Origin of the sequence: Flavobacterium sp. ACAM 123 (assembly GCF_000264055.1) — a bacterium.
Lineage (GTDB): Bacteria > Bacteroidota > Bacteroidia > Flavobacteriales > Flavobacteriaceae > Flavobacterium.
In genome coordinates, this window is record NZ_AJXL01000017.1 from 1 (window position 1) to 47727 (window position 47727).

At 35.0% G+C, this 47727-nt stretch carries 42 protein-coding genes and 1 tRNA gene; 22 read left to right on the forward strand and 21 right to left on the reverse strand.

Going from position 1 to position 47727, the window contains the following annotated elements:
• Nucleotides 1-213: 213 nt before the first annotated feature.
• From A3SG_RS0104575 to A3SG_RS0104605, 7 genes are all read right to left on the reverse strand, one after another.
• Nucleotides 214-291: transfer RNA gene (locus A3SG_RS0104575), tRNA-Val, on the reverse strand.
• A gap of 87 nt (nt 292-378) precedes the next feature.
• Nucleotides 379-1599: a bifunctional folylpolyglutamate synthase/dihydrofolate synthase gene (locus A3SG_RS0104580; protein ID WP_016988843.1), complete on the reverse strand. Its 1221-nt coding sequence runs from the start codon at nt 1597-1599 to the stop codon at nt 379-381.
• Nucleotides 1600-1652: 53 nt separating this feature from the next.
• Nucleotides 1653-2450, reverse strand: a complete 798-nt coding sequence (locus A3SG_RS0104585; RefSeq protein ID WP_016988844.1) for an energy transducer TonB — start codon at nt 2448-2450, stop codon at nt 1653-1655.
• Between the two features lie 34 nt (nt 2451-2484).
• On the reverse strand, nt 2485-2877 hold the full coding sequence (locus A3SG_RS0104590) for an ExbD/TolR family protein (RefSeq protein ID WP_016988845.1): 393 nt from the start codon (nt 2875-2877) through the stop codon (nt 2485-2487).
• 2 nt (nt 2878-2879) lie between these two features.
• On the reverse strand, nt 2880-3584 hold the full coding sequence (locus A3SG_RS0104595) for a MotA/TolQ/ExbB proton channel family protein (RefSeq protein ID WP_016988846.1): 705 nt from the start codon (nt 3582-3584) through the stop codon (nt 2880-2882).
• Nucleotides 3585-3823: 239 nt separating this feature from the next.
• Nucleotides 3824-5050: a Glu/Leu/Phe/Val dehydrogenase dimerization domain-containing protein gene (locus tag A3SG_RS0104600; RefSeq protein ID WP_016988847.1), complete on the reverse strand. Its 1227-nt coding sequence runs from the start codon at nt 5048-5050 to the stop codon at nt 3824-3826.
• Between the two features lie 67 nt (nt 5051-5117).
• A complete protein-coding gene (locus tag A3SG_RS0104605) occupies nt 5118-6188 on the reverse strand; it encodes an anhydro-N-acetylmuramic acid kinase (RefSeq protein WP_016988848.1) in 1071 nt (356 codons plus the stop codon).
• Nucleotides 6189-6409: 221 nt separating this feature from the next.
• Between A3SG_RS0104605 and A3SG_RS0104610 the strand changes: the two genes are divergently transcribed.
• The 7 genes from A3SG_RS0104610 (at nt 6410) to A3SG_RS0104645 (ending at nt 13139) form a co-directional block, all read left to right on the forward strand.
• Nucleotides 6410-7549 (forward strand): acyl-CoA dehydrogenase family protein, encoded by a 1140-nt coding sequence (locus A3SG_RS0104610; RefSeq protein WP_016988849.1) that lies wholly within the window; start codon nt 6410-6412, stop codon nt 7547-7549.
• 864 nt (nt 7550-8413) lie between these two features.
• Nucleotides 8414-8872 (forward strand): YHS domain-containing (seleno)protein, encoded by a 459-nt coding sequence (locus A3SG_RS0104620; protein WP_016988851.1) that lies wholly within the window; start codon nt 8414-8416, stop codon nt 8870-8872.
• A gap of 400 nt (nt 8873-9272) precedes the next feature.
• Nucleotides 9273-9761 (forward strand): DinB family protein, encoded by a 489-nt coding sequence (locus A3SG_RS0104625; protein WP_016988852.1) that lies wholly within the window; start codon nt 9273-9275, stop codon nt 9759-9761.
• Entirely contained in the window at nt 9749-10459 is a 711-nt protein-coding gene (locus A3SG_RS0104630) for an NRDE family protein (RefSeq protein WP_016988853.1), read from the forward strand. The genes A3SG_RS0104625 and A3SG_RS0104630 overlap by 13 nt, the downstream gene beginning before the upstream one ends.
• A 30-nt stretch (nt 10460-10489) precedes the next feature.
• A complete protein-coding gene (locus tag A3SG_RS0104635; RefSeq protein ID WP_016988854.1) occupies nt 10490-11503 on the forward strand; it encodes a D-alanine--D-alanine ligase in 1014 nt (337 codons plus the stop codon).
• Between the two features lie 4 nt (nt 11504-11507).
• On the forward strand, nt 11508-12146 hold the full coding sequence (locus A3SG_RS0104640; protein ID WP_016988855.1) for a LysE family transporter: 639 nt from the start codon (nt 11508-11510) through the stop codon (nt 12144-12146).
• 15 nt (nt 12147-12161) lie between these two features.
• The gene (locus A3SG_RS0104645; RefSeq protein WP_016988856.1) at nt 12162-13139 is read left to right on the forward strand and encodes a M20/M25/M40 family metallo-hydrolase; all 978 of its coding nucleotides are present in this window, start codon (nt 12162-12164) and stop codon (nt 13137-13139) included.
• Here A3SG_RS0104645 and A3SG_RS0104650 read toward each other — a convergent pair.
• The gene (locus A3SG_RS0104650) at nt 13114-13713 is read right to left on the reverse strand and encodes a hypothetical protein (protein ID WP_016988857.1); all 600 of its coding nucleotides are present in this window, start codon (nt 13711-13713) and stop codon (nt 13114-13116) included. The genes A3SG_RS0104645 and A3SG_RS0104650 overlap by 26 nt on opposite strands.
• Nucleotides 13714-13839: 126 nt before the next feature.
• Here A3SG_RS0104650 and A3SG_RS0104655 point away from each other — a divergent pair, with 126 nt between their 5' ends.
• The 3 genes from A3SG_RS0104655 to A3SG_RS0104665 all read left to right on the forward strand — a co-directional run bounded on the left by A3SG_RS0104655 (nt 13840) and on the right by A3SG_RS0104665 (nt 16758).
• Nucleotides 13840-14517: an SDR family NAD(P)-dependent oxidoreductase gene (locus tag A3SG_RS0104655; RefSeq protein WP_016988858.1), complete on the forward strand. Its 678-nt coding sequence runs from the start codon at nt 13840-13842 to the stop codon at nt 14515-14517.
• Between the two features lie 199 nt (nt 14518-14716).
• A complete protein-coding gene (locus A3SG_RS0104660) occupies nt 14717-15316 on the forward strand; it encodes a SprT-like domain-containing protein (RefSeq protein WP_016988859.1) in 600 nt (199 codons plus the stop codon).
• A 281-nt stretch (nt 15317-15597) separates the two neighbouring features.
• Nucleotides 15598-16758, forward strand: a complete 1161-nt coding sequence (locus A3SG_RS0104665; protein ID WP_016988860.1) for a DUF4062 domain-containing protein — start codon at nt 15598-15600, stop codon at nt 16756-16758.
• 330 nt (nt 16759-17088) lie between these two features.
• Here A3SG_RS0104665 and A3SG_RS0104670 read toward each other — a convergent pair whose 3' ends face one another.
• The 6 genes from A3SG_RS0104670 to gcvP form a co-directional block, all read right to left on the reverse strand.
• Nucleotides 17089-17850, reverse strand: coding sequence for an ABC transporter ATP-binding protein (locus A3SG_RS0104670; protein WP_016988861.1), 762 nt, complete (start codon nt 17848-17850; stop codon nt 17089-17091).
• Nucleotides 17847-18596, reverse strand: coding sequence for an MlaE family ABC transporter permease (locus A3SG_RS0104675; protein WP_029596611.1), 750 nt, complete (start codon nt 18594-18596; stop codon nt 17847-17849). Before A3SG_RS0104675 ends, A3SG_RS0104670 begins: the two co-directional genes overlap by 4 nt.
• Nucleotides 18597-18683: 87 nt before the next feature.
• Nucleotides 18684-19535, reverse strand: a complete 852-nt coding sequence (locus A3SG_RS0104680; RefSeq protein ID WP_016988863.1) for a glycosyltransferase family 2 protein — start codon at nt 19533-19535, stop codon at nt 18684-18686.
• Between the two features lie 113 nt (nt 19536-19648).
• Entirely contained in the window at nt 19649-20170 is a 522-nt protein-coding gene (locus A3SG_RS0104685) for a methyltransferase (protein ID WP_029596612.1), read from the reverse strand.
• Nucleotides 20171-20354: 184 nt separating this feature from the next.
• Nucleotides 20355-21416 carry a 3-oxoacyl-ACP synthase III family protein gene (locus tag A3SG_RS0104690; protein WP_016988865.1) on the reverse strand — a complete coding sequence of 354 codons (1062 nt, stop codon included), beginning with the start codon at nt 21414-21416 and terminating at the stop codon, nt 20355-20357.
• A 288-nt stretch (nt 21417-21704) separates the two neighbouring features.
• Entirely contained in the window at nt 21705-24548 is a 2844-nt protein-coding gene (gcvP, locus tag A3SG_RS0104695) for an aminomethyl-transferring glycine dehydrogenase (protein WP_016988866.1), read from the reverse strand.
• 136 nt (nt 24549-24684) lie between these two features.
• Here gcvP and A3SG_RS0104700 point away from each other — a divergent pair, with 136 nt between their 5' ends.
• Nucleotides 24685-25497: a hypothetical protein gene (locus A3SG_RS0104700; RefSeq protein WP_016988867.1), complete on the forward strand. Its 813-nt coding sequence runs from the start codon at nt 24685-24687 to the stop codon at nt 25495-25497.
• 187 nt (nt 25498-25684) lie between these two features.
• On the opposite strand, the gene A3SG_RS0104705 is transcribed toward A3SG_RS0104700, so the two are convergent.
• Nucleotides 25685-26878 (reverse strand): hypothetical protein, encoded by a 1194-nt coding sequence (locus A3SG_RS0104705; RefSeq protein ID WP_016988868.1) that lies wholly within the window; start codon nt 26876-26878, stop codon nt 25685-25687.
• A 19-nt stretch (nt 26879-26897) separates the two neighbouring features.
• A complete protein-coding gene (locus A3SG_RS0104710; protein WP_029596613.1) occupies nt 26898-28925 on the reverse strand; it encodes a M3 family metallopeptidase in 2028 nt (675 codons plus the stop codon).
• 202 nt (nt 28926-29127) lie between these two features.
• Here A3SG_RS0104710 and A3SG_RS0104715 point away from each other — a divergent pair, with 202 nt between their 5' ends.
• On the forward strand, nt 29128-29799 hold the full coding sequence (locus A3SG_RS0104715; protein ID WP_016988870.1) for a hypothetical protein: 672 nt from the start codon (nt 29128-29130) through the stop codon (nt 29797-29799).
• Nucleotides 29800-29883: 84 nt separating this feature from the next.
• On the opposite strand, the gene purE is transcribed toward A3SG_RS0104715, so the two are convergent.
• From purE to A3SG_RS19135, 4 genes are all read right to left on the reverse strand, one after another.
• A complete protein-coding gene (gene purE, locus A3SG_RS0104720) occupies nt 29884-30372 on the reverse strand; it encodes a 5-(carboxyamino)imidazole ribonucleotide mutase (protein WP_029596614.1) in 489 nt (162 codons plus the stop codon).
• 80 nt (nt 30373-30452) lie between these two features.
• Nucleotides 30453-31622, reverse strand: a complete 1170-nt coding sequence (locus A3SG_RS0104725) for a 5-(carboxyamino)imidazole ribonucleotide synthase (protein WP_016988872.1) — start codon at nt 31620-31622, stop codon at nt 30453-30455.
• 112 nt (nt 31623-31734) lie between these two features.
• Complete coding sequence (locus A3SG_RS22215; RefSeq protein WP_232226276.1) at nt 31735-31932, reverse strand: hypothetical protein; 198 nt, start codon at nt 31930-31932, stop codon at nt 31735-31737.
• Nucleotides 31908-32261, reverse strand: coding sequence for a hypothetical protein (locus A3SG_RS19135; protein ID WP_232226277.1), 354 nt, complete (start codon nt 32259-32261; stop codon nt 31908-31910). The genes A3SG_RS22215 and A3SG_RS19135 overlap by 25 nt, the downstream gene beginning before the upstream one ends.
• A gap of 108 nt (nt 32262-32369) precedes the next feature.
• Between A3SG_RS19135 and hpt the strand changes: the two genes are divergently transcribed.
• From hpt to obgE, 4 genes are all read left to right on the forward strand, one after another.
• Nucleotides 32370-32900, forward strand: a complete 531-nt coding sequence (gene hpt, locus A3SG_RS0104735; protein ID WP_016988873.1) for a hypoxanthine phosphoribosyltransferase — start codon at nt 32370-32372, stop codon at nt 32898-32900.
• Nucleotides 32901-32916: 16 nt separating this feature from the next.
• Entirely contained in the window at nt 32917-33489 is a 573-nt protein-coding gene (locus A3SG_RS0104740; RefSeq protein ID WP_016988874.1) for an adenylate kinase, read from the forward strand.
• Between the two features lie 134 nt (nt 33490-33623).
• Nucleotides 33624-34844 carry a hemolysin family protein gene (locus tag A3SG_RS0104745; RefSeq protein WP_016988875.1) on the forward strand — a complete coding sequence of 407 codons (1221 nt, stop codon included), beginning with the start codon at nt 33624-33626 and terminating at the stop codon, nt 34842-34844.
• Nucleotides 34845-35009: 165 nt separating this feature from the next.
• A complete protein-coding gene (gene obgE, locus A3SG_RS0104750) occupies nt 35010-36011 on the forward strand; it encodes a GTPase ObgE (protein WP_016988876.1) in 1002 nt (333 codons plus the stop codon).
• A gap of 63 nt (nt 36012-36074) precedes the next feature.
• On the opposite strand, the gene A3SG_RS20700 is transcribed toward obgE, so the two are convergent.
• Entirely contained in the window at nt 36075-42659 is a 6585-nt protein-coding gene (locus A3SG_RS20700) for a carboxypeptidase-like regulatory domain-containing protein (protein WP_016988877.1), read from the reverse strand.
• 288 nt (nt 42660-42947) lie between these two features.
• On the opposite strand from A3SG_RS20700, the gene A3SG_RS0104760 reads away from it, so the two are divergent.
• From A3SG_RS0104760 to A3SG_RS0104785, 6 genes are read left to right on the forward strand one after another with little or no spacing between them, the layout of a single operon-like run.
• Complete coding sequence (locus A3SG_RS0104760; protein WP_016988878.1) at nt 42948-43652, forward strand: tetratricopeptide repeat protein; 705 nt, start codon at nt 42948-42950, stop codon at nt 43650-43652.
• A 51-nt stretch (nt 43653-43703) separates the two neighbouring features.
• Nucleotides 43704-45059: a UDP-N-acetylmuramate--L-alanine ligase gene (locus A3SG_RS0104765; RefSeq protein ID WP_016988879.1), complete on the forward strand. Its 1356-nt coding sequence runs from the start codon at nt 43704-43706 to the stop codon at nt 45057-45059.
• An 18-nt stretch (nt 45060-45077) separates the two neighbouring features.
• Nucleotides 45078-45536, forward strand: a complete 459-nt coding sequence (locus A3SG_RS0104770; RefSeq protein WP_029596615.1) for a GNAT family N-acetyltransferase — start codon at nt 45078-45080, stop codon at nt 45534-45536.
• 11 nt (nt 45537-45547) lie between these two features.
• Nucleotides 45548-46243, forward strand: coding sequence for a RadC family protein (gene radC, locus A3SG_RS0104775; RefSeq protein WP_016988881.1), 696 nt, complete (start codon nt 45548-45550; stop codon nt 46241-46243).
• An 11-nt stretch (nt 46244-46254) separates the two neighbouring features.
• Nucleotides 46255-46944 (forward strand): YjjG family noncanonical pyrimidine nucleotidase, encoded by a 690-nt coding sequence (locus tag A3SG_RS0104780; RefSeq protein ID WP_016988882.1) that lies wholly within the window; start codon nt 46255-46257, stop codon nt 46942-46944.
• A gap of 2 nt (nt 46945-46946) precedes the next feature.
• Complete coding sequence (locus A3SG_RS0104785; RefSeq protein WP_016988883.1) at nt 46947-47705, forward strand: hypothetical protein; 759 nt, start codon at nt 46947-46949, stop codon at nt 47703-47705.
• Nucleotides 47706-47727: the final 22 nt, after the last annotated feature.

Below are 47727 nucleotides of genomic sequence, written 5' to 3' on the forward strand. Positions count from 1 at the left end.
GTGTTTTTGTTTGTCGTGATTCGTTTTCGATAAAAGTGAATTTTGAGTTCTTCGTAATCCTAAACGGATTTATCCTGCAGTTTAAATCGCGTTCGTGTAATGCCAATGTAATATGAAAATAGTACAATGTAATTGAACTATGTTGAATATAAAATCGGTGTAAATTGAGAAAATAGGGCATAAAAAAACTCCTTAATTTCTTAAGGAGTTTCTTGGTGGGCAATGAGGGGTTCGAACCCCCGACCCCCTCGGTGTAAACGAGGTGCTCTGAACCAGCTGAGCTAATTGCCCTCTTTGCAATTTGTTAATTTTCATTTCCTTATTGCGTGTGCAAATATAGGCCTCTTTTTTGAATATGCAATCAAAAAATAAAAATAATTACAAAATTTCTGCAACTACAAAGGTGCTTCCGCCAATGTAGATTAAGTCAGTGTCCTTAGCTGCTTCGAGGGCATTTTGGTAAGCTGTTGTAATTGAATTGAATACTGCTCCTGTCAGGCCGTTTTCTTTTGCTTTGCCTGCTAATATTGTTGCGTCTAATCCTCTTGGATTATTTGGTTTTGAGAAATAATAAATAGCGTTCTTTGGAAATAGAGGTAATATTTCTTCTAAATTTTTATCGTTCAATACGCCTAAAACAATATGCAGTTGTGCAAATCGTTGTTTTTTGATTTGATTCAGGACAACCTCTAGTCCGTGTCTATTGTGTGCGGTATCGCAAATGATTTTTGGGGAATTTCCCAATTGTTGCCATCTTCCTTGAAGTCCGGTGTTTCTTACCACATTTAAAAGACCAACTTTAATATTATCGTTCGTGATAGTAAATTCTTGCTGTGAGTTTAGTACTTTGATAGTCTGCAAAGCAGCTTTTTTGTTATGAAGTTGATAATCGCCTGTTAAGTCACAAGGATAATTATCTGAAATCAATTCTGAAGCAAAGTAGATCGCTGCGTATTTTTCTTTTGCTTTAGCTAAAAAAACAGATTTGGTTTCAGGAGTATATTCTCCAATAACTACAGGAATATTTGTTTTTGTTATACCCGCTTTTTCGCCAGCTATAGCTTCGATGGTGTTTCCGAGGAACTGTGTGTGATCTAAGCCAATATTTGTAATTACAGACACAAGGGGAGTGATGATATTTGTAGCGTCTAAGCGGCCGCCCATTCCCACTTCAATAATTGCTATGTCGACTTGTTCTTTTGCGAAGTAAGCAAAGGCCATTCCAACACTCATTTCGAAGAAGCTAATGTCATTCGATTCAAAAAAAGATTTGTTGTCATTTATAAAATCACAGACGAAATTTTCTGTGATATCAGCGCCATTTATTTTAATACGTTCCCTGAAGTCTTTCAGGTGTGGAGAAGTGTATAAACCTACTTTATAACCTGCTTCCTGAAGTACAGATGCCAGCATATGGGAAGTTGAACCTTTGCCGTTTGTCCCGGCAACATGAACGCATTTTACTGTTTTATGTGGATTGCCAAGGTGATTGATCAGCAAGTGTGTATTTGTCAAATCCTTTTTATAGGCAGATGCGCCTTGAAGTTGATACATAGGGAGTTGGTTAAACATCCAATCCGTAGTTTCTTGATAGTTCATTTTATTTTTACTGAGTTTTGATGTGAATAAGTAGAGCAATTTATCAAAATAAATTATTCCCCTAATTTGAAGTTAACGGTAATAAAGCCAATTTGAGTTTCAGGTGCATTCGAGTCGGGTTGCCATCTGTATTTTCTTGCTGTTGCCAATGCCGGTTCTACGAGGCAAGGATTTGTGTTTGTGGTTCCTTTAGTGTATTTGGCCGCAATAACATTTCCGTTTCTGTTTACTGTTATTTGAACTACGACAGTGCCAAATTCATTACATTTCTGGACTTCTTTCCCCCTTGAGCTTATGCTGCGTCCATTTAAGCCCCAGCCACTTCCATTTCCGGTACCGCTTCCGGATCCGTAATAACTGTTGGCGTAAGGGTCTCCATTTAAGCTTCCTTTGTCTCCGGCAATGTTGTCATTTCCTTCCCCGCCTTTTGCCTTTCCATCTGATTTGGGCCCGTTTAAGATGCTTGATAGTGCATCAGAGGTGCTTTTTGAAGGTTTTGGATTTTCTTGTGGTTTTTGTTTAACCTCTTCTTTTGCTATTTCTTTTGAAGGCTGTACCTTTTTAGTTTGCTTGATGACAATAGCTTCCTCAATATCCTGTGAAAGAATATCTTCGTTACTTGATGCCGCTTGCTTTGCTGCGGTTGCTATTGGTGCAGATTGAATTGGTTCTGTCGGTTGAATGTTTCCGGATCCAAACTCAGTTGTTCCAAAATTTATGGCAATTCCGTTTTCAGGAGGTGGGTCTAAAGAAGTTAATCCTAAATAAAAGAACAAGACAAATAAAATCACAAATAGAATTGATGTGATTGCAAATGATTTTTTTTCTTCTTCTGTTTCTAAATATTTCATGTAGAATAAATCTTTTTTTAAAGGAGAGTTGCCGTTATTTTGGCCTTACCGCTAAAACAACTTTGATTTGGTTGCGGTTTGCAATATCCAAAACATTGACTGCTTTTTCAATTGGCACTCCTTCTTCAGCTCTTAAAATAATCGCTCTAGTCTTGTCATTCGAAAACAGCGACAATAATTTTGATTCCAAGTCGGTTTCTGAAACAGGTTCTTTATCAATAAAAAATTGCAGTTCTTTATTGATACTTACTGCGATATTTTTATTACTGTCTGTTTTTCCTTTTCCTTTTGGCAATACCAAGTCTAAGGCGTTTGTGGTTACCATAGTTGATGTCAGCATAAAGAATATGAGTAATAAGAAAACAATATCTGTCATAGATGACATATTGAATTCTGCACTAACTTTATTTCTTCCTCTTAAATTCATAATTATGCGGGGTCGTTTAATAAGTCTAAAAAGTCAACTGCATTGGCTTCCATTTGGTGAACAATTTTATCTGTCTTGACAACCAGATGATTGTATCCTACGTAGGCTATAATTCCCACCACTAAACCAACGACAGTTGTTGTCATTGCGGTGTAAATACCTTCTGATAGAGCGCCAACTTCTATTTGTCCGCCAGCACTGGCCATCTTATGAAAAGCTTGAATCATACCTACTACTGTTCCTAAGAAACCAGTCATAGGCCCTGCTCCTGAGATGGTAGCTAGCATGCTTACGTTTTTTTCAAGTTTGTATATTTCCAATTTTCCAGCGTTTTCAATTGCTGTATTGATATCCTCAAGCGGCTTGCCAATTCTTGAAATCCCTTTCTCAATTAATCTGGCAACAGGAGATTTTGAATGCGCACATGCTATTTTTGCATTGTCAATGCGGCCATTTCTGATATTGTCTCTGATTTGGCCCATGAAATTAATGTCGATTTTTGAGGCAGCATTAATTGCCATCAAGCGCTCAAAATATAAATAAAGTGCAACAAAAAACATTAGAAATAGAGAGATCATGATAATGTTACCCGCTAATCCTCCGCTTGTTAATAGCTCTAAAATAGATAAGGTTTTTTCAACTGGAACCGCTTCGGCTAAATTTTCTTGTGCAACAGATAGGGAATCTGTTTGTAGCAATATACTCATACAAATTTTTCTTTATTATGAAAACGCTAATATATTATAAAAATTGTTACTTTTTTAGATTAATATTCCAAACAAATATTAAATAAGAAAGAGTGGAATGCGGTAATAAAAAAGAAGTATTGAGCATAATGTAAAAGAAATCAGTTCGACGAATTCGCTTTTCGGGCGGGTTTATCGAACTGATTAAATAGTGGACTTTCAAACTATAGAGATAGTAAGGTTGCTAGTTCATAGCGGCTTTATACTAATTGTTTTAAAGCGATTTCAAAGGCGGTAGCACTAATATTAGTTTTGGCGCTGTTTAAAGCGTGTGCTTTTTCGATTGCTTTTTTTATTATTTCTGAGGTATCTTGGAAAATCGCCTCATCTGTCATCTGTACTTTTTTCTCCATGAAATAAGCAAACACGCGAGCCATTCCGCAATTGGATATAAAGTCTGGAATTAAACTTACTTTGTCATCTACATCTTCCATTATTGGACCAAAAAATATTTCTTTGTCGGCAAAAGGAACATTAGCACCACATGAAATCACTTCAAGTCCATGGGCGATTAAACGGTCTATTTGGGATTGGGTAACTAATCTTGACGCAGCACAAGGGGTAAATATTTCGGCCCCAATTGTCCATATTTTTTCATTGATTTCTTCAAAAGGAATCATGTTTTCGGCAACTAATTTGTTTCCGTCTTTGGCAAGGAACAGTGCTTTTATTTCTTCGAAAGTAAAACCATTTTCATTGATCAAACCTCCGTCTCTGTCGATTATACCAACAACTTTTGCGCCCATTTCAGCTAAATAGAAAGCGGCTGCTGAACCTACATTTCCAAAGCCTTGTACAATTGCCTTCTTACCTTTCACGTCGCCTCCATAAGTATCATAATAATGACGCACTGCCTCAGCAACACCGTAGCCGGTGATCATATCTGCAATAGTATACTTTCTATAAACATCTGGAGAGAACTTTGGGTTTTCGATTACTTTAACCACACCTTGACGCAATTGACCAATTCTGTTGATTTTGTCTGCTTCCGTAGGTTTGAAATGACCATTAAAGACTCCTTCTTGCGGGTGCCAAACGCCACATTCTTCTGTCATGGGTATCACTTCATGGATTTCATCCACGTTTAGGTCTCCACCGGTTCCATAATAACTTTTCAGTAATGGAGATACCGCTTTATACCAACGTTGTAAAACACCTTTTTTTCTAGGATCATTTGGATCGAAATTAATTCCGGATTTTGCACCGCCAATAGCCGGACCAGAAACTGTAAATTTTACTTCCATCGTTTTTGCCAATGACAAAACTTCATTGATGTCTAGTCCTTTTCTCATTCTGGTTCCACCACCGGCAGCACCACCACGAAGAGAGTTGATAACAGTCCATCCTTCGGCTTCTGTTTCGGCATCTTTCCAGTTAAAAACTATTATGGGCTCTTTATTTTCGAATTTCTTTAATAAATCTTTCATTTATTGCGATATGTTTAATTTTGACAAATGTAAAAAATAGTATAATGTGAACTGTGTATTTCACATATTATTTTGGCTTGTAAATATACCCGCTGCTGTGGTCTGCTTTAGCACCTGTTACACTAGACAGTACATTTATTTCTCCACGTAATTTCAGTACTCCCAATAACGCAAAAATCACCGCTTCTTTAAATTCCAGAATTTTGTTTTCAGGAATTATGATTTTGATGGAAGGCAAATGAAATTGGATACGTTCGATGAGAAAATCGTTGTATGCTCCACCGCCAGTTATTAAAAGGGTTCCTTTTTTATTGGGTAAGGCTATTGCAATTTGCAAAGCAACATGTTCCGTGAAGCTTCTCATTTTATCAGCAATATTGATTTCGTGGCGCTCTATAACAGGTAAAACCGTTCCTTTTACAAATTCGAAACCCAGTGATTTAGGATGTTTTTGCTTGTAAAAATCCAGATTGTTCAACTCATCCAATAAGGAATCATTAATTAGGCCAGTTGCTGAAATTTGGCCTTTATCATCGTAATCGAATCCCAATTGATTCGCATAGTAATTTAAAACCGTATTTACAGGTGAAATATCAAAGGCAATTCTGCTGCCTGTTTCCTCAAATGATACATTTGAAAAACCACCTAAATTCATGCAGTATTCGTATTCAGGAAATAAGACACGGTCGCCTATAGGTACAAGAGGAGCACCTTGTCCTCCTAGCTGGACATCTTGCACTCTAAAATCACATACTACGGTTTGTAGCAGTAAATTCGAAATTTCAGGTAAATTCCCAATTTGAAGTGTAATGCCTTTTTCGGGTTGGTGCAATATTGTATGGCCATGCGAACAAACAGCATCAAGATTTTCTATCTTATGGCGGGATATGAAATCAGAAATTATGGATGCAAGCAAAACAGTATATTCGTGATTTAATTTTTTTAGATTTATTTCAGAGAAATCTACCGCTGTTTTTAGTGTCTGTACCCAAGCTGAAGTATAAGGAACAGTCTCACTTTTAAAAATATTAAAGTTCCATTTTTTGTCTTTTACACTAAATTGAATATGCGCCAAATCAACTCCGTCAAGAGAAGTTCCCGACATCACACCGATAACGTTATAGTATTCTTCTTTCATTGGCCAAAATTACAAATCAAAATTGATAATTTCATAAGAAAAAAGTATCTTTGACTACTTTTTTTAAACTAAAAGCAGAGTAAGTTAAACAACGTATAATAATCATTAATTCTAATATCAAAAATACAATTAAGTAGTATCGGGTTTTAATATTAAATTCGACGTTTTGAACATTTTATTTGGGTTGTAGAATTAAACAAATTAATAAAAGAAATACAGTTATGGATTTTAATCTAACAGAAGAGCAGTTAATGATTCAACAAGCCGCTAGAGATTTCGCTCAAAGTGAATTGTTGCCTGGAGTAATTGAAAGAGATGAATTTTCAAAATTCCCAACAGAGCAAGTCAAAAAAATGGCTGAACTTGGATTTATGGGTATGATGGTTGATCCTAAATACGGTGGTTCTGGATTAGACAGTGTTTCATATGTTTTAGCAATTACAGAGATTTCAAAAATTGATGCTTCTACTGCCGTAATTATGTCAGTAAACAATTCATTAGTTTGTGCAGGTTTAGAAAAGTACGCTAACGAAGAACAAAAAATGAAATATTTAGTTCCTCTTGCCAAAGGAGAAGTAATAGGTGCTTTTTGCTTGTCTGAGCCAGAGGCGGGTTCTGATGCGACTTCTCAAAAAACAACAGCAATTGATAAAGGAGACCATTACTTGTTAAACGGTACTAAAAACTGGATTACTAACGGTTCGTCTGCCTCTACTTATATTGTTATTGCACAAACGGATATCGAAAAAGGGCATAAAGGAATTAATGCCTTTATAGTCGAAAAAGGTTGGGCTGGTTTTGACATAGGGATAAAAGAAAAGAAAATGGGAATTCGCGGATCGGATACACATTCTTTAATGTTTTCAGACGTGAAAGTGCCAAAAGAAAATAGAATTGGTGCTGACGGTTTTGGGTTTAATTTTGCTATGGCGGTATTGAACGGTGGTAGAATCGGAATTGCTTCTCAGGCATTAGGTATAGCAACCGGAGCTTATGAATTAGCATTAAAATATTCGCAAGAGCGTAAAGCTTTTGGAAAAGAAATTTTCAAACACCAAGCTATTGCGTTTAAATTAGCTGATATGGCGACTCAGATTATGGCAGCTAAAATGCTATGCCTTAAAGCTGCTTCAGAAAAAGACCAAGGAATGGATATTTCACAATCTGGAGCTATGGCAAAATTATTTGCTTCTCAAACGGCAATGGATACAACAATAGAAGCGGTTCAAATTCATGGAGGTAATGGATACGTGGCAGAATATCATGTAGAGCGTATGATGCGTGATGCTAAAATCACGCAAATCTATGAGGGAACGTCAGAAATACAAAAAATTGTAATTTCGAGAACCTTGGTGTCATAATCAACGAAGTTTACGATAGGATTTAAATCCCGGCTCAAAGTTTTGAGCCGGGATTTTTTTTAATATAATCCTTTCATTAATTTCATATTAATTGCAGTCAATTGAGTTATTGTCCATGTAGTACCATTTAAAACATTGGATTATTACGGTTACAAATGTACTTTACGGCAAATTATGACATAATTGCACGATAAAATGGTAACGAAAAGAATTTTACTCCATAATCGAATAAAAATCAGTGTACCGGATATGATTATATTGTAATATTTCTATGAAAATTGTAAAATAGCCAATCATTTTGTTTAGAATGCAATAGGAGATTAATAGTATAAAATTATCAACTTGTGCGGCTTGTTTATTGATTAAGGAAAAGATTCCTAGTATCATGGTAAGAACAGTGGACAATAGTGTAGTCATGCTAGATGCGCTTTTTAGCAAAAAGAAAACTGTTTTTAGGTTTTATGGCGGTGGCGGCTGCCGGCAGTTTAAGCTTAACTTTGCAGAATTGGCGAAAGCCTAAAAGGCATTAGTGGACTTAGGATATAATCTTATTATCATCAGTTCAGATCTGCCAAAGAAATAAAAGGGCAGTGAATAAAAGGGTAAACTAAGTTTTATTTTGCTGTCAGACAGTAAAGGAGAATTAGTTAAAAATACGGAAATCGCTTTTCAAGGTCTTGAAAATTTAAGGTCTATTTTAATAAAAGAATGAGATGGCGCGAAAAGTACTTTTATAATGATTCGATCTGTTTTTATCGTAAATTTAGCTGGGAAAATTAATTTCGAATACATTACGTTTGATTACAAATACTGAATTTCGAATGAATTAGTAGTTGCGGCGGCCAAATCATTAAATAAAGAGTAATGAAAAGATTTTTATTTGCTATTTTTATAATAGTTACCGTTTCTGGATTTTCACAAAGTGAAAATAAAAGAATAGCGCAATTTAACTTGGACGCAAAAGTCGCTATACAAGGATATGATCCTGTGGCTTATTTTAAACAAGGTAAAGGCTTAAAGGGAAAGAAGGAACTTTCATGCTCTCATGAAGGCGTTGTGTATCTTTTTTCTGCGAGAGTAAATAAGGAAATATTTATAAAAAATCCATCGGTTTATGAGCCTCAATATGGAGGTTGGTGTGCTTACGCTATGGGCGATTCAGGAGAGCAAGTGGAGGTTGACCCAAGTACTTTCAAGATTGTTGATGGTAAATTGTACCTGTTTTATAATTACTATTTTAGAAATACCTTGAAAAAGTGGAATGTAGATCAAGTGCATTTAAAAGCGAAGGCCGATTCAAATTGGAGAAAATTAATTCAATAAGCGAGTATCATGAAATCATCATTATTTAGCTGCTTGTTGACTAGTGTTCTTGCTGTAATTTTAGTGTAAAAAATTGTATTTTAAATTTTCGAATGCAGAAGAAAGTATCTATATCTTTCAGACCTTTGGAATGGAACTCGATGGGCGTATTGCTTCAGGTATAGCTGAATTACCGGCCTCTATCTAAATTTTAATTCCAAGAACGACTCTGTAAAGGGTATCAATTGGTCTTAGAGTTGCGATTGGTTCGATTGTGTTACATATTTTTGCTTTGTGAATTGAAGTACAAAACCACGGAGAGACACTTTTATGTTGGCCATAATTACCTTTCATTGTTGTTTTGTTTTAGTTTTCCGTAGTAGGAATAAAATATCAAATTTGTTAAAATTAAAAATATAAGATGCTCATTCCTTCCATAAAAAATAGTTTAAAAGAGTTGATTGATGTACTCGAGCAAATGTCAAATGCCGAGTATTCTAAACCGTTTCATTCATTGAGCAATAGTAGTATTGGGGAACACACCCGGCATATTGTAGAAACGTTTCAATGTCTCGCAAATAATTATGAATCAGGAGTTATTAACTATGATAAAAGACCAAGAAATAGAGTAATTCAGACGGATGTTAGTTTTGCAATTGCTCAAATTTTGAACATTCAGGATTTATTAGAAAAGGAAAACAAAGAAATGGAGTTGCAACAAATTATTGATGATGTAGAAATTAGAATTGACAGCAATTACTTTAGAGAATTACTGTACAATTTGGAGCATTGTATACATCATCAGGCATTAATAAAAGTGGCTATTTTACAAAGTAAAACTATTTTTGTGAATGAAAACTTTGGTGTTGCACCTTCCACTATTGAATATAGAAAGCAATGTGCACAGTAAGTTTTATAAAAACCGATACTAAAATTATTATTACTTCAAATCGGGACGAAATGGTAAATAGACCCAGTGCGATAGCTCCAAAAAAGTATATTGTAAATGGCAAGAATGTTATTTACCCAAAAGATCCAAAAGCAGGAGGGACTTGGTTTGTCGTGGATAAAAAGGGTACGGTACTCGTTTTGCTGAATGGAGCTGATGAAAAGCACACCATAAAATTGAATTATAGAAAAAGTCGCGGACTGATTGTTTTGGATATTATCGGTAATGCGTCGCCAAGGGATTTTTGGAATACAATTGATTTAGATAATATAGAGCCTTTTACCATAGTGTTATTTCAAGAGCAGGAGCTTTTTCAGCTTCGATGGAATGGAGCTAAAAAAGAGGCAATAAAATTAGACACAAACAAAAAGCATATTTGGTCGTCTTCTACTTTGTACTCTAAGGAAATTAGAAAAAAACGCGCTAACTTGTTTCAGGGATTTATAGAAAAAAAAATGATGCTGTCAGAAGTTGAAATGCTTGATTTTCATCGGCATACTGAAGAGGGAAATAAAGAAAATGGCTTGGTAATTAATAGAAACGGTGAATTGAAAACATTGAGTATTACCCAGTCAATAATCGAAAGAAATAAATTGACTGTACTGCATCATGACTTGATTGCTCACGAAGATTTCTGTAGCTTGTTTATCACTATATAATAAGTTTCAGTGAAATTACTACTCCATAAGATGACGCACTGGGAATATTGGCCTTTTCAGCTGCTTTATGTTCCTATTTATTTTCTTTGGGCTTTTTATTCTGTGAAAGCAAAATCTATTTTTTTCTTTAATGCATCTAATCCAACGATTAAAAATGGAGGTTTTATTATGGAATCAAAGAAGGCGATTTATAATTTGATTCCGCAACAATATTATCCCAGAACGGAGCTCATAAAAGAAGGAACATCATTAGAAGAAATTAAGGCGATAATCGAAGATGCTTCCATTCAGTATCCTTGCATTGCAAAACCGGACATTGGTTTGCGAGGTTCAGGAGTGAAGAAAATTAATACGGTCCAAGATTTAGCACAATATGCGTTAAGGGCAAATTTTGACTTTGTACTGCAAGATTTGATTCCTTTTCAAAATGAAGTGGGTATATTTTATGTTCGCTATCCCCATGAAAAAAAAGGAAAAATAACGGGTATCGTTTCTAAAGAATTTCTAATTATTACCGGAAATGGTGTTGCTACAGTGGAGGAATTGATAAAAGTAAATCCACGTTACGAATTGCAGTTAAAGGTATTGAAGAAAGAATATGGCAATACGCTTTTACAAGTTTTACCTCTAGGAGAAAAAGTAAACCTCGTGCCGTATGGCAATCATGCTAGAGGTGCAAAATTTACAGATGGAAGTCACTGGATTAGTCAAAAGCTAGAAAATACTGTCAATGAAATTTGTTTACAGATTCCAGGGTTCTTTTTTGGGAGAATGGATGTAATGTATAATTCTATTGCAGAGTTAGAAAATGGAAAAAACTTTGCACTAGTAGAATTAAATGGTGCAGCAAGCGAACCTACACACATTTATGACCCGAAGCATTCCTTATTTTTTGCTTGGAAGGAATTAGCGCGACATATCACTTATATGTATGAAATCAGTGTAGTCAATAATAAAAGGGGCATACCTTATTTAAAACATAAAGCGGGTATGAAAGAATACCGATTGCATCTCAAACAAAGGAATAAAATTGTAAACTTCTAAGAAGATGAAGGCAATAAAGAATATTCTGGTCGGTTTTCCGGTGAGTTTTATAGGCTCGATTCCGTTAGGGTATTTAAATATTATTGAATTTCACATTTACACGAAATTGGGTATTGAAGACTTAATATTGTATTTATTTGGTGTTGTTTTTGTCGAAGGTTTCGTGATTTACTTCACTCTTGTTTTCGCTAATCGGTTAGTCAATAACATAACGGTGATGAGAATAATAGATGTTTTTGGTATTTTCTTTTTATTTTTTTTGGCGTATGCCTTTTATTCTTATTCAAATCAAACCGCAACTGACTCTAGTTATTTTGAAAAGTATATGACTTGCTCCCCCTTCTTAATTGGGTTGATATTGAGCAGTCTTAACTTTCTCCAACTTCCATTTTGGACAGGATGGAATTTGTATTTGATTAATGGAAACTACATTACAAGCAAAAACACACTTAAACTTTATTACGTTGCTGGAACATTAGTGGGGACTTTTACGGGAATGATGGGATTTATATTTTTTGTAAATAACATCATACATAACAGTGAGCATTTCTCAAAACACCTGTTTGCTTTAATAATTCCATTATTTTTCATAGTTTTGGCTTGTCTTCAGGGATATAAAGTGTTTAAGAAATATATTAAATAATCACATAATCAAAATATGAAAAAAATAATGATGCTGCTTCCTTTCGTGTTGCTTGGATGTAAACCTAATGCTAGTCTGGTTTCAAAACCAATAGCCACAACAGTAAATAAGCCCACTGAAATTGGATACAAAGTCAAAGAAAAGGAAGTTGCCGCAACTTTAAAATATCTTTCTTCTGATGAATTACAAGGAAGGGAGACTGGTACAAAAGGGATGGAGAAAGCCGCAGATTACTTAGAACAATTTTTTAAAACAAATAATGTAAAGCCCTATTTTTCTTCTTATCGCGACACCTTATCTAATTTTAAGGGAACTGCTTATAATATTGTGGGTTATGTAGAAGGAACTGATCCTGTCCTTAAAAAAGAGTTTTTACTGATTAGCGGTCATTATGATCATATCGGTTTGTCAAAAGAGGGTGTTAATGGAGATTTCATAAATAATGGTGCTAATGATGATGCTTCAGGGACAACTGCGGTAGCTGAAATGGCAAAATACTTTAGTGTTTCCAAATCAAACAAAAGAAGTGTTCTTTTTGTGTTCTTCGTGGGGGAAGAAAAAGGATTATTGGGATCGAAGCATTTAGCCAAAAAGCTAAAACAGCAAAACTTTGACCTCTATGCACAATTCAATATTGAGATGATAGGAGTGCCAATGAAACGAGATTATCTAGCGTATCTCACTGGTTTTGAAAAATCCAATATGGCAGAAAAAATTAATGAATACACTGGTAAAAAGAGCGTTGGATTCTTGCCTAAAGCTGCCGAATATAAGTTGTTTTATAGATCGGATAATTACTCTTTTTATGATGTTTTTAAGGTGCCGTGCCATTCTGTGAGCACCTTCGACTTTGAGAATTTCGACTATTATCATCATGTTTCTGATGAATTTAAAGCGATGGACATTGAACATATGACTCAATTTATTCAGGAAATGTTACCGGCCGTGACTACAATGACAAATTCTCCTACTCAGGAAATCCATATGAATTAATTGCTGGCGGGACGGACTGACTCATGTAATAAGCTAAAACATAATAGTTGTTATTGTTAAATTGAAAATCAGCAATAATGCTCCAGTTCAATTTTTTAGTATGTGCTTTAATAGACGGGATATTAATTTTGTTAATAAAAGTTAAACTCAAAGGATATTTTTTTACGATATGGATTCTCATAAAGTCAAAAAAGGAATTAATTAGTCCTTTGCCACGATATTCTTCAGCAATACAAATAGGTCCGTATTGGAAAGTATGCGCTGTTGTGACGTCGAAATTTAAGAATTTAAGTTTGGGAAATTGTGCTGTTATAGGATTGAATATTGGCCATTGACTAAAGAAATCCCAACTTCCGGCAAAGATGTATGCTAATACTCTACCGTTGTCTTTTGCTATAAACAATCCCTCTTGTGCTATAATTTTAGCTAGTTGAGGTATAGTGAATGGAGTGGTCACAAAGCCAGCTTCTTTTTCTTTATCGCATAAATTAGAAACAAGGTATAATTCCTGCAGCGCTACTATTCCGTTGATGTCGCTTAGTAGCGCTACCTCTAATTTGATATTTTTAATCATCTTAATTTTGACTAGGTAGGTTACATCCAAATTTAAACAAAACCGATATATGCTCAAGTTTTCTTTTCGAAAGAATCATTGGTGCTAAATGTTCAATATTTTAAAGCTTTTGTTTATTTTTGCTAGATGAAAAAGATTATTATAACGGGAACAAGTAGAGGGATAGGATATGAATTAGCATTAAAATTTGCTAATGCTGGACATCAAGTGTTGGCCATTTCCAGAAAAACACCTAGAATATTGATAGAGCATGAGAACATTACCTGTATCTCAGTTGATTTGTCAAGTGAATTAGATTTAGAGAAAGTAGAAAAGGTATTGGCTGATTCATGGAAAACGGTAGATGCAATCGTAAATAATGCAGGAAGTTTCTTGTCGAAACCCTTTGCTGAAACTACGCAAGAAGATTACGAAAGTGTCTATAAGGTAAATGTATTTGCCGTTGCTAACTTAACACGCATCTGTTTGCCTTATTTGCAAAAAGGAAGTCATGTAGTTACCATAAGTTCAATGGGAGGGATTCAGGGCAGTTTAAAGTTTGCTGGACTTGCAGCCTACAGCTCAAGTAAGGGAGCCGTAATCACGCTATCAGAGTTGCTAGCCGAAGAATATAAAGAAAGAGCTATCTCGTTTAATGTGTTGGCTCTGGGAGCCGTTCAGACAGAAATGTTGGAAGAGGCTTTTCCTGGTTATCAGGCACCAATTAAAGCAAACGAAATGGCAGATTATATCTTTGATTTTACGCTAACGGGGAATAAATATTATAACGGAAAAGTATTGCAGGTGTCGTCTACGAATCCGTAATAATTATAAGTTATGAATTATTAGTTCCTGTAAAATTTATAATTAAGTAGAAAAAAATCACTATTAAATCAAACAGATCGTTTGTCATTGCGACGAGGGAGAAATCACATTTTGTAATCAGACTATAAGATTTCTCTTTTTTCGAAATGATAGGATTTGGATTTATAGGCTCAATAAAAAAAATAATTCTTAACTCATTTTGAGCGAAACCTTAGCAAGATATATCCCAGAACACGCGGTTAAACCCGTTTTTGAACTCATCGTTCTCAATCAAGTCCATCTTAAGATTGTTAATGAGCGGCAAACCCGTCATGGAGATTATCGAAAAGGACTCAACGGGAAACATGAGATAACGGTTAATTCAAACCTCAATAAATACAAGTTTTTGATTACCCTGATTCATGAAATTTCGCATTTGGTTGCGTTTGAGAAATTTGGAAGAAAGATTAAACCTCATGGCAATGAATGGAAATATTCTTTTCAGCGGTTAATGATTCCTTATATACGACCAGAGATTTTTCCAAGTCAATTGTTGCCTTTATTGGCGCGGCATTTCAAAAACCCAACGGCCAGCAGCGATACAGATACGACTTTGTCTCTGGCACTAAAGCAGTTTGACGCGCAAAATGACAAAAACTATATATTTGAGATTCCGTATGGTAGCCTTTTCAGGATCGATAACGGAAAGATATTCAAGAAAATAGCAGTACGAGTCAAACGTTTTGAATGTCTCGAAGTGAGCTCTGGAAAAATGTATCTTTTTAATCCAAATGCAGAGGTAGAGCTGCTACCCAATTAATTTAAAATTAAAGTACCGCCTAATAATTTCTAGGGCCTATTCCTGCCATTCACTATAGCCTTCCTTCAAAAAGCTTTTTTTCAGTCGGGGCTGACGCTGCTATCAGTGGCAGCGTTTCGTGTTTCCTATTTCGTTTGCCGTCTTCAGGGAAATATTGAATAAAAAAAAATATCAGAAAAAACTTAATATGATTTACGCTAAACTTTAAAAAGGATGTATATATTTGATGTTGTTTACTATTTAATAGCAACTATAGAGAAAATCGTATAAAACAATTCAATATGCCTGAAATAATTAGCAAGTATAAAATATTTTTAGCTTCTCCATCAGATTTATCAGAAGAAAGAGAATCTATAAATCAAGTGATTTCTGAGTTAAATCAAACGTTTGGAAACCCAAATAATATTGTACTAGAATTGTTAAAATGGGAGTCAAACTCTGCCCCTGCATGTGGTGCTAACGATGTTCAAAGCATAATAAATAATGATATTCAAGAATATGATTTATTTATAGGTCTTTTGTGGATGAAATTTGGAACACCAACTCAAAAATACGGTTCAGGTACTGAGGAAGAATTTAATATCGCTCATCAAAAGTTTTTAAAAGATAATAATTCTATTCAAATTTTACTATATTTTAAAAATTCTGTTCCACAATCATTAAGCGAAATAAATCCCGAACAACTAATTAAAGTTAGAGAATTTAAAGCTGGTTTAGGCGAAAAAAACGTTTTGTATTGGGAATTCAATTTGAAAGATGAACTTGAAAGATTATTAAGAATTCATATTCCAAAAAGAATTCAAAATTTAAAATCAAATTTTAATAATTCTGAAAAAAATACTGCAATAAGTACCGAAATTGTAATTATTGAAGCTGAAGAAGAGTTTGGGATTCTTGATTATCAAGAATTTATTGAGGATTCCTTTTCTATTTCTACACATGCATTATTAAGAATTTCCGAAGCAATTAATTGGATTGGAGACGAGATGAATAAAAAGACTACTGAAATTGAGAGTTTAGTTGCTAAAAATAGAAACCAACAAATTTCATTTAAAGTTCAAAGAAATCTATTAGAAAGAACTTCAAATGTTATGATTGATTTTGCAAATCGTGTGGAACCCGAAATTCCAATCTATATAAATAATTTTGAAAAAGGAATTGATTCATTTTCAAAATTAGTAACGATATATATAAACGATTTTGAAAATAAAGATAATGAAATTAAAGAAGCTATTGATTCGTTAGATAATTTATTGGTACAAATTGAATTTGCATTAAATAATATGAATGACTTTTTAGTTACAGTAGATTCTTTACCTAAAATGTCTAAAGAACTAAATAGTGCAAGAAAAAAAGTTGCACACATCCTTACTGAGTTTTCGAAAAAACTTGAAGTAAGTGTTTTATTGGGAAAAGAAGTTAATAAAAATATAAGTAGTTGAAAATTATAAATAAAAAAGTTATGGCTATCAGCTACTGTGTCGTTGGGCTTGAAAAGGTAAATGTAATCTTGGTTGAAGGGAGCAATTCAACTTCCCGCCCCACACTAGCTAATTCATCGTATTTGTTGCCACAAGACTAGTAATATAAAAGTCAAAAAGCTTAGTCATCCACGAGGCTGTGTTTTTTTGTGTTATTATGGAAATGAAATTTTATTTTTAGCCCCTATAGCAGTGAAAATCCTTTTATCCTGAATTCAGTTCAGGATAAAAGATTGTAACGAATAGCGGGAGGGAAGTTCTTAGCAATTAAATAGCGTTCTGCTCCTTAACTTACTCTTTTAAATACGCTTCTCTTACTTTCTTGAATAAATTAGAAGAGTAAACAAAGTCTACAACGGCTTGATTGTCTGTTCTAAAAATTTCTTCCTTCGTTCCTTCCCAAGCTTTTAATCCATCCTTAAGGAACAAGATGCGCTCGCCTATTTCCATCACAGAGTTCATATCATGCGTGTTAATTACGGTCGTAATATCGTATTCTTCGGTGATTTCTTTGATGAGGTTATCGATCAATATTGCAGTATTGGGATCTAATCCAGAATTGGGTTCATCGCAAAACAAGTATTTAGGTCTGTTCACGATAGCGCGAGCAATTGCGACCCGTTTTTGCATTCCACCAGAGATCTGAGAAGGTAGTTTGTCGTGTGCGTCTGTTAATGCAACTCTTTCTAGTACAAAGTCAACACGTTCTTTTATTGTAGCTTTGTTATCATTGGTAAACATTCTTAAGGGAAAAGCGACATTTTCAGCTACTGTCATAGAATCAAATAGTGCACTTCCTTGAAATACCATTCCAATTTCTGTTCGCAGTTCTCTTTTTTCATCTGGTTCAATTTCAGAATAAACCCTGCCATCAAAACAAATTTTACCCGATTCCGGGGTATGTATCCCTAAAAGACTTTTTAGTAACACTGTTTTACCTGATCCACTCTGTCCGATTATTAGATTCGTTTTACCAGTTTCAAAAACAGTTGAAATGCCTTTGAGAATCATAGTGCCTCCAAATGATTTTTCTATGTTTTTTATTTCTATCATGATCCCAGTAACAATTGCGTTAATATATAATTGAATAGTATTATAGAAACCGATGTCCAAACAAAGGAAACTGTACTGGCTTTACCTACTTCTAAAGCTCCCCCCTTCATATAGTAACCATGAAAAGCGGGTATCGTTGCCAATAACATGGCGAAAATTAAAGTTTTTAGGAAAGCGTAAAAAATATGAAAAGGGATGAAATCCATTTGGGCTCCATGGATAAATTCTCCACTGGAGGTAAACCCTCCATAGACGCCCGCCATCCAGCCTCCTAAAATCCCCAAAAACATACTGATACCAATCACGAACGGATACAACAACAAGGCGATTATTTTCGGAAAAACCAAGTAATTTAAGGAGTTGACTCCCATAACTTCTAGTGCGTCGATTTGCTCCGTAACACGCATGGTACCGATACTCGACGTGATAAAGGATCCCATTTTACCTGCCATAATAATAGAGATAAATGTAGGGGCAAACTCCAAGATTACAGATTGTCGTGTCGCAAAACCAATAAGGTACTTCGGAATTAATGGGTTAGTAAGGTTAAGTGCGGTTTGAATCGCAACAACTCCTCCAACAAAGAAAGAAATGAAGGCTACAATTCCAAGGGAATCAATAATTAAGTCGTCAATTTCTTTAAAGATTAATTTTTTCATAACAGACCATTTGGTTTGTTTGATAAAAACTTCTCTTAGCATCAGACAGTACCTGCCTATTTGCGTTATGTATCTAATGAGCATCATGTGTTTACAAATATGGGCTAAATTAAGAATTAGTAGCCGGTTTACAGTTTAGAGTTTGTAGTTTTTTATAATAAGCGAAAATTCATTTTATTTAAAGAGCTTTTCTTTCATTTTCTCAATGCGATATTCCCTTATGAATTTAGCTTGCGTTTCGGTTACTAATAAAGGGATTTTGGCTGCTTTAGCTTTCATAAAACCTTGTATATAATCAAAAAACAACAAGGGTTTCTTTTTCATGAAAGACAATTTAGCCGATGCTATTGCTGTAATTATAAATCCGTAACCTAAGGTATAAAAAGCCTCACCTTGTTTGTAACGGGCTGTTTTGTTATAATTAGCTCCGGTTGGTTTTAGATGTTTTACAATTAGAGAGGCATCGGTAACTACTTTCCATCCGTAGAATTTAGAGAGTAATTCGTCCACAGTGTCCCAACCCATTGCCGGTTTTAATCCGCCCATTTGTTTAAAACAGGCTTTTCGATATGCTTTAAAAGCACCACGTATGTGGTCTCTATCGGTTAAGTTCTCTAAAACCCAATTGCCGTTTTTCTCTATATAAGCAAATCCACCAGCCATTCCTGTCGTTGGATTTTGTTCGAAATGTTGAACAATAGTTTCAAAATAATTGTCTGGTAATATTAGGTCGGCATCTAATTTTACTATGATATCGTAATTATCGTCCAAGGTTTCAAATCCTTTTTGAAAAGCTTGAATTACTTTACTCCCCGGTAAATGAACGGTACTTGATTTTTTTTCTACCAGTGAGATAAATGGATTGTCTTTGGCGAAAGCTAAAACAATTTCGGCAGTTTTATCAGTCGAATTATCATTAACCACAACTACTTTTGCGGGTACATGCGTCTGACTAATCAGAGACTGTAAGGTCAAAGAAATAAATGCTTCTTCGTTATGTGCCGGTATAACTACGTAGTATTTCATGTTGTTTTGAATAAATTTTCATTTTTTTAAATTCTAAATTCCAATATTGTAGTTAGTTTCAAGTTCGGATATGGAATTTATTTATTGAGATTCATTTATTTTGGCATTTACCTTTAGTCTCTTTCCGCGTATACGATGTAATACCTATTGGTAAAATAACGTAATATAGGACGGATCCCAATTTTCTTGACCGGATTTGTCCATTTTTGGCGATCAATAATTTTCCAACCTGTCTTTTCCAACAGCCAGTCCAATTGCCAATCTTCAAATTCATGATAATGCCTGTCCCACATGTCCGTTTTACTTCGATAAGCAGGGGAGAACCACAAGCGCATTGGAATGGAAATAAAAAGTTTGTCTGATTTTATTTCGTTTAAAATGGTGTAAGGATTCAATAAATGTTCGAAGATTTCAAATGCGGTGACTACATCCGTTTTAGCTGTAGAAAATACATTTTGATTTAAGTCTAAATCTTCACCGCTTGTATTTGCAACCGAAAATCCTTCTTCTTTCATGATTCTTGAAAACGGGTTTTCTACTCCTAAGTCTAAAATGGTCTCGGTTGTTGAAATATGTTTATTTAGAAATTCTAAAGTGTGTTTGAATCTTTTATTGGGAAACGTTTTTTCGTACATAGTCAATGCGAAGAACGAAGTAAACTCTCGTTCGTTATAGTTCATAAAAGTGCAAAGATACAAAGATATGGTTCTTATTTTACGGATTTATGGTGTAGATAGAAACGAAAAAACCATACTCTAAAAGGGTTGCTTTTGAAAGTATGGTTTTGTGTCGTAAAGTTAGATTAGCTTTTGTAAAAACTTAATATCTATATACAAATGCATTGACATTCATTCCACCCCCAACAGATGCAAATAGTAGAACATCGCCTTTGCTTATTGTTTGATCTTTAATTTGGTTTCTTATTAACAGGTCAAATAGAGTAGGTACTGTAGCTACACTGCTATTCCCTAATTCATGAATACTCATGGGCATAATGTCTTGAGGAACCTCTCTATCATATAGTTTATAGAAACGGTTTATGATCGCCTCATCCATTTTTTCATTCGCTTGATGAATAAGAATCTTTTTGACATCATCTATGGCAACGCCACTTTTGTCTAAGCAGTTCTTCATCGCGGCAGGAACTGTAGTTAGTGCAAATTCATAAATTTTACGACCGTGCATTTTGATATAGCGCGTATCGGGGTCTAATTCTGGATTGTATGATTTTCCAAAAAATAAGTAGTTAGCTTCATCCATCGCATAAGTACTACTTTCATAGGAAAGTAGTCCAGTTTCTTCATCATCAGAAGCTTCTATAATTGAAGCGCCAGCACCATCTGAATAGATCATGGAATCTCTATCATGATCATCGACAACTCTTGATAAGGTTTCAGAACCAATAACTAGACAACGTTCAGCCATTCCTGATTTGATATATGCATTTGCTTGAAGTACGCCTTCAATCCAACCTGGGCATCCAAAAAGGATGTCATAGGCGACACACCGTGGATTCTTTATTTGTAATTTATTTTTGACACGAGTAGCCAAACTTGGGAGCGTATCAGATTGTGAAGTACCATGTTTTACATCTCCAAAATTGTGCGCAAAAATAATATAATCAATAGTTTCTGGGTCAATAGCTGCATCTTCTATCGCTTTTTTAGATGCCAAAAACGCCAAGTCTGATGAGTTTAAATTGTCATCGGCATAACGCCTATGCTCAATTCCGGTTATGCTTTTAAATTTTTTGATGACCACATCATTCGGATAACCAAAAGTTGTACCATCTTCATTTAAAAAAACGTGATTACTAAAGTCCGTATTACTTACTTTTTTCTCAGGAATGTAACTTCCTATTCCAGTTATTTTTATTTTCATCGGTATGTTTTCCAAAAAATTTATGCTAATTTAATAATAATAAATTGATTATAGCTATGTTATTTACTATGCATGCATATAATTATAGAATATTGATTATTTGGCCATTTTTTTGATGATTTTTTAATAATTGTGAAAATGATATCGTTTTGTAGTGCTGATTCTTGTCGATTAATCACTACTTTTTTTGATAGAGACATTATTTAATCTTTTAACGCTAAGAAAATAGATCAAAAAAAATGCCTCGATTGTATCGAGGCATTTTGTAATCATTTGCAGCGATAAATACTACATATAAGCTTCAATAGGAGCACAGCTGCAAATTAAATTTCTATCTCCGTATGTTTCGTCAACGCGACGAACACTTGGCCAAAACTTATTATCTGCAACATACTCTAGTGGGTAAGCTGCTTTTTCTCTTGAATAAGGTAATACCCAAGTATCAGCAGTTAACATAGCTAAGGTATGGGGAGCATTTTTTAATATGTTATTTGGTTCGTCAGTTACTGACGCTTCAATCTCTTTGCGAATTGAAATCATAGCGTCACAAAAACGATCTAATTCAGCCACATCTTCAGATTCAGTTGGTTCAATCATTAAAGTTCCTGCAACTGGAAACGAAACCGTCGGAGCATGAAAGCCATAATCCATTAAGCGTTTCGCAATATCAACTACTTCAATCCCTTTTTCTTTAAAACTTCTACAATCTAAAATCATTTCGTGTGCTGCTCTTCCTGTTTCGCCAGTATACAAAATAGGATAATGTTCTTCTAAACGTGCTTTCATATAATTTGCATTTAGAATGGCATATTTAGTAGCGTCTGTAATTCCTTCAGAGCCTAACATACAAATGTATCCGTAAGAGATTAGACATACTAAGGCAGAGCCGTAAGGAGCGCCAGATATCGCAGTAATTGCTTGATCACCACCTACTTGAACTAATGGATTGCTTGGTAAAAACGGAACTAATTTCTCGTTTACACAAATTGGTCCAACACCTGGTCCACCACCGCCATGGGGAATCGCAAAAGTTTTGTGTAAGTTCAAGTGACATACATCAGCGCCAATAGTTGCAGGATTAGTCAATCCTACTTGCGCATTCATGTTCGCGCCGTCCATATACACTAATCCTCCATTGTCGTGAATAATTTGTGTGATTTCTCTAATAGCACTTTCAAATACACCGTGGGTTGAGGGATAAGTAATCATTAAAGCAGACAACTGATCTTTATATTGAAGTGCTTTTTCTCGTACATCTTCTACATCGATATTACCGTTTTCCATAGTCTTAGTAACGATAATTTTCATTCCTGCCATAGCAGCCGAAGCTGGATTTGTTCCGTGAGCGGAACCAGGAATCAAACATATTTTTCTTTGATCATCGCCTCTTGAAAGGTGATATGCTCTAATGGTCATCAAACCAGCATATTCTCCTTGTGCACCAGAGTTTGGTTGTAGTGTTGTGCCTGCAAAACCCGTGATCACATTTAATTGATGTTCTAACTTTTTAAGCATTGTCGTGTAGCCTTGCACCTGCTCTAATGGAGCAAACGGATGAATCGAATTCCAGTAAGGCATACTTAAGGGCAACATTTCTGCTGCTGCATTCAATTTCATTGTACATGAACCCAGGGCAATCATTGAGTGTGTCAATGATAAATCTTTACGTTCTAATCTTTTGATGTAACGCATCAGGCTGGTTTCAGAATGATGATTATTGAATACATCATGCAATAAAAAGTCTGTCGTTCTGGATAAATGAGTTGGATAGTTATTTTCTGCGGTGTATTCCTTTATTACAAAAGCTTCTTTTCCTAATGCTTCCGCAAAAACAGCAATTACATCGTCAATATCTGTAAGTAAAGTCGTTTCGTTTAACGAGATAGAAATAGTTTCGTCATCGATATAGAAGAAATTAATTTCATTCTTTTCTGCAATTACTCTAATCTTTTTAGCATCTGTTTTCACGACAATAGTATCAAAAAAGGCAGTATTGGTTTGATAAACGCCTAATTTATTTAAAGCATCTGCTAGAGTGGAAGCCATTCTGTGTACTTTATCGGCAATGTATCGCAATCCTTTTGGTCCGTGATACACAGCAAACATTCCTGCCATCACAGATAATAAAACCTGAGCGGTACAAATGTTAGATGTCGCTTTCTCGCGTTTGATATGTTGCTCACGTGTTTGTAATGCCATACGCAATGCACGATTTCCATTGGCATCTTGTGATACACCAATGATTCTTCCTGGCATGGAACGCTTATACTCTTCCTTCGTAGCAAAATAAGCGGCGTGTGGTCCACCGTAACCCATCGGGATTCCGAAACGTTGTGTTGTTCCCACTACTACTGCAGCACCTATTTCACCTGGAGGTGTTAATTTAACTAGTGACAAAATATCGGCAGCAACAGCCACTTTTATTTCGTTCTCAGCGGCTTTTTTGATAAAGCCAGCATAGTCATAAATTTGACCGTGTTTTCCTGGGTATTGAAGTATTGCTCCGAAAAACTCTTTTGAAAACTCAAATTCTTGGTGGTTTCCAATGACTAATTCTACGCCGATAGGTGCAGAACGAGTTTGTAAAACGGATAAAGTTTGTGGTAGTATTTCTTCAGAAACGAAGAATTTATTGACATTACTTTTCTTTTGATCTCTGGAACGAACATCAAACAATAAAGCCATTGCTTCCGCAGCGGCAGTACTTTCGTCGAGTAACGATGCATTGGCAATTTCCATTCCGGTTAACTCAATAACCATGGTCTGGAAATTCAAAATAGCTTCTAATCTTCCCTGTGCAATTTCTGCTTGGTACGGAGTGTAAGCAGTGTACCAACTTGGGTTTTCAAAAACATTTCTTTGAATTGCCGCTGGAACAACTGTTGGGTGATAACCCAAGCCAATGTACGATTTGTAAACCTTATTCGTCCGACCTAATAATCGGATATGATTTGCAAACTCGTATTCAGTCATAATATGCTCCAATTCCAAAGGGTTTTTTAACCGAATGTCAGCTGGAATAGTCTCGTTAATTAGTTGGTCTAAAGATTCAACACCTATAGTTTCTAACATTTTAGGTAAATCGTGATCTCTTGGTCCTAAGTGTCTTAAAGCAAATGAGTCTGTTTTCATGTAAGTATAATAATGTTGTGTTTTTCAGTGGTGCAAAAATAAGTATTATAAACAATCTAAATCGAGTTTTGAACTGATTTTTTATCAAATTTTCAACTAAATGATGTATTTGTTCATAATTGATTAATTTTGTTTAATGATCAGTTTTAAAAAAATAGTTGATTTTTATATCAGGAGTAGCATTCACGTGGCTTTATCCGTTTATGCCTTAGTGCGAATGACACATTTTATGTTCCACATTTCTGCTGATGAGGCCATGGCTAATTTTGCCTTTTTTGGAACAATAGTTGGTTATAATTTTGTGAAGTACGATGCTTTGGCAAGAGCCCAAAAAAAACAAATGAGAAAGGAGTTAAAAATCATTATCGTATTCACTGTCTTTTCGTTGGCTGGAGTGGCGTATTATTTTTTTCAACTGCAGTTAATGACACAAATTGTTTCTGTGGGCGTTTTAGCGTTGACACTCTTGTATACACTTCCTTTCTTCCCCAATAGAAGAAACGCCAGGAATTGGGCCGGTGTAAAGATTTATATCGTGGCCTTGTGTTGGGTAGGGGTAACCTTAGTATTACCACTGGTAAATGCGGATGTTTTTTTAGGGCTTGATTTTTATCTCAAATGCATGCAGCGTTTTTTATTGGTTTTTGTGTTGATTCTAATTTTTGAAATTCTTGATTTGGCTAATGACGACCCTCATTTACATACGGTGCCACAGCAAATAGGAGTAAGAAAAACAAAAATTGTTGGTTTGTTATTGTTGCTTCCATTTTATTTTTTAGAATTTTTGAAAACTAACTTTTTAGAAGAGCAGTTAAAAGTAAACTTGGTTTTAGTCCTGACTCTTTCTTTTTTTTTAATTTTTGCTAATGAAAAAAGGTCCAGTTATTATACTTCTTTTTGGGTCGAAAGTATTCCTGTTTTTTGGTGGTTGATGGTAGTGTTTTTTTAGAAAAGGAAAAACGTTTGTACAATGATGAAAGTTTGAGTGCTTCTGTGGTAAAAAACGACGTACTGCTGTATAAGTTTACATCGCAAATGGAGTGCGATTTATTGATAATTAAGACGGTTAGTTGCTTGTATTGGCATGCTATTTTTAGGGTTCAAGTAACAAGGCGCTTAGGGCATCGTACATCCTGCTAAAGTTCGCCGTTTAGGGCGTAGATTTCCATTAAATAATTCACGTAAGGTATATCGTAAGTACGGTTAGAATTGGCATTAATTTGCTCAAGACAGTAGCTTTCTGCGAGTTGCAGTTTGTTGATTTTAATTAAATTTTCAATAAGTAAAATATTAAACTGATTTTGAAATAGTCGCGGTCTAATCCTTATGTAATAATTCTCAAATAGGTCGTTTTCTGTAAAAACAGTTAAGAAAAACAGATCAAATTCCATGATAACTCTAGAATATTCGTCTCCCGAAGTACTTTTTAGAGCTGTAAATTTTTCCTCGACTAAGTGCACTACAAATTCTCTTTGTAATGGATTAATCTCTGAAAAGCTGTAAATATTTTTTACGAGCTGAAAATTATAATGCGCAAATATTTGTTTACCAAAAACTAAAGTAAAATAAAATTGTACATTTTCTTTCCACCGCTCAAAATCTTTACCGTTATAGAGTGACTTTAATAATGAATCATATATTTTTTCTATAAATCTAGTAATTCGGATACTAGAAAAATAATACTTCATTTGAAATGTATGCAATTCATCAATGATGGTGCTAATTAATTCAAATGATTTGTCATTGATGGAATTTGCAAAAATAGGAGCAAGGACAGGTTGTAAAGAAATAGAAAGGTTGTCAACTACTTTCTTTATTTCGTTAGTTTCAATTTTTTTTCTTTTACCAATAACAGATTGTATCGACTGTGCTATTATTTCTTTAATTGTTTCTGTATCAAAACTTATGTTTTTTTGACCAAATTCTGTTTTAAACAAAAAGTCAATTTCGCCGTTGCCTTTCAAGATCTTTGACACCCAAAGCTTTAGGGTTTCATGGTCTAAGGACGCGATAAGGACGTCTGTTTCAGAAACTTTTCTTTTTGTGGTTTTTTTTACTTTCGCAGTTAAATTTTTTTTACTAACCAAAAATAAAATTAGGGCAGTCTGATGGATACAGTTTTCACTAAAGCCGCAATCACAGGTTTTAGAAACTATATTTTGTTTGACGTCCAAAATAATTTGGACGTCAAAACTTTTATTGCCTTCATCAACATAAGCTAAAAATTTATTTTTCTTTGCTTCATCTAAATCCCGCACAAGGAGTTTTTTTGAAGTTTTTAGCTCGTTTGCGTTTACTGTTTTTAAATAATCTAAAATACTTATTATCATGAAGTCAAAGTTGTAAAATCTACAATAATCCTGCTCTTTTTAGCAAAGCATCCGGGCTTGGTTCGTGTCCTCTGAATCGTTTGTACAGAAGCATCGGATGCTCAGTTCCACCTTTAGAAAGAATATTGTCTTTAAATTTAGCAGCGACCTCCTTACTGAAAATTCCTTTTTCTTGGAAGAATTCAAAAGCGTCAGCATCGAGAACTTCAGCCCATTTGTAGCTGTAATATCCTGCAGAATATCCACCCTGAAAGATATGGGAGAAAGCAGTGCTCATCACATTTTCTTTTACATCAGGAAACAATTGCGTTTCTGCAAATTGCGCGGTTTCAAATGCCTTAATATCTTTTATATTAGATGGGTCTTGTGCGTGCCATCCCATGTCTAGGATCCCAAAACTCAACTGGCGCATGGTTACCATTCCTTCTTGAAAGTTAGCGCTTTCCTTGATTTTTTGAACTAACTCGATAGGAATCATTTCATTCGTTTTGTAATGGTAAGCAAATAAGGCTAGTGCCTCCGGTTCGTAGCACCAGTTTTCCATAATCTGGCTTGGCAATTCCACAAAATCCCAATACACTGATGTTCCGGATAAACTCGGATACCTTGTGTTGGCTAACATACCATGTAAAGCATGCCCAAATTCATGAAATAATGTAGTCACTTCATTGAAAGTCAAAAGGGATGGTTTTGTTTCGGTAGGTTTCGTGAAATTACATACAATAGAAATGTGGGGTCTTTCGTTTATTTCGTCTTTAACAAATTGCGATTTGTATGAAGTCATCCAGGCACCATTGCGTTTTCCTTTTCTTGGAAAAAAATCAGCATAGAAAATAGAAACAAGTTTGCCATCACTATCTTTCACTTCGTAGGTTGTGACTTCGTCATTGTATTTGTCAATTTCGAAAGATTCTTCAAAGGTGATTCCGTATAATTTTTGTGCCACAGTAAATGCACCATTTAGCACTTTTTCTAGTTGAAAATAAGGCTTTAGCTTTTCGTCGTCTAAATTGAATAGTTCTTGTTTCAACTTTTCGGAGTAATATGCGCCGTCCCATTTCTCCAGTTGCTCTATTCCATCGAGTTTTTTGGCGAAAGCCGTTAATTCTGCAAATTCTTTTAGTGCAGCTGGTTTTGCTTTTTCTAATAAGTCTTTGGAGAATGTTTTGACTTTTTCAGGACTCTCAGCCATTCGTTCTTCAAGTACAAAATCAGCATGACTGGCATATCCTAAAAGCTGTGCCCGATCAAAACGCAATTTAGCAATTTTAAAAACATTTTGTTGGTTGTCTAATCCATTGTTTTGGAAACCTTTGGCACCAAAAGCAATAGCCATCTTCTTGCGCAACTCTCGGTTATCAGCATATGTCACAAAGGGAATGTAGCTCGGATGATCCAACGTGAAGATCCAGCCTTCTTTTTCTTCGCTTTTCGCCAAAGAACGAGCGGCTTCAATGGTGCCTTCCGGTAGTCCGGAGAGCTCTTTTTCATCGGTAAGATGCAATTGAAAAGCTCGAGTTTCGGCTAATACGTTTTCGCCAAACTGTAAACTTGTCTTAGATAGTTCTTTGTCAATTTCACGAAGTTTGATTTTCTTGTCTTCCTCTAGATTAGCACCGTTTCGTGAAAAGCTTTTGTATTTTTCGTTCAATAAAGTAGTTTGCTCTGTGTTCAGGTTCAACGTTGCTTTTTGTTCATGTACTGCTTTCACTTTAGCAAATAGTTCAGTATTCAGTCGGATATCGTTCCCGAAATCCGATAATAATGGAGAAACTTCCTGAGCGATTTTTTGGATTTCATCATTGGTTTCCGCTGAATTCAAATTGAAAAAAATGCTCGAAAGACGATCTAGGGTGTATCCGCTGAAGTCTAAAGCTTCAATAGTATTTATGAAAGTGGGTGCCTCTTCGTTTTGAACAATGGAATCAATTTCGGCTTTTGCCAATGCGATTCCTTCGATGAAAGCAGGAAGGTAGTCCTCATTTTTTATTTTCGAAAAAGGGGCCGTATCATATTTTGTGTTAAATGTGGTCGTTAATATTTTCATTATGTAGTCATTAATTATGTTTCGTTGAAACAGCATAGTTTCAGTTACAAAGATAGGGATTTATTAAAAAAATAAAGATTGCTCTAGGAGTTGATTACTGTTAAACTTAATGAAATGCCGAGCCCTCTGTGGTGAAAAAAGGGTATATTGGTAACTAGTTTCGGCAGTAGAGAAACTAATTATTAAAAATTAAAAATACGATATGAATTATCAGGTAAAAATACAAAGCATCAACACGGTTGATGAAATTAAAGAATATTGGAGTGACGATGACTATGTTCAGTTATTGGGAAAGTTTGATTATCCAGAGGCCTCCAGTGCCAAAAAAGAAAACTTAAGTGAGTTGCTGTCTATGGCAATCACTGATTTTGAGCCTAACGAGGCTGCTGCAATAGTATTGGAATATAAATTAGCGGATCTTTTGAATGAAGGTCAAATACAACAGATTTCAAACGATATGCTTATCGATAAAATCTGTGAAGAATATCCTGAAATAGGGATGCAAGCCGCTTTGTTTCACATCAATCAATTGCTTTTTAAAGCCTATAATGGGAAATTTCCAAATGCGAAAGCCACCGTTATAGAGTTTTCAATGACAGCTGCCAAGGAGGAAGCCACGAAAAAATTGACTAAAGAAAATGTTCTGAAATTATTTAGCACAGGATTATCCGACCGTAATATCATCAAAAGATTATTTGACGATCAAATGCATCAAAACGCTGCTTTTCCCGAAGCTGAAAATATTCTTTGGGATTTATCCACCTCAGATGATATCAATTATAAATTGAACACTTCAGAAAATTGGTTAAAAAGTGAAGACTTTATAGCTTCTGAATTTGAAGGGGTTTTAGAAGAAGTTGCAGAAGAAGCGTAGTTAAAAAATCGCTTCTTTTAATAGGGCACACGTATATAAAAAAAAGCTTCTCGTTATTGAGGTAGCTTTTTTTAGTTATTTAAATTATTTTTTAAGAAGACTTTCAGAAGCAATAATTACGGATTCTTTTAGTCCCACCTTATATTGTATCACTTTATCTAATACGCTTTTGTCCTGAATTCCGATGATTTGAGCTGCCAATATTCCTGCATTTTTAGCTCCGTTTAACGCTACAGTAGCTACTGGAACTCCTCCTGGCATTTGCAGGATTGATAAAATACTATCCCAGCCATCGATGGAGTTGCTTGATTTTACAGGAACTCCAATCACTGGAAGCGGTGACATTGAGGCTACCATCCCTGGTAAATGTGCTGCACCGCCGGCGCCGGCAATAATTACCGAAATCCCACGTGTGTGTGCGTTTTGACTAAAATCGAATAATTTCTCAGGTGTTCTGTGTGCTGAAACGATGTCAACTTCTATTTCTATATCAAACCCTTTTAGGATTTCTATGGCTTCTTGCATTACGGGCATATCTGAGATACTTCCCATTATTACGGCTACTTTCATAATAGAACCCTAACCCCGTAAGGGGAATACCTACTAGGGGTGGGTAGGGTTTTTAGTTAGTTTTCATTTTTGACAGGCCTTAGCTACCCCTTTGGGGTTGGGAGGCTTATCACTCTAATTGTGTTTTTAACGTCTTCGGCAATTCTTCGTGCTTCGTTAATGTCAGCATTTACAATAGTAACATGTCCCATTTTCCTGAAGGCGCGCGTCATTTTTTTACCGTAAATATGCGGTGTGACGCCATTCCAGCCTAATATTTTTTCGATGTTTTCGTAAATAACCTCACCTGAATAACCTTCGGCACCTACTAAGTTAACCATTATTCCAGCTACTTTACTGTCGGTATTCCCCAAAGGTAAATCGAGAATGGCTCGAAGGTGGTTTTCAAATTGAGAAGTATAACTGGCTTCAATAGAATAGTGTCCTGAATTATGAGGTCTGGGCGCTACTTCGTTTATTAAAATGTCGTCGTTTTCAGTTTGAAACATTTCAACGGCTAACAAGCCTACATGATTAAATTTCTCAGAAACTTGCAAGGCAATAGCTCTTGCTTTTTTGGCTACTGCATCATCAATTCTTGCGGGACAAATAACATATTCTACCTGATTGGCTTCCGGGTGAAATTCCATTTCGACCACAGGATAGGTTCTGATTTCCCCCGAAGGATTTCGACAGACAATAACGGCTAGTTCATTTTTGAATGGGACCATGTCTTCGGCGATGCATTCTACATTGGGAAGGTTGTCTAAATCTGAGATTTGTCGGATCACTTTTACACCGTTTCCGTCATAGCCAAATTCGGTACATTTCCACACAAAAGGCATTCTTAATTTAGAATCAAGGATGTCAATAATTATGCTTTTTAGATTTTCGAAGCGTTTGAATTTTGCGGTGGGGATGTTATGTTCTGAATAAAAGGCCTTTTGAATTCCTTTATTCTGAATGAGTGTTAGTGTTTTTGGCGAAGGATATACTTTCAATCCTTCCTTTTCTAATTGTACCAATGCATCAAGATTAACGAGTTCAATTTCGAACGTTAAAACATCAACTTTCTTTCCGAAATTATAAACGGTGTCAAAATCCATCAAATCTCCTTTGAAGAATTGATCACATGAAATTTTGCAAGGGGCTTCATCGCTAGGATCCAAAACATAGGTTTGTATATCAAATTTTCGGGTGTCAAACAAAAGCATTTTGCCCAGTTGTCCACCACCTAATATTCCTAATTTAAAATCAGAAGAAAAATAATTCATTTGTTTTAGTTATTGTTTGTTAACGGTCAAATGCAATCGCTACGCTCGTGTCATTGCGTCGTTGTTTGTTACTTGCAAAGATACTTTATAATGATTGAATTGGAAAATGCTATTATATTTTCTTCAAAATTTCTCTTGCAACGGCTTTGTAAGCAGCAGAATGTTTGTAGTAATCGTCACTAAGAATGCGTTTTAATTCAGGATAAATCCAATTGTTTTTTTTACCTAGTTCAAACAAAGTGCGAACGGCATAGACTTTTGTAGCTACTTTTAGGACTTCATCAATCAGCCATTCAAAGCAGCTTTCCATAATTTGTTGTTCTTGTGTGTTTCATAAATGAAGATGCTGGCTTGAGAACATACAGATTTTGGAAATAGAACGCAACGCGCTTTCATTTGTGAATTTTGAAAGACTAAGGCAAAAAATGGAAGGTAATCTGTTGCAAAATGGAGCTTTTTTTCTAAAACTACTTGGAGAATCCAGCAGGCTTTGTGGTGATTTTTGTTGTCTATGTTTAAAGCTAGTTCGAGTAAACTAGGAAATAAGTTAGCATTGACTAAAACAAGCTGCGCATTTTCTTCTCTACTGGTTCTAAGGGTAGAACTGCTAGCTATGTTTTTATGGAGTGCACTATTCATCTTAGGTAAAAACAAGTTATTTCAAATGTACGGTATTCTTATGGTTTTAAACCTGAATTTCCAACTCAGAAATTCCTACCTTTGTCAATTATTTTAAATAGGATAATAATGATTCAACTTCACGATAAACAATTTGTTCCGTTTATTTCAGCTAAAGAAATACAGTTTGCAATAACAAAAATGGCTGCACAGGTAGAAGCCGATTTTGGCGATGAAACCCCTGTTTTTGTCGGAGTTTTAAATGGTGCTTTCATGGTTGTCTCTGACTTTATGAAAGCCTATAAAAAACCTTGCGAAGTTAGTTTTATAAAAATGGCTTCCTATGAAGGGACTTCTTCGACAAATCAAGTCAAACAACTTATAGGATTAAACCAGGATTTGACAGGACGTTCTGTTATTGTGATTGAAGATATCGTTGATACAGGAAATACCTTGGTGGAATTAAAAGAATTGTTCAAAGCGCAAAATATAAAACATTTTAAAATCGCTACCCTTTTCCTTAAACCGGAAGCCTATAAAAAAGACATTAAAATAGACTATGTCGGAATCAGAATTCCGAATAAATTTATAGTAGGTTTTGGTCTTGATTATGATGGATTAGGCAGAAATTTACCGGAAGTATACAAACTAAAAGAGTAATTAGATAACACACATTATGATCAACATTGTTTTATTTGGAAAACCAGGAGCAGGAAAAGGTACTCAGGCAGAATTTTTAAAGGAAAAATATAAATTAACTCACATTTCTACTGGTGATGTTTTTCGATTTAATTTAAAAAACGATACCGATTTGGGAAAACAAGCAAGAGTTTATATGGATGCCGGTGATTTAGTACCTGACGAATTGACTACTAAAATGCTGATTGATGAGGTCAATAAGCATCCAGATACGAATGGTATTTTATTTGACGGTTATCCAAGAACGATTTCGCAAGCAGTTGCTTTGGATGATTTTTTGAAATCTATAGATTCGAAGGTCACTGCTACGATTGCACTGGAGGCTGATGATGAAATTTTGGTTCAACGTTTGCTCGAAAGAGGAAAAACAAGCGGTAGAATTGATGATCAAGATGAAGATAAAATTAGAAATCGCTACCAAGAATACAATGAAAAAACGGCTCTATTGATGCAGTATTACAACGATCAAGGAAAGTTTTATGCCGTAAACGGAATTGGAAGCATTCAAGAAATTACAGCGCGTTTAAGTACGGTTATTGATAATTTGTAGGATAAAAATAGTGTTTGATTTTTAAAGGTTGAATTTGGTTAAAACAACAATGCACTTAGAACTTTAGACTTTAAACAAGGTAAATGGAAATATTGATAATATTTTTTCTGATTTTGTTAAATGGGGTTTTCTCCATGTCTGAAATCGCATTAATTTCTGCGAGAAAAAGCAGGTTAGAAGCCTCGGCTAAAAAAGGAAATAAAAGCGCTCAAACTGCGCTTAATTTGGCTAATTCACCAAATAAATTCTTATCGACGGTTCAAATAGGAATTACGTTAATTGGTATACTTACTGGTATTTACAGCGGGGACAAAATAACAACGGATGTGGAGACCTTTATTGTGGGCTTCACAATCTTGGTGCCCTATGCACATTCTATCGCAGTGAGTATTGTTGTCGTTATATTGACTTTTTTCTCCCTAGTTTTAGGGGAGTTGTTGCCTAAAAGAATTGGTTTGAATCATCCAGAGGCGATAGCTAAAACTTTTGCCATGCCGATGAAAATAGTGTCTGTTGTAACGGCACCGTTTATTTGGTTATTGACTAATTCTACAGAGTTTTTATTGGATATACTACAGATAAGACCTTCCTCTGATGGTAAAATTACTGAAGAGGAGATTAAGGCTATTATAAAAGAGGGTACAGAGACAGGAGAGGTTCAGGAGATTGAACAAGACATTGTAGAACGTGTGTTTTATATAGGCGACAGGAAAGTTAATTCGCTTATGACTCATAGAAAATCAGTAGTTTACCTTCCGTTAAAGTCGAGCAAACAACAGGTTAAGGAGTTTATGCTTCATGAATTACATTCCATTTATCCCGTGTACAATAAGAACTATGATGATATTGTTGGGGTGGTAAATTTGAAAAATATTTTTGCGCACATTGACGATGACGATTTCAACTTGTCAGATTTAATGACAGAGGCACCTTTCATGATGGAACAGACAACGGCATATAAAGCCTTGGAGCGGTTTAAAACAACGGGTGTTCATTATGCCATGGTAGCAGATGAATACGGTATATTTCAAGGTGTAATCACTTTAAATGATATTCTAGAGGCCTTGGTTGGTAATGTTTCGGACTTTTATAGAGAAGAGTTTGAATTGGTCAAAAGAGAAGATGGAACATGGCTGGTTGACGGGCATTATTCGTTGCATGATTTTCTGACCTACTTTGACTTGGATGAATTAATAAATGATTATGACGTGACAACGGTGGGGGGATTAGTAATGACCGAACTTTCGCATATTCCAAAACAAGGTGAAAAATTGATTTGGAAGAAATTTCAGTTGGAAGTAATTGATATGGACGGTGTGAAGATTGATAAGATACTGGTGAAAGCCTTAAAATAATAGTGTTCAGTATTCCGTTTTTAGTATTCAGTAAGTAGCTGACCACTAAAAAATGGCATACTGCCCGCTGAATACTAAAAGTGATGACAGAAGATTTGAAATTAAAAGGAGGACAGCCGGAGGCTTTTCGTTACTTTAAATCCTGTCAAAATTAAATAAAGAATTATGACAGAAGGGAATTTTGTAGATTACGTTAAAATATTTGTTTCGTCCGGAAAAGGAGGAAAAGGGTCTACGCATTTGCATAGAGAGAAATTTATTGAAAAAGGTGGGCCAGATGGTGGTGACGGAGGTCGTGGTGGACATGTTTTTCTTGTAGGGAACAAAGGACTATGGACTTTGTTTCATCTTAAATTTGCTAGACATATCAAAGCTGGAAGCGGTGGTGATGGTAGTGGTGACAGAAGTACTGGGGCTGATGGTGAAGACAAGTTCATTGAAGTGCCATTAGGAACTGTTGTAAGAGATAAAGAAACTGGAGAGGTTTTGTTTGAAATTACGGAAGATGGAGAAAAACAAGTTCTGTCGAGAGGTGGTAAAGGAGGTTTAGGAAACTGGCACTTTAGAAGTGCTACAAACCAAACCCCACGATATGCTCAGCCTGGGTTACCGGGATCGGAGATGGATGCAATTTTGGAGCTAAAAGTTTTAGCAGATGTAGGTTTAGTAGGTTTTCCAAACGCAGGAAAGTCAACACTTTTGTCTGTTTTAACATCGGCTAAACCAAAAATCGCAGATTACCCGTTTACAACTTTAAAACCAAATCTTGGGATTGTAGCCTACAGAGATTTTCAATCTTTTGTAATTGCTGATATTCCAGGTATTATTGAAGGTGCTGCAGAAGGAAAAGGATTAGGACATTATTTTTTACGCCATATTGAGCGTAATTCAACGTTATTGTTTCTTGTTCCTGTTGATACACCAGATATTAAAGGAGAATACGATATTTTGGTAAACGAACTAACGAAATACAATCCAGAAATGCTGGATAAGGAACGTATGGTTGTTATTTCTAAATGTGATATGCTGGACGATGATCTAAAAGCAGAACTGAAAGAAGAATTAGACGTTTCATTTAAAGGAATTCCTTATATGTTTATCTCTTCTGTTGCTCAACAAGGGTTGACGGAATTGAAAGACAAATTATGGAAAATGTTGAATGATTAATTAATCATTTTTCACTTATAACAAAAAACCGTTTCAAGAATTGAAACGGTTTTTTTTTCTGTGTTAATTTGCGACTTGCACCTTAATTCCTTTGGTGTGACTAGAAAATTCTGGAGCATACATGCTTTGGATTGTGCTAATTCCATTAGAGAAATTCCCTTTATTATTCAGTCTAACATCATATTCTAAAACATAGGTTCCTTTGTTGATCCTGTCAAAAAAGAAGTGGGTTGCAGCGTCTTTAGTGCTTCTATAAAACCCTAAATTATCTTTGTACTGGTAACTAGATAAAACATCGATAGGCTCAAAACAAGACGCTCTCATGTCTTTTAAATGTACAAATTCCATATCTTCCTTAGTAGAGATAATTAAACGGACAGTAACTAGATCTCCTAATTTTAATGGATTGTTAGTTGTTATTTTTTGTAACACCGTGCCTTTATCTGTATTCTTCTTTAAATACAATTCTTTAGAAATAGACAAACTGGTATCAGAATTGCTTTTTATTTTATCTAAATCTTCAAAATATTGCCAGTAAACACCTCCATAACCTGGAACTTTGGATTTGTTTTCTATTGTAATAGTTGCCATTTCTTTTCTAATTTCAGAGGCTTTCCAATTCAATTTTAAGTAACCTGTTTCTGCTTCTTTTTCGTTAGCAGTCAATTTTTTTGTTAGAATTTTTTCATCTCCTATCTTGATAATAGTATTGTCTTTTACGCTCAACCAATCGGTACCTTGCATTAGTAATGCATATACAGCTTCAGTTGTGGCTTTTGTCGTAGGCCAGTTTTTAGCTTGCTTGTTTTTTAACAACCACACTTTCATAGCATCCACTGACTTGGTGTCATTGCTAACTTCCGTGAAAGCTTCAATCAGTAAAGCTTGTGTTTCTACAGGTGCTTGATACCAATACCAACCTACTTTGTTAGCAATCCAATACATACCCCAATCTTCGTTATTTGAAGCCGTTTCTTTTAGACTTTCGATTATTATTTTAGCTGCTGTTTGTTCTCCAAAACGATTCAGCACTAATGCTGCCATTCCTTTTTCATATAAAGAATAGCTTAACCAGTTTTCTTTAGCGCTGTCAACATATATTTTGGTTGCTTTTTTCAAAGTGTCAGAAAGCGGATAAGTTTCTAAATAGAAACTTCGGGTATAGAGGTAATGCAAATCGGAGTAGGGATGCATCCAAATCAGTTTTTCGCCGTTTTTTAGATTGTTCGTTCTTTGTTTATGGTTTTCTAAGAATTTGATATCAAGGAACGGGATTCCGTTTTTGGAAATTTCATTTATTTTCGCATTGGTCGCATCAGCTGTATTTAATTTTTTCAAATGACCTAATCCTGCCAGAATATGTCGTGTGATGTATTCGTTTTCTTCATTACCGCCATACCACGGAAATCCTCCTGATGCTTTTTGTTTTTGTTTTAATTTGTCAAAAGTAGCTTCTTGAGCACTTTTCATTTTTTCTAAGTCGAAAAGTAAGGCTAGTTTGGTTTTTTTGTCGGCTTCGCTTTGCGCATCATTTACCCATGGTGTTTCAGCCAGAAGGATCGATTTTAGCTCCTCGTTTTCTTCTAATTTAGAATTTAATTTTCCGTTTTTTCTCCAAGTTTCAAAAACAGCGGCGATTTTTGGATTACTATTGATGATTTCACCAGCCAAAGCATTGGCATAGTAACGAGCGAAAGTTTGCTCAGCACCTTCGTGTTCGTATTCCATCAAGTAAGGCAAGGATTGTAATGCAAGCCAAGCTGGATTTGAAGTGTATTCTAACGTGAATTGATGATTGCGTAAGCTTGTGGAAGCATTGTTTCTTAAGTTCTCAAAAGTGTATTCTTTCTTTGAGTTTTCGCGAACCCATAAAGGAATACTCTCCGTAACGAGTATATTGTTAGTCAAAACGGGTATGATGTTTTCTTCCCCATCAGAATAGTTGTCGGCTTTAGCTAAAACCTTGTACTGTACTCCTTGTATTCCTTCTGGAATATAGATGTTCCAACTTACAGTCGTATTTCCAAATGCAGGTATGGAATAATTTTTCAAGCTTTTTGTGTTCAGCATTTTGGTATCTACTGATTCCATTGTGGTAGCGTCAAAAAGTTGCAAAACAGCAATTCCTATTTTGGGTTCGCTGTTCATATTTACAATTTTACTAATGATTTGAATACTGTCTTTTTCTCTAAAGAAACGAGGGAAATTGGGTATTACCATTAGGTCTTTTTGGGTAACAATAATTTTTTCCAGATAACCAGAAACTGCTTTTTTATTGTGGGCGAATAGGCGTAATTTCCAAGCTGTTAATGCCTCAGGGGAGGTAAAATTGAAACTAATGTTTCCTGATTTATCCGTTTTTAAATTTGGATAGAAAAAGGCAGTTTCTGATAGATTAGTTCGGCTTTTAATTTCAGAAAGGGCTTTTAATGCCTTGTTAGTAGTGATTATTACTGCTCCATTTTCTCCTTTTGTTCCATAAAGAGCTGTTGCTTGGTCTTTCTCTAAAACTTCAATGGAAAGAATGGTTAAATAATCTAGTATCATAGCTTGGTTTCTAGATGCAAAGTTCCCATCAATACTATAGATAGCATTTGCGATATCTTTATTTTTGGCGGCTGTTTTTATCATTTTTCCGGTAGCGCTTCCTTCTAATGATATTTCTATCCCTGCGGTATTGTATATTTGATTGTCTTCTTCAACAATTATTTTGCTGGCAGCGCCTCTAATTGTTTCAGCACTTACTTTTCTGTCAAATGCAGGAGCAACAGATAATACTGCATCCGGGTCTCCTTCTATAATTTCAGTACCTAATTGTTTACCCGTTATTTGAGTAGCATAATTTAGTGATTTTTTTTCTTTATTGATACCGTAGCCTGTCACTACAACTTCTTCTAAACTGCTAGATTCTAGTTGTAAATTAATATTCGTTTTGTTATTCTTATCAATAAGAAGTGTCTGAGTCTGGTACCCTATATAAGCAATAACTAAGGTATCTGATTTTGACACATTGATTTCGTAATATCCGTCAAATTCACTGATTGTCGCCGTTTTGGTTCCTTTTACTGTAATACTGACACCAGGCAATGGAGCTCCTTTTTCATCAGTAATAATACCGGATATCGATTTTGTGTTTTGGGGATTGTTGTTTTGTTTCAAAAGGTATTTTTGATACTGAGCTATTGTTGCGTAGTCTTTTGAGTCAGAGAAATTAAATCCAAACCACAGTAGTTGTGTTCTTTTATCAATAAAAACCGGGCTGTGTAAAGTGGTGTTTAGATTGCGTAAAGTGGCGGACGTTTTATCAAAACCTAGTTTGTTTCTATAGGAAATGCTATTGTATACATATCGGTCGAGAGTGAGCGGATTCCAATAGCCTTTAGCAAATTGATCTAATGAACTATCGTACATGGAAGCTAATACTTCAGACTCTAGCGCAGTATTGGTTGGAGATAATTTAAAAGACCAGTTTTCAGTGCTTCCTGGTTGTATTTTGTTTCTAAAGCTTTCGACAGTAAAATCTAAGTTTGTTTCTTCCGCTTTTAAAGACACCTCCAGTTCCTTAGTAAAGGATTGGTTTTCAAATATGGACTCTAAGCCAATTTTTATTGATTTTTCAAACTGTCTTTGTAAAGGGATTTTAAGTAGGAGCTCGTTGTTTTCTAATGTTTTGTTTTCATCATAAAAGAGCTTATTCGCATAAGATGCCATTATTTTGAAATAGTGGTTAGGAATGACAGACTTGATGCTCAATAATACAAAGCCGTCTTTTTTTGGGTTCTTATTAAGCTGCTCAATCGAAAGTAGTTCGTTAGAGTCTAATTTTTCTGAACTTTGATTGATTTTAACTATGACTTGTTTTTCTAATGGAAGCTCATTGATGTCTTTAGCCGAAAAAACAACTTTGTAAAATCCTGATTGGTAATTTGAGATAAAATTAAGCGGAATAGTTTTGTCTTTTTCTGTATCAACCTTTTTAGAATAGACTAATGTTCCCAGTTCTTTTTGGTCTAGCGGTTTTTCATTATTTTCGAAGGGGAATAAGCTTTCAAAATCCTGTTTTGAAATGGCTTCAATTTCAGGAATGGGCCATACTCTTGGCTTAATTTTATTTGGAAAACCCTTAAGAAAGTAGAGGTTGACTTCACCCTTAATTGCTGCAAACTGCTCGTTAAGGTTTTTACTGTTAATCTCGACTGCGTTTTTATCTTTGGTGTTGATTTCTTGGGGAATAGTTATGTCAAGATTCATGGTATGATATCCTACGTTGATTGTTTGTGTTGCCGTATGTGTTTCACCGTTACTATCTGTTACATCGGCATCAATATAGAATTTATAAATAGGGCGGTCTTCTTTTGGAAAACGTTGGTTAGCATTGGCTATAAAATCAATATTGAACTTGCCATAGGCATCGGTGGTTGTCTCTCCGCTACCAGTTTCTCCTCCTTGTCCTTTGTATCTATAAGAATTGTCATAGACACTATAAATCATATAGGAAATTCTGTATTTTACCTTTGAATCAGATATATTCGCTCCCGAAAATGATTTAGCGAAACCTTCAACTCGAATTTTTTGATTGACTTCATAGCTCTCTTTTATAGGGTCAAAAACAACTTCAAACTTAGGACGTTTGTATTCCTCAACTTTAAAGCGAGTACCTGAATTTTCAAAATTCACCGTATCCCAAAATGGATGTTCGCCTTTTTTACTGCTGTCCGGCTCCTCTGCTTGAAATGTGAAATTGTCGGTTAGCCCATTCTGTGGAAGCTTAAATTCCCCAGAAAAAGAACCAAAAGAATTGGTGGTCACTTCAAAATTTTGGATGTTTTTATTATTGTTGTCTTTAACGATAATTTTCATCAAAATATTGGGGATGATTCTAGTTTCATTTGCTTTTTTTTGGAAAACAATTCCTTTATAATAAACGGTTTGTCCGGGTCGATAAATGGCTCGGTCTAGATAAAACTCAATTTTGGCATCAGTCTTTTTTATATTGGAATTACTGCGGTTGTAATATCGGTTTCTATTATAGACGATTAAGCTGTCGTTCTCTTTTGCTACCGTAATGTCAAAGTAGTTTTGAATGTCGTCATCTCGTTCAGAATTAGCATAACCTTCTTTATCGGTAGTTAATTCTAAATTATTGAATTTTATAGTTGCTTTTTCGATTGGGTTTCCTGTTTTTCGGTCTACTACTTGATAATAATCGGTGTTGTTTTTATAATTTGTCAGTAGGGAAAGGTTTGTGACTGTGATAGTTTCGTATGCAAACGCTTTTGTGTTTTTTATATCTGACTCACTTTCAAAATAAACTAAGTAACTGCCAGTTTCAAGTTGAGGCAATAGTATCTCAGTAGAATAGCTGAAGTAGTCATTCTTATTTGGTAATGCTTTTGTAATGCTTTTTACTAAGGGGTTTTTCTCGATTATAGTTGCGGCAATACTATCTTTTTTCATGTGCATTCTCCAGTCGTTAAGTTTTGAGATTGTTTTCTGGTCAATTTTGAAGTAAGAAATGCTAAGGGTATTTATGTTTTTATAATTTACGAAAGCTCTTGTGTTTTCGTTATTATAACTTTTCTCTAAAAGTTGAATGTTTAGATTTTTCTTTTCTAATTCATGTTTTCTTTGGACGGCACGTTTGTAAGCATTAGATCTGCTTTTTGTAGACAAGATAGTGTCGAATAATGCGATTGCTTTTTGGTTGTAATCAGGATGGCTGTCTTTTGACGCAAGCGTTGTGTATAGATTTGCCTTTTCAACTTGGATATCTTGTAAGAGTAAAAGAGGAATATCTTTGTCTTGTATTTGATCTAAAGCATTTAAATAATCGGTAGCATTTTTGTTTAAATAGGTGTAACAGAATTGCATGCGCGAGAAGCGATTGTCTAAAGAGTTGTTGTTATTTTCTTTTTTTTGATATAAAGTGATGAGCTTTTTTAAATGGTCATCCTTTACTAAATCAAGGTTTAAGGATTGAAAGGTCTTTGAATCACCGTATAAAGTATCTTTTGACTTTTCGAAAATGGAGGTTTCTATATTCCAAGAATTTAGAGTTTGAGTGAGGTAAGTAATGTTCTCATTCAATAGGTACTCATATAAATTTTGTTGGTTTAACTTTTCTGGAGAATAATGATCAAATAGAGATTTATAGGACTTCAGAGAAGTTTTTTTTAAGATTGCTTCGTTTGCGATGCTATTGGCGAAAGCAAGGCCAATTTGCTTTTTGAAAGTTTTATTTGACCATAATAGAAAATCAGTTTCTAAGCTGTCTGTGGTGGTTCTATAGTATATTTTACCGTTATTTTTTAAATAATAATCATTCAAACATTTCGCATACACATAATTGAGTATCGCTTTTGATGGCTCGGAAACTGTTTTTATTTGGCTTTTTAGATTGTTTAAAATTTTGGTTTGCGCGTCTTCTTCAAGGGTTTGAATGTATTTTGAATTATAGAAAAAACATTTTATAATCTGTGTTTCATTATTACTCGAAACGGCTTTGTTGTATATTTTATCTACGAGGGTACTTGCAGATTTAATTTTACCTGCTTTTTCTAATGCGATAACGGCATCCCATTTTTTGTCAAATTGTTGGGCTATTGCGGGCAGAGACGTCAAAAGGAAGAGTAGGAATAATTTTTTCATGCAGTTTTAGGATAAGAAGAATTGATTTTGAAGTGAATATAAGACTATTTAGGATAAGTTTTTTCTAAAATTTAGTGCAATAATACTTATCGCAACGGCCAAGAGTCTGTTTTTTATCTGCTGAATAGCTATTGAAGACAAATTATGGAAAATGTTGAATGATTAATACTTGTTCTGAAAGTATTTAAAGCGTACATAGTGCTAAATGTGGTGGAATTTTTGTTTTAAAATGTCAAAGCTTTCCCAATGATACAAGATTCCAATTATAAATTTCCTTATTTTTGAGGAATGAAACAAATTGTATATCTTTTTTTATTCTTACCAATGATGATTTGGTCCCAATCCAATTTTGACGAAGCAGAGAAATTATTCAACGATAAAAAGTATGAACAAGCGCAGCCTATTTTTGAAGCACTTCATAAAGCGAGTCCGTCCAACTTAAAAACGATTGAGTATTTAGGAGATATTGCAGGCCAGGATAAGGACTGGGAGGAGGCATTAGTTTATTACGGAAAGCTAAAACAATTAAAGCCGTCTGAAGCAAATTATTTTTATAAATATGGAGGCGCTTTGGGAATGAAAGCCTTAGAAGTTAATAAGTTTAAGGCGTTAGGAATGATCGGCGAAATTAAGGAGTCATTCGAAAAGGCAATAAAATTGTATCCTGAGCATATTGATTCGAGGTGGGCTTTGATAGAGTTATACATAAAGCTTCCCGGTGTAGTTGGTGGAAGCGAAACAAAAGCATTAAAATACGCTAATGAATTGTTAAAAATTTCGGCAGTAGATGGGTATTTATCAAGAGGTCATATTGATGAATATTACAAAAGATATAAGTCAGCAGAACTGCAATATAAAAAAGCAATTGCCACAGGGAAATCTTTAGAGAGTTACCAGAGATTGGCTAGCTTATATAAAAATAAAATGAATGAACCTGAAAGAGCCAGAGTAACCTTGGAAGAATTCAAGAAGAAAAATCAAAGGAGTAAGTGATAATTCAGGAGGTTTAAATTAACATACAAACGCATAATAGAATTAACGTAAATGACAACACATTTTATCGCTATAGGAGGAAGTGCTATGCATAACTTAGCACTAGCATTACATAACAAAGGATATAAAGTAACGGGAAGTGACGATGCAATTTTCGAGCCTTCTAAATCACGTCTGGATAAAAAAGGAATCTTACCGGCAGAAATGGGCTGGTTTCCGGAGAAAATTACAAATGATATTGATGCAGTAATTTTAGGGATGCATGCTAAGGCTGATAATCCAGAACTTTTACAAGCACAGGAATTAGGACTGAAAATTTATTCCTATCCGGAGTTTTTATATGAGCAATCCAAAAATAAAACACGTGTGGTTATTGGCGGATCTCATGGAAAAACGACAATAACCTCTATGATTTTGCATGTAATGCATTATAACGACATAGCAGTGGATTATATGGTGGGTGCGCAATTGGAAGGTTTTGATACGATGGTTCATCTTACAGATGAAAATGACTTTATTGTTTTAGAAGGAGATGAGTATTTGTCGTCACCGATAGACAGGAGGCCTAAATTCCATTTGTACCAACCTAATATTGCTTTAATATCAGGAATTGCGTGGGATCATATCAATGTCTTTCCTACCTATGAGAACTATGTGGAACAATTTGAAATTTTTGTGGATCAAATTAGCCGTGGTGGCATATTAGTGTATAATGAAGAGGATTTAGAAGTAAAACGGGTAGCAGAGGCAGCAACAAAACCAACCCGTAAATTAGCTTATAGTACACCAAATTATAAAGTAGAGAACGGAACGACGTTACTAGAAACTCCGGAAGGAGATATGCCCATTGAAGTTTTTGGTGCCCATAATCTAAATAATTTGGCTGGAGCCAAATGGATTTGCCAAAACATGGGTGTCGATGAAGACGACTTCTATGAAGCGATTGCCAGTTTTAAGGGGGCGTCAAAGCGATTGGAAAAAATCGCTGAAAGTAGAGCTGCAGTGGCCTATAAAGATTTTGCTCATTCACCAAGTAAGGTAGCTGCCACTACAAAAGCAGTAAAAGAGCAGTACCCAGATAGAATATTGGTGGCTTGCTTAGAGTTGCATACCTATAGCAGTTTGAATTCGGAGTTTTTAAAGGAATATGAAGGCGCATTGGAATACGCAGATGTTGCCGTTGTTTTCTATTCACCGGATGCAGTAAAAATCAAAGAATTAGAAGAAGTAACTTACGATCAGATTGCACAGGCTTTTAATAGAAAAGATTTGATTATATATACAAATCCAAAAGACTTCAAAGACTATTTATTCAACTTAAATCTAGATAACTCAGCATTGCTGTTGATGAGTTCTGGAAATTATGGTGGATTGAATTTTGATGAGGTGAAAGAATTGGTTCAGTAATTGTTCAATGTGGTAAAAATGGATAATACAATAAGAATCATTAAAACTACTAGTGAAAATGAGGATTTTATAAAATTGGTATGGGCATTGGATCAAAGTCTATGGGAACGGTATCCGGAGTTGACGTCTGATTATTGGGGGAATAATATTTTAGAAATCAACCCTAATGTTGTGATTCTGTATATCGATAATAAGCCTGTAGCCTGCGGATGTTTCAAGAAAAAATCAAAAAATGCAATTGAAATAAAGCGTATGTTTGTTTTGCCTGAAGCCAGAGGTAGAGGGTTTGCCCAGAGTATTCTGCAGGAATTAGAACGCTGGGGAGTGGAGTTAGGATTTTCTTTTTCAGTTTTGGAAACCTTACATAAGCAGAAAGCGGCTATTGCTATGTATCAGAAATGTGGATACGCGATAATTGATAATTACGAACCCTATGTGGGTTTAAAAAATAGTATTTGCATGCGGAAACAAATTTAAAGAATTAGCCAATGTCTGAAAACGCTTTTTTTCCTATTACTAATTGGTCCGAAGACGATAAGCCTCGTGAAAAACTAATGCTCAAGGGCAAAGGTGCACTGAGTGATGCTGAATTAATTGCTATTCTAATTGGTTCAGGAAGTCGGAATGAATCGGCGGTGGATCTAAGCAAAAGGATTTTGAAGAGTGTGGACAACAATTTGAATGCTTTAGGTAAGTTGTCTATTTCCCAATTAATGAATTTTAAAGGAATAGGGGAGGCCAAAGCCATTTCTATTATTGCCGCTCTAGAATTAGGGAGGCGAAGAAGATCAGAAGAGGCTGTTGAGTTAATCAAAATCACTTCCAGCAAAATGATTTTTGAAATTATGCAACCTATAATCGGTGAATTACCGCACGAGGAATTTTGGATTGTTTATTTGAATAATTCAAATAAGATCCTTTCAAAATCACAATTGAGTAAAGGCGGGATAACAGGAACATTGGTAGATGTAAGATTAGTATTCAAGATGGCACTTGAAATGGGAGCAACTGGATTGATATTATGTCATAACCATCCATCAGGAACGTTAGTGCCAAGTGATGCCGATAAACAAATTACCAAGAAATTAAGAACTGCCGGAGACAGCTTAGAAATAAAAGTTTTGGACCATTTGATTGTGACCGAGTTTAATTATTTTAGTTTTGTTGACGAAGGAATATTTTAAAAAAAATTATAATGAAAATTACGAATATAAAAGATGTCTTTTTTGACTTGGACCATACGCTTTGGGATTTTGATAAAAATTCAGAGATCACCTTTGAGGGTATCTTTCAAAGAAATCATCCCACCATTGAAATCAAAGCATTTATCGAGAAATATGTGCCCATAAATCAGGCCTGCTGGAAATTGTATCAATACGATAAGATTTCACACGAGGAGTTGCGCTACAACAGATTAAAGCATTCCTTTGACGCAATCAATTATTCCGTTTCTGATGCGCAGATTGAAATCATTGCGCAAGAGTACATTCAATTATTACCGGATAATAATCTTCTTTTTGACGGTACTTTTGAAATTTTGGACTACTTGAATGAAAATTATAAGTTGCACATCATCACCAATGGTTTTGCAGAAGTTCAACAACGAAAAATTAAGAATTCTAAGTTGCATGATTACTTTCATACCATCACAAACTCAGATATGGCTGGGGTTAAGAAACCAAATCCTATTATTTTTGAATATGCATTAGATTTGGCTAAAGCCAACAAGGAAAACAGTATCATGATTGGAGATTCTTTAGATGCAGACGTGCAAGGTGCTCTTGATATTGGGCTGGACGCTATTTTTTTTAATGCTGACAATGCACAAGTGGAACAAAAGATAAAGCAAGTTAATCATTTATTAGAACTAAAGAAATATTTATAATTATGAGAAAGCAATTTTTAGCAATACTGCTATGTATTTCAAGTATCGGTTTTTCTCAATCAGTAAATGATTATAAAGCGGTAATTATACCGTTAAAATATGAATTTACAAGTGGAGATAATGAGTATCGACTAGCTACTATATCGAAGTATAATTTAAATAATGCTGGTTTTGAAGCTTTTTATGACAATGAGTCTGTGACGGCAGAATATAATGACAGATGTAGTCTTTTGTATTTTGATATTGTAAAAGAAAGATCATTTCTAACAACTAAAGTGCATATTACTCTCAAAGACTGTTATGGCAAAGTCATTTTTGAATCGGAATCTGGGGTTAGTAAAGAAAAGGCCTATGAATTGGCCTATCCAGATGCTCTTAATGAGGCTTTTGCCTCTGTGAATGCTTTACATTATAAATACAAAGAGGAAGAGATAAATAAAGTAGTAGAACAACCGGTGGTATCGAATAAAAAAGAGGCCTCAGACATGGTTCAAGTGCCTAAAAACACGATGCGTAAAGCGGATATTGGTGCTTTGAAACAGACTGTTGTTTTGTATGCGCAACCTATAGTTAATGGTTTTCAATTGGTGAATAGTGTACCACAAGTAGTGATGAAAGTATTTAAAACATCTAGTCCTACTTGTCTTATTGCCTTAAAAGAAGCTACTCAGGGTGTTTTAATTTCAAAAGACAGTCAGTGGTTTTTTGAGTATTATCAAAATGATAAGCTGATATCTGAAAAGATAGAGGTTAAGTTTTAGTTCTAAATTTTAAGACCTAAAT

Excerpts from the sequence above, each read along its gene's own strand:
- A3SG_RS0104580 (WP_016988843.1), bottom strand. The coding sequence starts at position 1,599 with ATGAACTATCAAGAAACTACGGATTGGATGTTTAACCAACTCCCTATG.
- A3SG_RS0104585 (WP_016988844.1), bottom strand. The coding sequence starts at position 2,450 with ATGAAATATTTAGAAACAGAAGAAGAAAAAAAATCATTTGCAATCACA.
- A3SG_RS0104590 (WP_016988845.1), bottom strand. The coding sequence starts at position 2,877 with ATGAATTTAAGAGGAAGAAATAAAGTTAGTGCAGAATTCAATATGTCA.
- A3SG_RS0104595 (WP_016988846.1), bottom strand. The coding sequence starts at position 3,584 with ATGAGTATATTGCTACAAACAGATTCCCTATCTGTTGCACAAGAAAAT.
- A3SG_RS0104600 (WP_016988847.1), bottom strand. The coding sequence starts at position 5,050 with ATGAAAGATTTATTAAAGAAATTCGAAAATAAAGAGCCCATAATAGTT.
- A3SG_RS0104605 (WP_016988848.1), bottom strand. The coding sequence starts at position 6,188 with ATGAAAGAAGAATACTATAACGTTATCGGTGTGATGTCGGGAACTTCT.
- A3SG_RS0104610 (WP_016988849.1), top strand. The coding sequence starts at position 6,410 with ATGGATTTTAATCTAACAGAAGAGCAGTTAATGATTCAACAAGCCGCT.
- A3SG_RS0104620 (WP_016988851.1), top strand. The coding sequence starts at position 8,414 with ATGAAAAGATTTTTATTTGCTATTTTTATAATAGTTACCGTTTCTGGA.
- A3SG_RS0104625 (WP_016988852.1), top strand. The coding sequence starts at position 9,273 with ATGCTCATTCCTTCCATAAAAAATAGTTTAAAAGAGTTGATTGATGTA.
- A3SG_RS0104630 (WP_016988853.1), top strand. The coding sequence starts at position 9,749 with ATGTGCACAGTAAGTTTTATAAAAACCGATACTAAAATTATTATTACT.
- A3SG_RS0104635 (WP_016988854.1), top strand. The coding sequence starts at position 10,490 with ATGACGCACTGGGAATATTGGCCTTTTCAGCTGCTTTATGTTCCTATT.
- A3SG_RS0104640 (WP_016988855.1), top strand. The coding sequence starts at position 11,508 with ATGAAGGCAATAAAGAATATTCTGGTCGGTTTTCCGGTGAGTTTTATA.
- A3SG_RS0104645 (WP_016988856.1), top strand. The coding sequence starts at position 12,162 with ATGAAAAAAATAATGATGCTGCTTCCTTTCGTGTTGCTTGGATGTAAA.
- A3SG_RS0104650 (WP_016988857.1), bottom strand. The coding sequence starts at position 13,713 with ATGATTAAAAATATCAAATTAGAGGTAGCGCTACTAAGCGACATCAAC.
- A3SG_RS0104655 (WP_016988858.1), top strand. The coding sequence starts at position 13,840 with ATGAAAAAGATTATTATAACGGGAACAAGTAGAGGGATAGGATATGAA.
- A3SG_RS0104665 (WP_016988860.1), top strand. The coding sequence starts at position 15,598 with ATGCCTGAAATAATTAGCAAGTATAAAATATTTTTAGCTTCTCCATCA.
- A3SG_RS0104670 (WP_016988861.1), bottom strand. The coding sequence starts at position 17,850 with ATGATAGAAATAAAAAACATAGAAAAATCATTTGGAGGCACTATGATT.
- A3SG_RS0104675 (WP_029596611.1), bottom strand. The coding sequence starts at position 18,596 with ATGATGCTCATTAGATACATAACGCAAATAGGCAGGTACTGTCTGATG.
- A3SG_RS0104680 (WP_016988863.1), bottom strand. The coding sequence starts at position 19,535 with ATGAAATACTACGTAGTTATACCGGCACATAACGAAGAAGCATTTATT.
- A3SG_RS0104685 (WP_029596612.1), bottom strand. The coding sequence starts at position 20,170 with ATGTACGAAAAAACGTTTCCCAATAAAAGATTCAAACACACTTTAGAA.
- A3SG_RS0104690 (WP_016988865.1), bottom strand. The coding sequence starts at position 21,416 with ATGAAAATAAAAATAACTGGAATAGGAAGTTACATTCCTGAGAAAAAA.
- gcvP (WP_016988866.1), bottom strand. The coding sequence starts at position 24,548 with ATGAAAACAGACTCATTTGCTTTAAGACACTTAGGACCAAGAGATCAC.
- A3SG_RS0104700 (WP_016988867.1), top strand. The coding sequence starts at position 24,685 with ATGATCAGTTTTAAAAAAATAGTTGATTTTTATATCAGGAGTAGCATT.
- A3SG_RS0104705 (WP_016988868.1), bottom strand. The coding sequence starts at position 26,878 with ATGATAATAAGTATTTTAGATTATTTAAAAACAGTAAACGCAAACGAG.
- A3SG_RS0104710 (WP_029596613.1), bottom strand. The coding sequence starts at position 28,925 with ATGAAAATATTAACGACCACATTTAACACAAAATATGATACGGCCCCT.
- A3SG_RS0104715 (WP_016988870.1), top strand. The coding sequence starts at position 29,128 with ATGAATTATCAGGTAAAAATACAAAGCATCAACACGGTTGATGAAATT.
- A3SG_RS0104725 (WP_016988872.1), bottom strand. The coding sequence starts at position 31,622 with ATGAATTATTTTTCTTCTGATTTTAAATTAGGAATATTAGGTGGTGGA.
- A3SG_RS22215 (WP_232226276.1), bottom strand. The coding sequence starts at position 31,932 with ATGGAAAGCTGCTTTGAATGGCTGATTGATGAAGTCCTAAAAGTAGCT.
- A3SG_RS19135 (WP_232226277.1), bottom strand. The coding sequence starts at position 32,261 with ATGAATAGTGCACTCCATAAAAACATAGCTAGCAGTTCTACCCTTAGA.
- hpt (WP_016988873.1), top strand. The coding sequence starts at position 32,370 with ATGATTCAACTTCACGATAAACAATTTGTTCCGTTTATTTCAGCTAAA.
- A3SG_RS0104740 (WP_016988874.1), top strand. The coding sequence starts at position 32,917 with ATGATCAACATTGTTTTATTTGGAAAACCAGGAGCAGGAAAAGGTACT.
- A3SG_RS0104745 (WP_016988875.1), top strand. The coding sequence starts at position 33,624 with ATGTCTGAAATCGCATTAATTTCTGCGAGAAAAAGCAGGTTAGAAGCC.
- obgE (WP_016988876.1), top strand. The coding sequence starts at position 35,010 with ATGACAGAAGGGAATTTTGTAGATTACGTTAAAATATTTGTTTCGTCC.
- A3SG_RS20700 (WP_016988877.1), bottom strand. The coding sequence starts at position 42,659 with ATGAAAAAATTATTCCTACTCTTCCTTTTGACGTCTCTGCCCGCAATA.
- A3SG_RS0104760 (WP_016988878.1), top strand. The coding sequence starts at position 42,948 with ATGAAACAAATTGTATATCTTTTTTTATTCTTACCAATGATGATTTGG.
- A3SG_RS0104765 (WP_016988879.1), top strand. The coding sequence starts at position 43,704 with ATGACAACACATTTTATCGCTATAGGAGGAAGTGCTATGCATAACTTA.
- A3SG_RS0104770 (WP_029596615.1), top strand. The coding sequence starts at position 45,078 with ATGGATAATACAATAAGAATCATTAAAACTACTAGTGAAAATGAGGAT.
- radC (WP_016988881.1), top strand. The coding sequence starts at position 45,548 with ATGTCTGAAAACGCTTTTTTTCCTATTACTAATTGGTCCGAAGACGAT.
- A3SG_RS0104780 (WP_016988882.1), top strand. The coding sequence starts at position 46,255 with ATGAAAATTACGAATATAAAAGATGTCTTTTTTGACTTGGACCATACG.
- A3SG_RS0104785 (WP_016988883.1), top strand. The coding sequence starts at position 46,947 with ATGAGAAAGCAATTTTTAGCAATACTGCTATGTATTTCAAGTATCGGT.